The organism is Mesorhizobium sp. B2-6-1 (assembly GCF_006440475.1).
Lineage (GTDB): Bacteria > Pseudomonadota > Alphaproteobacteria > Rhizobiales > Rhizobiaceae > Mesorhizobium.
Map to the genome: position 1 here is coordinate 112,381 of NZ_VFUH01000001.1, position 54,938 is coordinate 167,318.

The following is a 54,938-nucleotide window of genomic DNA, read 5'->3' on the forward strand; positions in this document are numbered from 1 at the left end:
CATCGAGCGCGACGACGCCCGGATAGGTCTTGCGCACGTTCTCGAGGCTGAGGAACGGGGTGGTCGCGGTGATGGATGTGTCGGTATAATTCATCATGCCTGACAGCGTTGGCGGGCCGACCTCTTGGCAGACTGACTGGCCTCGAAGGCTTCGTCAATGCGAGAGCAGCCGGCCCAAGCGACGTTGAGCCGGCTGAACTGCCTTCGGTCTTAGTTTCCAGCCATCGCCTTCAGATTGGCGGCGTAGGCGTCGACGTCATCCTTGCCGATGATCTTGGTCGGGATGATGATGAGGCCGTCGGCCGGGATGCCCGACTTGTCGCCCTTGAGATAGGATGCCATCAGCTTCATGCCCTGATAGGCCCACTCGAAGGGCTGCTGCACGACGGTGGCGGCAATGGTGCCTTCCTTGACGCCGCCCAGGGTGATCGGATCGTCATCGAAGCCGACGACGGTGATCGAGCCGAGCTTGCCGGCATCGCGCAGCGCTTCATAGATGCGCGGCGTGTTGTAGGAGTAGAAGCCGACCATGCAGGTGACGTCGGGGCTGGCGACCAGCGCGTCCTCGACATTCTTCTTGGCGCGGGCCTGGTCGATGTCGTCGCCGCGCACGTCGACGAGCTCGATCTTGGTGCCGGCCAGGCCATCCTTCATGCCCTGGATGCGCTCCTTGGCATTGTCGGCGCCGAGCAGGCCGACGAAGCCGAGGCACTTGCCGCCGTCTGGCATCGCCTTCTTGGCGATTTCGGCCGCCTGCTTGCCGGCATCGACATTGGACGAACCGATATAGGCGACGCGCTTGGTCTGCGGAGCGTCGCTGTCGGTGGTGAACAGCGCCGTTTCCGAGGCGATCTTGTTCAGCCCGTCGGTCGAGGTCTTGGGATCGACGGCCGAAACCATGATGCCCTTGACGCCGGCGGTGACCAGATCGTCCATCAGCCGCTGCTGGATGGCGACCGAGGACTGCTCGGGATATTTCAGCTCGAGATTGTAGTCGGGCAGTTCGCCCTGCGCCTTCTTGACGCCGGCTTCGGCCGCCTTCCAGAAGTCGGAAGCGCCGTTGACGACGAAGGCCAGCGTCGGCTTGTCGTCGGCGCGCGCGATCGTGCTCGCCGTCAGGCCAAGCAGCAGCGCCGCGGTGGCCACGGATGCATTGCGTATCAAGGATTTCATGTTCAACCTCCCGTTTTGGCCGGTCGTCGGACCGGCCGATCCTGCACTTGTCTGATTTGCCGTTCGCGGCTTGGACGCCCTCCTCCTCAAGGGTTCCCGGCACTGAAGATGGCGTCGTTCCAGCCACGGCGACGGACTTTAGAGACTCATCCCCCGTTCGTAAATAGTCCGATTTGTCTGACATATCACATGTCCGCGACAAGGCTTCGCGGGGCACTATCCGCTTGCCATCGGGCCATTCGCATGCACCGCGCCCCAGGGAAAACGGACGCGACGGACAGACGTTACAGCGCATTTTCGTATTAGTAAACGGTATTAGTTGCGTTCGATGGCGACCGCGCCGGCGGTGACGCCGTTGGCTTTGCCGAGAACGCAAGGGTTTGGCGCAAAAGGGATAATCGGCTCATATGCTGTGATTTTAAGCTGCCCGAGCCCCTTAGCCAGTAGACCGGTCGCCTGCTAATAGATATAAGTCAGCCGATATTTCTATAAACCGGCGCGGCCTTGATGGTCGCCGGGCAGGCCGGACAGGCCGGGGAACACGAACAGCATGAGTGAGACCACCGATATCGCGACGGCAAGGCGCCGCAAGGCGCCGGTGAAGCCCAAGGGCCGGGTCACCATGACCGACATTGCGCGCGCCGCCGGCTGCTCGCAGGCGACTGTTTCCTTCGTGCTCAACAATTCGCCTGGCATAAAACTGTCGCGGCAGACGCGCGAGCGGGTGATCGAGGCGGCGCGCGCGCTGGGCTATAGTGCGCCGGCCTTTTCGGCACTGAAGGCGCCGGCCAGCGCCTTCGACGGGCTGGACGGGGTGATCGGCTTCGCCGTCGACCAGCTCGCCACCAGCCCGGAAGCCGTCGTCGCCATCGAGGGCGCGCGCCAGGCCTCGTGGAACGCCGGCAACGTGCTTCTGGTGGCGCAGACCATGGGCGACGCCGTGATGGAGCCGCGCGCCATAGAGGCGCTGACCAGGCGGGGCATTTCGGCGCTGATCTACATGACCATCTTCACCCGCGAGATCACGGCGCCCGACTTCCTCTACAGCCTCGACATCCCGGTGATCCTGCTCAACTGCTACACGTCGGATTACGCCTTCCCCGCCGTGGTGCCCTCCGAGATCGCCGGCGGCCAGAGCTCCACCCGGCACTTGATCAGCCACGGCCACCGCCGCATCGCCACCATCACCGGCGAGCCCTGGATGCAGGCGGCGCAGGACCGCCTGAAAGGCTACCGCCGCGCTCTTGCCACTGCCGACATCCCTTTCGATCCCGAACTGGTGGTCGAGGGCGACTGGTCGGCAAGTGCCGGCTATGCCGCGACCGTCAAGCTCCTGGCGCTGAAGGACCGCCCGACCGCCATCTTCTGCCAGAACGACCGCACCGCGATCGGCTGCTACGAAGCGCTGAAGGAAGCCGGCCTGCACATCCCGCAGGACATCTCCGTGGTCGGCTACGACGACGAGGAAATCGCCAGGCATCTGTTCCCGCCGCTGACCACCTCGATCCTGCCGCATATGGCGATGGGCCAATGGGCGATCGAACAGCTCGAAGCGCCAGCGACGGTGGGACGGGGGCGCTATCCCATCACCAAGCTGGAATGTCCGCTGGTGGAGAGGGAGAGCGTGCGGGCCGTGGCAGGCTGACCGACCCGGCCGACAAGGCAAGCATTTGGGCGATGAAAACCGGCGCCGCGAGCGCCGGCAGGCCACGGACTTTCCCGTCGGACTTTCCCGCTGCCGGGGCCAGCCAGGCATGCCCTTTCAATTGGCACAGCAAGCGGTCGGGCCGCCGGCCCCGAGGCCGCGAAGGCGTGAAAAATGCCGGCCAGCGACGCCGCGAGAGCCCGATTGCGCCAAGATTCGAGGACATTTGTTCCAAGCGCGGCGTGTTGGTTGAACAGATTGGGTTGCAGGCATAGCCTTGCGTCGTCCACCGGGGCTCGCCTCGAGCTTGCGGGGGCAACAGGCGGCGGATCGCGGCGTGCCGCTGATCGAGGAGACGAACATGCAGCTCGAACAATCCCTTGCCGGCATGCGCCGGCGCGACCTTCTCAAAATGATCGGCATTACGGCGGGCAGCGCCGCAATGTACCAGGCCATGACCAGCATGGGGCTGGCGGCAGAGTCCGATTACAAGGGACCGATCAAGCTCGAAGGCGACCCGAAGGGCGCTTCGGTGCTCGTCCTGGGCGCCGGCCTGGCCGGCATGCTGGCGGCCTTGGAACTGCGCCAGGCCGGCTACAAGGTGAAGATCCTCGAATACAATGCCCGCGCCGGCGGCCGCAACTGGACGATACGCGGCGGCGACACCGTTACCGAACTCGGCGGCTACACGCAGAAATGCGAGTTCGACGAGGGGCTCTACCTCAATCCCGGCCCCTGGCGCATCCCTTACCATCACAACGGGCTGTTGGCCTACTGCCGGAGGCTCGGGGTGACGCTGGAGCCGTTCCAGCAGACCAATCACAACGCCCTGCTGCACTCGACCGAGGCCTTCGGCGGCAAGCCCAAGCGCGTGCGCGAGATCGAGACCGACTTCAAGGGCCACACTTCGGAGCTGCTGGCCAAGGTGGCCAAGAAGGGCCAGTTGGAAGGGCTCGTCTCCAAGGAGGACCAGGAGGTGCTGCTCGAGGCGCTGCAGTCCTGGGGCGCGCTGGACAAGGACTACAGCTACAAATCCAGCCTCGCGACCGCCGAATTCCGCGGCTACGAGAAGGAGCCGGGCGGCGGCATCGGCGCCGAGCCGGTGGCGGGTCAGATCATCGGCGCGTCCGACGTGCTGAATTCGCGCCTGTGGGGCAGCCTCGCCAACTTCTCGCTCTACGAATTCCAGACCACCATGTTCCAGCCGGTCGGCGGCATGGGCAGGATCGGCGAAGCCTTCGCCAAGCAGGTCGGCGACCTCATCACCTACAATGCCAAGGTCACCAAGATCGCCCAGAACGACAAGGGCGTGACGGTGACCTATGAGGACGCGAAAAGCCCCGGAACCGCCCAGGAAGCCAGCGCCGACTGGTGCGTGTGCACCATTCCGCTCACCATCCTCAGCCAGATCGAAATCCAGGTCGGCGGCGCCATGCAGGCGGCGATCGGGGCGGTGCCCTATGCGTCCTCGGTCAAGGTCGGCCTGCAGATGAAGCGCCGTTTCTGGGAGGAGGACGAATCGATCTTCGGCGGCGTCAGCTACACCAACCTGCCGATCTCGCAGATCTCCTACCCCAGCACCGGCTTCAACGCCGGCGGCAAGGGCGTGCTGCTCGGCTGCTACACATGGAACGGACCGAACTCCTACGAATTCACCGCCATGACCCCGCAGGAGCGCGTGCAGAAGGCGGTGGAATACGGCGCGCAGCTCCACCCGCAATACAAGCAGGAGTTCGAGACCGGCGTTTCCTGGGCATGGCACCGCTCGCCCTTCACCCTTGGCTGCGCGGGCGACTGGACCGAAGAGGCGCGCAAGGAGCATTACGACAATCTGTGCCAGATCGACGGCCGCATCGTGCTGGCCGGCGAGCATGCCTCCTACATTCCCGCCTGGCAGGAGGGCGCGATCCTGTCCTCGCTCAACGCCATCACCCGCCTGCACCAGCGCGTCATGCAGGGATGAGGCCATGCCGATTCCTTCGTTCACCCCGTATCCCGCGAGGCATCCCATCATGAGCAGCTCCTTCAAAAGACCCTGCGGTCTCATCGCCGCCATGGCTGCCGCCATGGCGTTCACGGCTCCCGGCGCGTTCGCCGATTCGGCCGGCGTCACGTTCAGCCAGGGCGATACTTTCACCGAAAAGGACGGCGCGGCGCTCTATGCCAATGTCTGCGCCGCCTGCCACCTGGACAAGGGGCAAGGCGCGGTCGGCGCCGGCCACTATCCGGCGCTGGCCAAGAACAAGAACCTGGAGACCGGCGGCTATCCCGTAAGCCTCGTCCTGCACGGGCAAAACGGCATGCCGCCGGTGGGGCAGATGATGAGCGACGACCAGGTCGCGGCCGTGGTCAACTATGTCAGGACGCATTTCGGCAACGACTACAAGGATGCCGTGACGGCGCAGGACGTGAAGGATGTCCGCTGAGTGGCGGATGTCGCCCGCACATGCGGCAACGCAAACCGCGCGGCGGGCATTCCGGCGCTCGCCGCCCTCTCGAATGGAAGGAAACGGGTCATGAAATCATCGATCGGGAAATCATGGATCGGGGCCGCCGTGCTGGCGGCGGGAATGCTGGCCGCCGGCGCGGCCTTGGCCGACGACGTCGTTCGCCACAAGATTCCGAATTCGGATTTTCCGATCCTGCGCGCCGTCGAGGTGCCGGCCGGCAAGACCACGGTCTATCTCAGCGGCGCCGTGCCGTCGGTCATCGACGAGAAGGCGGACAAGGCGACGGTCGCCGCCTATGGCGACACCGAGGCCCAGACCGGCTCGGTGCTGAAGTCGATCGACAAGACGCTGGCCGATCTCGGCCTGAAGATGGGCGACGTCGTCAAGATGCAGGTCTTCCTGGTCGGCGATCCCGCCAAGGGCGGCAAGATGGATTTCGCCGGTTTCATGAAAGGCTACACGAAGTTTTTCGGGACCAAGGACCAGCCGAACCTGCCGACGCGTTCGGTGGTGCAGGTCGCGGGCCTTGCCGGCCCCGGCTTCCTGGTCGAAATCGAAGTGACCGCCGTGCGGCCCTGAAGCCGGGGCGTTCGGCCAGCCCGTCGAGCCAGGATGCCGAACGGGCTGGCGAGGCGCGGATCTGGCGGGCCGCGAACCGGGGCGGCTGAAGCGGCCTCGCTCGCCCAGGCACCCACCGAAAGGCGGAGCCGGGCGATGTTGACCCGCCAGTGAGGGCTAAACCGCGCGGAGCCCACGCCCATGCACTAGCCATTCGTCGAAGGCAGGTTGCGGGATCGCGGACGGAAAACCGCCTCACGCTTTTCCCGGAATTGCCCTAGCCTCGCCTCTTCAGCGCAGGGAGAGCGAGATGACCTCAAGTTTCACCGTTCATGACGCCAGCGGATATGAGCAGCTCATGGGCCGCTGGAGCCGCAAGCTCGCGCCCAAATTCATCGACTTCGCCGGGCTTGCCCGCGGCGAAAAGATCCTCGACGTCGGCTGCGGCACCGGCAGCCTGACATTCGAGCTGGCCAAATCCGCCGACCTCGCGGCGATCGCGGCAATCGACTTTTCGCCCGTCTTCGTCGAGGCGGCGAAGCGGCGCAACACCGACCCGCGCATCGAGATCCAGCAAGCCGACGCCACCGCCTTGCCGTTCGCCGACGATGGTTTCGACCGCGCGCTGGCGCTGCTCGTGCTCCACTTCGTGCCGGAGGCCGGCAAGGCGGTGGGCGAGATGCGCCGCGTGGTGCGGCCGGGCGGCGTGGTGGCGGCCGTCGTGTGGGATCATCTCGGTGGCATGCCCGGCATGCGCATGATGATCGACACGGTGGCCGCGCTCAGCGAAGGCGGACGCCAGATGCGCAGCCGCTATTGCTTCCAGCCGATGATGCAGCCGGGCGAAATGAAGCGGACTTTTGTCGAGCAGGACCTGGCCGACGTGACCGAAACCGAGCTGATGATCCGCATGGACTACCGGGACTTCGACGACTATTGGGCGCCGATAGCGGCCGGCGAAGGCCCGCTCGGCAAATACATGATGACGCTCGATCCAGCCGAGCGGACGCGCAGCGAGGCCGCCGTCCGCGATGCCTATGAGGCCGGCCGGCCGGATGGCGCGCGGTCGTTTGCGAACGTTGCCTGGGCTTGCAGGGGCGTGGTGCGGTAAGGGCGCCGAAGAACCGCCCATCCGCCATCTGCCGCCCAGGCCGGTCTCCATGAAGACGCACCGGCGCTATTGCGGCAGACCGGCGGCCTGCAGCGCCTCGCCGAGGCATTGCGCGACCGCCGGGGCGCAATGTACGGCGGCGAACTGCCGACCGTAGCGAAACGTCGGATGCAGCTCACGCACCCGCGCCGCTGCCGCCATCGCCTCGTCCAGCCGGCCGAGCTTGGCCAAGGCGGCGGCCAGTTGCACATAGGTGATGCTGTGGGCGGGATTGGCCTGCACCGACCTGTATGCGGCACGGCAGGCCTCGTCATAGCGGCCGCGCAGCAGATGGCTCATCGCCTGCGCGTCGAAGGCGGCGAAGGCCCAGGGGTCGAAGGGGCTGAGCCGCATCCCGCGCTCGCTCCACGCGATGGCCTGCTCCGCTTCGCCGCTCCAGCCGAGGATGACGCTGCCCAGAATGTAGGTCAGGGCGGATGACGGGCTGACGGCAAGCGCGGCTTCCAGGGCGGTGAAGGCGGCCTTGCGGTCATGTCCATCCATGCCGATCGAAAACCCCGCAAGGGTAAGCGCGGCCGCGTCGTCCTGTCCGTGCAGGATGGCCAGCCGGGCATGGCGTACCGAAGCCTCGCGATCGGCTTCCTGCAAGCCGGCGCGAAGGAACAGGCAATGATGGCACATGGCGGCATTGCCGTGGGCAAGCGCATAGGTCGGCTCGAGTTCGATGGCGCGTTCGAGCAGCACGAGCGCCTGCGCCACCCGTTCGGGCATGCCGGAACCCACGTCCGGCTGGGCGCGCAGCACGAGGTCGTAGGCATCGAGACTGTCGGGGCGCTTGCGCCTCACCCTCTCGATTTCGACGCGCCGCAGGCTGGGCGCGATCGCGCCGACGGCCGCCAGCGCGATCTCATCCTGGAGCGCGAAAATATCGGCGGAGGCGCGGTCGAAGCGCTCGGCCCATATGTGGGCGCCGGTCGAGGTGTCGATCATCTGGCCGGTGACGCGCACGCTGCCGCCGGCCCTGCGCACGCTGCCTTCGAGCACATAGTGGACGCCGAGCTCGCGGCCGACCTGCTTCACGTCCACCGCGCGCCCCTTATAGGTGAAGGAGGAGTTGCGCGCGATGACGAACAGCCAGTTGATGCGCGCCAGGCCGGTGGTGATGTCGTCGACGATGCCGTCGGCGAAATAGTCCTGCTCCGGATCACCGCTCAGGTTCGAGAACGGCAGAACCGCGATCGAAGGCTTGCCGGGCCATGTCAGCGTTGCCGCCTCGGGGCCGAGACCACCGATCGCGACCTCGGGCCCGACATAGCGATAGCCGTGCCGCGGCAGCGTCTCGATCCAGCTTCCGCCGCCGGCCGCGCTCTCCAGCATGCGCCTGGCCGCCGCGATCTGCACCGTCAGATTGCTGTCCTCGATCGCTTGCCCCGGCCATGCGGCGTCGATCAGCGCCTGCTTGGGAACCGGCTTGCCCGTGCGTTCGACAAGCAGCGCCAGCAGCGCGACGGCCCGTTGGCCGAGTGGCGTCGGCTGGTCGCCGTGGAACAGGATCCCGGCTTCGCCGTCGATGCGAAAGGGGCCAAAGGCGAGGCTTGTTGCCATTCCCGAAGGAGATACCGTTTGCAATCTTTTCGCAATGATTTCGCAACGGCTTCACGACTGGCCGGCTCGATCGAGGCATCCTGTGCCGGTGGCTGCGGGAAAAGCAGCGAACCGATGGAGGATCAAATGAGCGCCGCACCTGTCATCCGGATGCCCGACGAGACCAAGGGGGTCATGCTGCGTGGCCAGCCGATGGTGTTTCTCGTCACCGGCGGGGATACCAGACACACGAGCATGTTCGACTGGACCATACCGGCCGGCTTCGCCACCGGCCTGCATGTCCATCGCGTGCAGGAAGAGACCTTCTATGTGCTTGACGGCGAATGTGTCTGGTACGTGGGCGGAAAGGTGATCCGGGCGACGCCGGGCACCTTCCTGTTCATTCCGCCCGGCGTGCAGCACAACATCACCAATGTCGGCGAAAAACCGGCCCGCGTGCTGATGACCGTCTCGCCGCCCGGGCATGAGCACTATTTCGAAGATCTTGCGAGGCTCGCCGCAAAGGGCTCCCCGGATCCGAAGGCGCTCGCCGAACTGCGGAACCGCTACGACACCGACCAGCTCTCCACGTTGACGGCGAGTGCGGTGCAAGTACGGTTCAGCTGATTACTTGCCAATGGGTGCGTGATAGGCGAATGGCTGGCGATCGAAGCTGGCAAATAGGCAGTCCGTTCAGCGGAGGATCGGTGGATCGTCAGTGTTCGTGGTACGTGCGCTGAAGCCTTCTCGACGATGTGGTAAGCGCGTAGCGAGATGACGCCATCACTCGCGCGCTTCCTACGCGTGAACAGTGATTATTTGGTGTCTGCCACGACGACATGGTCGCTCATTGACCATCCGAGCCGCAGCATCGCGCCCTCGACAGCCTTCTGTCGGGTGGACAGATCGGCGGTATGCAAAGCCATCGTTTCATTGCCGGCCAGCCGCAGCACAATGCGTGCATGGGTGCCAAGGAACATCACATCTTCGACCTGTCCTTCCAGAACGAGATCGCTTTTCGTTCCGTCACCGGCAAGGCTTAGTTTTTCGGGGCGTATGATCACCACAACCGCTCCGTCCTCTCCCTTGTCCGGGAAAGCCGGTCCCGCGTCGAGCGTCACGCGACCGCCGGTCCGATAGCCTGTAAGCAAATTGGCATCGCCTATGAAGGTAGCCACGAAGCGATTGCAAGGCAGGGAGTAGATCTCGTCCGGCGAACCCTCCTGGACGATAATACCGGATTCCATGACAGCAATGCGGTTGGCCAGCGCCATGGCTTCGGTTTGATCATGTGTGACGAAGACGAAGGTCCCACCGATCTCGCGATGAATGCGGCGCAGTTCTTCCTGCATCGTCTGCCGCAATTTCAGGTCGAGCGCCGCCAGCGGCTCGTCAAGAAGCAGGATCTTCGGCCGCATGACGAGCGCTCGCGCCAAGGCGACACGCTGCTGCTGTCCGCCGGAAAGCGCCGTCACGTTGCGTTCCGCAAGTCCGCTGAGCCTTACCAGGCCGATTATCTCCCGGCAGCGGGCGTCGGCCTCCGCCTTGGCCACTCCCGCCACACGCAATCCATAGCCGACATTCTGGAGAACAGTCATATGCGGGAACAGGCCGTATCCCTGAAATACCATGTTTGTAGGACGACGTTCCGGGCCGGTATGGGTAATGTCCGTTCCGCCGATCTCGATCCTGCCTTCGGTGGGCTGTTCGAAACCGGCTATCATGCGCAGCAACGTCGTCTTGCCGCAGCCCGACGGGCCGAGAAGTGCAAAGAAATCTCCGGACCGGACATCGACATCGGTCGGCCCTACCGCCGTCATCGCCCCGAACCGCTTCGTCACGCCACGCAGGCTCAGCAATGGTGGTTCCTTTGCGATGGCGGAGGCTCCATTTTCGCCGGCCGAGGCCTGCGGGGTCATATCCATGCGGAATTCTCCATCACCGAGATGACGTCTTCGGGGCGCTCGACCACCCGCCCGAAATTCATGGCAAAGGATTTGAGCGTCGCCATGTGCATCTCTTCGTCGTGATCGGCGAGCGCATCCGAAACCAGAACGCAGTCGTAGCCCCGGTCGGCGGCATCCAGCGCGGTGAGCGCAACGCAAGCACTGGTGACCACGCCCGTTATGATGAGGCGCGAAATGCCATTATACCGGAAAATATCGTCCAGCCCGCTTCCGTTGAACGCTCCATTCGTCGTTTTCCTCACCACCGTCTCGCCAGCAAGCGGCATGAGTTCTTCCAGAATGGCGAAGTCCGGATTTCCCGACCACCACAGGTCATGGACGCCTGATCTCTCTTCTATTGCGCGGGTCCAGTCGCGGAACCGCTTTGGGCAATCGCGGAGATCTCGGTGCTCGGAACCGAGCGTCAGATGAAAGACCTGCATATGGTTGCGGCGAAAATAGTCGAGTATCCGGCTGATGGCGGGGATCGTCGTGCGCGTCAGTCGGTCCGCATAGTAGCGCATCGAGCCGGGGCTGATCCGCTCCATGGCAAGCGACAGGCCGCGATCCGGCGCGGCATCGTGATACTGCATGTCTATGACCAGCAGGCCTATTTGCGCACGGTCCGACAGGTCAACGGGAGGCACTAGGTCCGTGTATGCGCTTTGATTCAATTTGATACTCCTGTGAGCCACCGCCAGGTGAGCCTTGCATGGTCGAAGCGGATGTCACTCAGCCGCGGTACTTGGAAAGTCGCAGGGCTACGACCGTGAAGCCGACGGTTACGATGAGAATGATGGAGGCAAGGGCGTTTATGCTCGGATTGAACGACGTCCTCAACATCCCCCAGGTCAAGGTAGGAAGCGTCAATCCGCCGCCTATGGTGAAATAGGTGATGATGAAATCGTCGAGCGAAAGCGCCATGGCAATGAGCGCGGCGCCGATCAAGCTCGAACGGATGATGGGCAGTGTTATGTTGAAGAAGGCGCGAACAGGGCCCGCGCCAAGATCTCGGGCGCTTTCAAGGAGTTGGATCGGGAATGCACGCATCCGTGCATGCATGATAAGGATGACGAAGGGTTGCGTGAAAACGAGCTGACTGAGTATCACCGTCACGAAGCCGAGCCGGATATCGAGGGCGGAGAATGTGGTGGCAAGAGCCAATGCCAACACCAGGGGCGGCAACATCAGGGGAAGGATCAGAAGCACCAGTCCGGTGTCGGTTGTTCGGCTCTTGAATTCCGCAATCGAAAACGCCGCCGCCGTGCCGATCACAAGCGATAGTCCGCCAACCCAGCCGGTGATCACGAGGCTGTTTGTGGCCGCTACATAGAAATCGGGCTTGGCAAACAGCGCTTTGTACCAGCCAAGCGTCGGCACGCCCAAGGGAAAGGTAGCATGAGCATTATTGCCGAAGGAGAGCAGCACCACAAGCACAAGCGGCGCAAGCATGAAGATCACCAATGCCGTTCCGAAGAGCAGCCAGCCTGGGGAAAAAGAGGTCTTCATCGCGTTGCCAGAATTCGACGCCCGCCTGCCGCAATCAACGCCAGCACGACAAAACAAAGAAAAAGAGTGAGGAAGGTCAGCGCCGATCCCGCCGGCGCGTTGAGCCTATTGATAAATTGACTCGCAACGAAGGTTCCGATCATCGATGTGTGCGGCCCGCCGACAAGACTGGGCGTTACATAGTCACCTATCGAAATCAGGAAGGCGGTGGCGAAGCCTGCAAACAACCCGGTAGCCGTTCGGGGCAAGATGATGTCCACCAGGCGGCGGAAGGGGCCCGCGCCCAGATCCCGCGCCGCCTCGATGTCGATGTCGGCGATGCCACGCAAGGCTCCGTAGATAGGCAACACGGCAAAGGGCAAAAGATAGTGGGTGAGCGTGATCACCACCGAGAACGGATTGTAGAGTAGCCAGGACAAGGGTTTGTCAACAACGCCTGTTGACATCAGCAATTGGTTGACGACCCCGCTTTCACCGAGCATCGTCTTCCAGGCATAGATCTTGACGAGGTAACCGCCGAACAACGTGATGAGCGCCACGAACAGCAACGCGTCGCCGAAGCGGCCTGCCTTGAAGCGGATGAGAAATGCATACGCATATGCGAGGAGCGTCGTAAGCACCGCGATGACGAGAGCAATAATCACCGTTTGGAGGGCCGGGCCCAAATAACTGGAGTACGCTTTGCTGTAATTCGCCAGCGTAAAGACCGGTTCGATCCTGTAGAGCCGAAACGTCCAGAAGCTGACCAGGGCGAAATAGCCGAGCGGCAGCACGAAAAGCGCCAGATATACGCTTGCCGCCGGCGCGATAAGCACTGCCCGTAAGGTTCTCTTCGCCGTCATGGCCTCTCGCGCCTCCCGCGCCTCATTCGGTCGGTCAGGCCTTGAGGATGCGCTCCCAAGCCTCTTGATATTCATCCCAGGTGGCATGGGTGCCGTCGTCGTCGAGATAGTACATCTCCTCGAAAGTTACCTTCTTGGTCAGGAAATCCTCGAGATTGTCGTAGGGATAGGATGCCCGGTTCCAATCGCTGACGAGGGGGATCGCCTCGCTGACCACCACAGGCAGGCCATTGGCATCGGCGCCGGCCTTCTGCCCTTCCGGCGAAAGCGCGTTGTTGATCAGGACATGTGCCGCTTCGATATTCGCGGAGCCGCGTCCGATCGCGTAGCCTTCGATGAAGCTTCCTGTTCCCTCGACAGGGAAGGTCCACTTGATGGGCGCCGCTTTGCCAACCCATGATGCGACCGGTTCGAAGCCCTGGAAGATGACGATCTCCTTACGCGCGGCAAGGTCGGTCAAGTCGCCATAGCTTGATGCGATGGTCCGCAGGTGATTCTTCTTCAATTCGACAAGGAGATCGACCGTCCGGGCCAATTGTTCGCGGGTCATGCGCAAAGCAGTCTTTATACCTGGATTGGCAACTCGTCCCCATACGGACCAGCATGCCGAAATGTCGTCTGGAATTGCGCATTTCCCCTTGAACTCGGGCTTCATCATGTCCTTCCACGACGCCGGCGCGCTCGTCACGACATCTGAATTATACATCAGCGGTGCCGAGCCCCACACGAACGGGGCCGCGTACCAAGTCCCCGCGACAGCCATGTTAGGCTCTGCCATGCGGCGTACGGGTTCCATGATCTTCGCGAAATTTGGTATCTTGGTCAGATCCAGCGCTTCGATAAGGCCCTGGTTCTGCAAGAACGGATCATTGATGAAGTATGGCGTAAGCAGGTCATAGGCACTCGATCCAAGACGCAGCTTCGTCACCATCTCGTCGGCGGACGACGCAAAGGACTTCTGGAGTGTGAGACCGTTCTTGGACGGAAAGCCTCCGCCCTCGAGGTAAGCCTCATAGCCCTGCCAACCGAGAAATGTGACATTTGCATCGGCATGTGCGGAGCGGGAGCCAAATCCCAACCCGAAAGCAGCACCGCCCGCGGCCGCGCCCGTGAGAAAACCACGGCGTGACATGGGAAGAAAGGTCCTGACCTTGATCAGCTCGCTCGCACCGACTTTCTGCATTTTTCTTCCCCATATTTTGGACAGTGGTCTTTTGGCCGCTGCTGGCGACCGGCGCTTTGCCGACAAAGCCAGCATCGGCAAGCACCACATGAATCGCAATGGGGAACGCTTTGCCATCCTTGCGCTCTTTGCTGGTATAACAGCATAAACTCGCGCAACTTTAGACGATTTATGGAGAACGACGATTGGCCAGCGAAGACCTGCCGGAAAACCTCAGGCTGCTGTGCAGCTACTCCAAATCGGTATCGGAGGTCTGTCGGAGGCTCGGCATCAACCGACACCAGTTCCAGAAATATCTCAACGGAACGGCGTTCCCGTCTTTGCGAACATTGCGCAGAATCGGCGATTACTTCGGTGTGGAAGAATCTGAAATCCTGCTCGACACCAAACAGTTCAGCGAGCTGGTCGCGGTCAAGCGGCCGATAATCGACAGCCCTTGGGAAACCCGCAAGCGCATATCGAACCTCCTGTTTCTGGGACCCAGCAACAATGAGAGGTTTCGCAATATAACCGGCTTCTACCACAACCATTTCTGCGCGGCCGAATATCCGGGACGGATTTTGCGCGGACTGGTCCACATCTACAACGACAATGGAGTCATCTTCAGCAAAAACATCGAGCGCAAGCTTCCCCAGCGCGACAGGACAATCCGCAAGTATGATGGACTCCTGGTCAATTCGGCCGACCGGATTATCATGTATGAGCGTGAGGCCTCCGTGGGAAAGATGGCCTGGATTACGATCTATTATCAAGGAGACCGTGACCAGCCTGACATTTTGTTGGGTCTCTCGGTCGGCATTACCGGAACCTTCACGCGAGAGCTGGCATGTTACCGTGTGCTGCTACAAAGGTTGCCGAGTTCTCTGAATTTGCGCACGGCTCTTCGGCAATGTGGTGTATTCGACTTTGGTGATCCCGTCATCGATGAGGACATCCAAGCCCGTGTCCGCAACAAAATGGATGATGAGGATTGGGCTTTTTCGATACAACCCTAAAAACTACCGCACATGGAAAAAACAGTTGCGCGCTATCCCGGCTTTAAAAGAAGCGCAATGTCCGCTTTCAGCGAGCAGCAAGGCTGTCCGCAACGGCCGAAATTGGGCGCATAGCGGTCGTTCATGATGCGTGGCGAAACGACCGTAACGGATCAGATATTCATGTTCGATGCCAACCAGACGAGGCCTGAGGGGTCGAGCAGGGTGTCATTCAACCACAGGGCAGCACGCCGGCCCTGAATCCAATGCGTAGTGGCGATTCGAACACGACCGGCTCAACGTTTGGTGGTGATGCCTCGGATGCCAAGGAGTGGCTTTGCGCTTCCGCAGACTAAAGCGTGTCGCGATTTAAGGGATTCAGGATTCCCTTGATTTGAGTTCGTGATTCATTGCAAGCCGCTACCGCTTGAGTTGCGTCGGCGTGTTGTTGCGTATGTTGATGAGGGGCATGGTCACCGGGAGGCTGCGCGCCATTTCCGCGTTTCACCTCGCTATGCGCGCTCACGGATTTGCCGTTGCAGATGGATGGCCAACACGGGGACTCAGAGTTACTACCTTCGCTCGACCGTATTGATAGTGATGGACACTATGAGGAAGGGAACCTTCAGGTCGTATGCCGGTTTGCCAACCGATGGAAAACCGACGACAAAGACGTTAACTTCAGACGTCTGATCCATGTAGTCAGAGGGAAAAGTTTTGAAGTCGGAGCGTCGCGCGTTTGAACCCTGCAGCTTTTAAGCTGTAAGTCATGCCCTTGCCGAGAGAAGATAGCGATGCTTTGCGGGGAGTTCGATATCTGGCGCAAGACCGGCTACAAGATCCTCTCGTGCGCTAGTCTCCGGTATAACCGGTACCCTGTGTGTCCGGAACGGACCCGATTTCCTTGGCGCACCCGACAGGATTCGAACCTGTGACCTCTGCCTTCGGAGGGCAGCGCTCTATCCAGCTGAGCTACGGGTGCTTCCCGGCGGGCCGGAAAACGAACCGGGTGAACCGGCAAGTCACGGCTTCTTAGCGGAAGCGGGCGCGGGCTTCAACGGGCAATTGGAGATTGGCATTTTCCAAAGGTTCACCTCGCAGGTGGCGTCCTGTCGCGTGCGGCGTTGCCCCTCTCCGTCTCGGCTTCGCCGAGCCACCTCTTCCTCGTCCTTTGCGGGGGCGAGGAACTTGAGCCCCTCACCCGCCCGCCTCACCCTTCACCGCCCGCCTCCTCCGCACCGCGCGCTTCGCCTTCTTCGCGCCGGTCAGCTCATGCATGGCGTCGAGCTGCATCTGCTGCATTTCGGCCAGGCGCGTCCATTGGCGCGAGATGAGGTAGTCCAGTTTTTCGTGCAAATGGCGCACTTCGAGCTCGGCCTTGAGGTTGACGCGGTAGTCGTTGAAGGAGCGCAGGCGGTCTTTCACCTCCTGGCGCTTCTGGCTCATCATGATGATGGGCGCCTGGATGGCGGCGATGCAGGAGAGCAGCAGGTTGAGCAGGATGAAGGGGTAGGGATCGAAGGCGCGGTTCAAGCCCTCGAACAGGTTGATGGCGATCCACACCAGGAGCACGCCGGCGAACGAGATCAGGAACCACCAGCTGCCGCCGAAGGCCGCCATGTTGTCGGAGACGCGGTCGGCGAACGAGCGGTGCTCCTCGAACTCCTCTTCCGAGTTTTCCGAAATCGTGTCCTGCCTGGCGATCGATTCCACGACCTGGCGGTCGAGCTCGGAGAATTCGCCGTGCTCCTGCTGGAGCAGCTCCTCCATGTAGCGCATGCGGTAGCGGCCGAGCTCCTCGCGGCTGATGCGGGCGCCATGCGGCAGGTCGGGATGGTCGGAGCGGATGCGGTCGGCCAGGCTCGGGCGCAGATCGTCGATGCGCACCAGGTCGCGCTTGCGGAATTTGCGGCCCGAGATCGCCGACGGTCTTTTCTTGGGCTTGGCCCGCGAAGCGCCGGGCAAGGCCGGCTCGGAGTCCGGCACCTCCGGCGTGTCGAAATGCTCGTCCGAAGCCCCGTGCAGGTCCTCCCCCGTGGTCGGCGCCTCGAAATATTCGCCGCCGCTGTCATTGTCCGCCTGCTGCTCGGACGCCTTGGGGAGGGTGCTCATGATGCGGGCTCCTGCTGTGGTGGAAGACGATAGACCGATGCGGCGATGCTTAGCCAGCATCGCGGCGATTTGGCATGCCTATGCCACGCCTTGCGGACGATTGCGTGACAGGAAGGGGCAGCGGGCCGCCTTTCGGGGCTCGCCTGGTCGAGAGACATTCGAGGTTGGCGGCGGCTCCATGAAATCGTCATCAACCCCCTGGGGAACCATAACGGGGGCGAAGCTCCGTCGCGGAGCCTGGATCCATTCCATGACATTGGCCTCAGTGGAGCAGAATTGCGAACCGTTGCGGCGCTTGCCGAGTCGCGGCATGGATCCTCGCGCCGCGTCGCTACGCTCCTTGCTCCGCCCGTGGATGACGAAGTGATTGGCCGGCGCCTGGGCGACGGCACAAAAAACCCGCCTTGCGGCGGGTGGCTGGCGCAAATTAGCACCATAGCGAGAATAGTAGCACAGTTGCCTTCACCCTGTCAAGAAAAAATTCCTATCGGGTCAAGTCGACGCCATCGCCCGCTTTCGAGCGACTGCGCCGCCCCTTCACTGTCCTGCCGGACATCTCTCCCCGTAGAACGGGGAGAGGGGCTGTTATCGCCGGTTTCGCCCATCACCAACACTGCAAAAGGGTGCCGAGGTTGCGGTCAGCCTCTTCTCCCCGTCACTATACGGGGAGAAGTGCCCGGCAGGGCGATGAGGGGCGGCACTGACTTCGATAGTTGAGCAAGCTGGTCCGAAGCGAGGCAGCCCCGAAGCTCGCCCGCTCACTGCTGTTCGGCGTACATCACCCTGGTCGGGGCGTCGGCAACCGCCGGCGATAGGTTGCGCTGGATCAGCGCCTCGACATGGTCGTTGCGCTGGCGGGCGCTGTCGGCGCCCATCACCACCACGATCAGTTGGCGGCCGTCGGCTTCGTAGGAGGTGACGATGTTGAAGCCGGAGGCCCTGATATAGCCGGTCTTGATGCCGTTCACGCCGCGCACGCGGCCGAGCATGTCGTTGTGGCCGCGCACCAGCCGGCCGCGGAACATGAAGTCGCTCTCGGAAAAATAGTGGAAATGCTGGGGGAAGCGCTGGTGCAGCGCCATGCCGAGCACCGCCATGTCGCGCGCGCTGGTGACCTGGCCGTCGTCGGGCAGGCCCGAGGCGTTGCGGAAAATGGTGCTGGTCATGCCGAGCTGGCGCGCCTTCGACGTCATCATGGCGGCGAACTCGTCCTCCGAGCCTCCGAGATATTCGCCCACCGCCACCGCCACGTCATTGGCCGACTTGACGACGATGGCGCGGATGGCGGAATCGACGTCGATCGTTTCCCCGCGCCGGAAGCGCATCTTGGTCGGCGGCTGCGAGGCCGCGTGGTCGGAGACCGGGATCTGCGTTTCCTTGGAGACGCGGCCGCTCTCCATTGCCTCGAACAGGAGGTAGAGCGTCATCATCTTGGTCAGCGAGGCCGGATAGCGCTGGGCCCTCGAATTGACCTCGAACAGCTGCTTGCCGCTTCTGATATCGACGACGATGGCCGCGTATTTCTGCGGCGGCGCCGGCACGGCCAGCACAGAGTCCGGCGGTGTCGTGGTCGAGCAGCCCGCAGCCATCAGCAACAGGCCAAGGGCGACGAAAAGTCTCTGGACGAGCGGAAGGCGACGCAAGGGGGACAAGGACAGGTCTGTTCTGGCTAGGCTGTTGCTGAGATGCGGCGAAGCTAACGTAACCCGCCAGCTGCGTCCATTTGGTTAATAGCGGTAGCCCCAGCTTTGTCTGCTTTCGCAAGCTTGCGTTCCAAGGTGATGCAAAATGCCGGTCGCGACGCTTGCGCAACCGGTGGCGAACGGTTCTTGTTGCGCCTTCGGGATTCGATGAGAGCGCAATGGATACGGTCACCCTCAAGGCACGCGGCATTTCGGTTTCGCTGGACACCACGGTCGGCCATATCGCCGACATGGTGGTCGAGGATGGCGGGGTGGTCGAGGACGGCGGGCGCCAATTGCGGCCGCTGCACCGCGCACCCTGGGTCGGCGCGCCACGCGACACGCTGCCGGCCGACCTGCCCGAGGGCACGGTGCGACTGTCCGGCGATTTCCTGTGCGCGCCGTTTTCGCGCAGCGACGTCGAGGAAGCACCGCTGCATGGCTGGTCGGCCAACAGCGCCTGGGATGTCACCCAGAGCAGCGCCTTGGACGGCGGCTGGCGAGCCGTTTTCCGGCTGCGCCGCAAGGTCATGGGCGCGACCGTCGACAAGATCCTGACGCTGCGCGACGGCCATGCCTTCCTCTATCAGGAACATGTGTTTTCCGGCGGCCACGGCGCGATCTCCGTCGCCCATCATCCGATGACGGCAATGACGGATGGCGGCCGGCTCGCCTTTTCGCCAAAACGCTTCGCGGCCTCGCCCGCCGATCCGCTGGAGCCCGATCCCAAGCGCGGCCGCTTCCTGCTCGCCTATCCCGGGCGCACCAGCGATCTCGGCCATTTTCCCGCCGCCGGCGGCGGCACGCTCGACCTGACGGATTACCGCATGGACGACCGGCGCGAGGATTTTGTCACGCTGGTCGAGGCCGACCATGGCGGGCCGGGCTGGACGGCCCTCGCGCGCCGGGCCGAGGACGATTTGGTTCTGGTGCTGAAGAACCCGGCCGAGCTGCCGGTCACCATGCTGTGGTTCAGCAATGGCGGCCGCGACTACGCGCCGTGGAGCGGCCGGCATCTCGGCGTGCTCGGCATCGAGGACGGGCGCACGGCGATAGGCCATGCCGCCTCGATCGGCGACAACTGGCTGACGCGCGAAGGCGTGGCGACGGCGTTCGCGCTCGGCGAAGGCCCCAGCGTCTCCTTCCGCCATGTCATCGGCGCCCTGCCGCTGTCGGGCGGCGAGCCGCCGCAGGAGGTCACCACGGCGGACGGCCGCATGCGGCTCCTGGGCGGAGGCTCGGCGCGGGAGGTGCCGTTCGACAGCGATTTCCTGCGCATCGGGCAGGCCGCGGCTGGTTGAGTGGATGCTTCGAACGTCGGCTTTTGACATTTGACACGGCCCCTTACCCAAAATGCCGGTTTGAAATTTCCGCCGAGTGCCGCCAGAATAACGGTCGCGCCAACCATCAGGGGCAAGCGAGGCCGCCATGTCCGAAATCGCCCATCTCGCCGCCACCATCTTCAAGCGCGCCGGCAAGGCAAAGCGCTTCATCGTCGCCATCGCCGGTCCGCCGGGGGCCGGCAAGTCGACATTGTCGGCCAGCCTGCACGATCTGCTGCCGGAAGGCGCCGTCGAGGTCGTGCCGATGGACGGCTTCCACTATGACGACGTCGTTCTCAACCAGCGCGGGCTGCGCGCGCGAAAGGGCGCGCCGGATACGTTCGACTTCGGCGGCTTCGAGACGCTTCTGAAGCGCATCCGGGCCGGCGAGCCCGACATCGCCATCCCGGTGTTCGACCGCGGCATGGAACTGTCGCGCGCGGCGGCGGCGATCATCGGCGCGGAGACCAAATTCATCCTGGTCGAGGGCAATTACCTGCTGCTCGACGAGGAGCCGTGGTCGCGGCTGGCGCCGCTGTTCGATTTCTCGATCTTCGTCGAGGTGCCGCGCAACGAGCTCGAGCGCCGGCTGATGGAGCGCTGGCACGAACATGGCCGCTCCGAGGAGGATGCGCGCGCCTGGATCGCCTCCAACGACATGCCCAACATCGAACGCGTGCTGGCGCGGCGCCGGGCGGCCGACCTGGTGATTGGTTAACCTGCTTAATTGTCGGTATTTTTCGACGGGAACCTTAAGGGGTTTCGCACCGTTATGGCCGGGAACCGATTGTCCTGCGTAAGGGGATTTTGCAATGGCAACCAAGGCAAGAAAACCCGCGACCGCCAAGACCAGGACGACGAAGACGACGCAGGCGAAAGCCGGCGCTGGTCCGGCGATCGCCGAACGTTCGAAGGACGCAAAGCCCAGCTTCGGCAAGGCCGCGCCTCGGAAGGTCGCGGCCGCGGCCGCAAAGCCGGCCAGCGCGCGCAAGCCGGCGCCAGAGAAATCCGGCGCCGTCCGCACCGTGGCGAGCGTTGCAGCCGGCGCGGTGGTGGCGACGGCACGCGGCGCCGCTTCGCTGGCGGCTTCCGTGATGGGCAAGGGCGGCCCGAAAGCCAAGGCGAAATAGCCCAGCCGAGTCGGCCAAGGCTACGATATCCCGCGCCCCAGGGCGGCCGGGCCGCTTCAGCCCTTTGCCGGGATTGTCAGGCCCTTCTGCACCGCCGGCCGAGCCAGGCCGCGCTCCAGCCATGCCGCCACATGCGCGAAATCATCGAAGCCGACGAGGTCGCGCGCTTCATAGAAGCCGATCAGATTGCGCACCCAGCCGATGAGCGAGATGTCGGCGATGGTGTAGTCATTGTCCATGATCCATCGGCGGCCCTTCAGCCTGCCGTCGAGAACGCCGAGCAGGCGGCGCGATTCATCGCGGTAGCGTTCCAGCGGCCGCTTGTCGGCGATCTCGCGGCCGGCGAATTTGTGGAAAAAGCCGACCTGGCCGAAGATCGGGCCGACGGCCGCCATCTGGAAGAACACCCACTGGATCGTCTCGTAGCGCCGCGCCGCGTCCGCCGGGACGAGCAGGCCGGTCTTGTCGGCGAGGTAGAGCAGGATGGCGCCGGACTCGAACAGGCCGATCGGCTTGCCGTCGGGACCGTTCGGATCGATGATCGCCGGTATCTTGCCGTTGGGATTGAGCGACAGGAATTCCGGCGTCCAGCTTTCGTTTTTGCCGATGTCCACATAGTGCGGCTCGTAGGCCAGGCCGATCTCTTCGAGGGCGATCGATATCTTCACCCCATTCGGGGTCGTCGCCGAATAGAGCTGGATCCGGTCCGGGTGCCTGGCCGGCCAGCGGGCGGTGATTGGATAGGCGGACAGGTCGGCCATCGAGAACTCCTGGGCGGGGATTTCGCACCGCGCGGCGCGGTCTGGGTGAGGTCGGCAAAGAATTAGGCGCAGGCCCAGGGATGATCAATGCGGCGGCAGACGTTTGGCCGTGCACGCACAGTCAACAAATCGAATGATGCCGGCATCGGGAGCCGGCAGATTGACCTGCCGAGCAGTGCATGATCGCCGGGATTAGATCGCCTTGAACGCCAGCACCGCATTGGTGCCGCCGAAGGCGAAGCCGTTGCTGATGGCGGCGCGCACCTTACGCTCGCGCGCGACGTTCGGCGTCACGTCGAGATCGCAATCGGGGTCGGCCTCGCGGAAATTCGCCGTGGGCGGCACCACGCCCTCGCGAATCGCCATCACGCAGGCGATCATCTCCAGCCCGCCCGAGGCGCCAAGGCAATGGGCATGCATCGACTTGGTCGACGAGACGGAAAGCGAGCGCGCGTGCTCGCCGAAGACGCGCTTGATCGCGGCGGTCTCGATCTGGTCATTGGCCTTGGTGCCGGTGCCGTGCGCATTGAGGTAATCGATGTCCTCGGGATTCAACCCGGCGTCCGCCAGGCAGAAGCGCATCGCCGCTTCCGGCCCTTCTATGGTCGGCGCAACGATGTCGGAGGCATCGGCCGAGAGGCCGGCGCCGACGATTTCGGCGAGGATGTTTGCGCCGCGCGCCACCGCGTGATCGTAGCTTTCCAGAACCGCCATGCCGGCGCCTTCGCCGAGCACCAGACCCTGACGATCGGCCGAAAACGGCCGGCAGGTATCGGGCGACAGCACGCGCAGCGCCTCCCACCCCTTCAGCACGCCCCAGACCAGCGGTGCCTCGGTGCCGCCGGCGACCATGACGTCGGCGCGGCCGAGCCTGATCTGGTCGACCGCCGATGCGATGGCATGGTTGGCCGACGAGCAGGCCGAAGTGACGCCGAACACCGGTCCACGCAGGCCAAGATGCATGCTGACCTGGCCGGCGGCGGCGCCCGGCATGACCTTCGGCACCGTGAAGATGCCGGCGCGATTCTTGCCCTCGATCAGGATGGCGCGGTAGTTCTCCTCGACCGTCTCGAAGCCGCAGACGCCGATGCCGATAACGGCGCCCATGCGGTAGGTATTGTCCGCATGGGGGGCCAAGCCGGACTGCTGTAAGGCTTCGCGGGCGGCAATCACCGCCAACAGGCTGAAACGGTCCATCGACACCAGCTGCTTGCGCTCTATGCCATGGTCGGGCAGCGCCTTGATCTCGCAGCCGATCTTGACCTTCAAATCGTGCAGGAACGGGTTATCGATGGGGCCGATCGCCGAGCGGCCGGCGCGCATCTCGGTCCAGATCGCCGGCACGTCGGTGCCAAGCCCGCACAAACCGCCGATGCCGGTAATGACGACGCGCTTGTGCATCCGGTCAGGCTTTTTTCGCGATCAGCGCGCGAACGGCCTCGACCATGTCGCCAACATTCTTCAGGTTGCTCCAGGCATCGACCGTGTTCATCTCGATCTCGATGCCATACTGCTCCTCGAGATCGAAGATGATCTCGGTCAGTTCCAGCGAATGGATGCCGAGCGCCGTCAATTCGGTGCTGGTGGTGATCTCCTCGCCGCCCGGCTCGGCATGAGCCTTGATCTTTTCGATGATTTCGGTCGCCAGTTGGTCAGCCATTCGGTTTCTTCCCCACTTTGTCGTTTCCCGACGCCAACTGAACAGCGCCTTTTTGTCCTCGATATCAGGCCGCGACCGTCGCCTTGGACCCCCGCCAGGCGTCGCATGAGCGTACCAAGGTGGCTCCCTCTATAGAAACGGAAACGCCATCAAGCAACAAGCTATATATCGACAAAACCGCCGCGGTGCTTAACCTGACGGCGTGGATACGATCGAACATACCGGATTTTCGGCCCCGCCGGCGCAGCGGGCGGCCGGACTGGCGCAGCTCGCCTGCGCCAGTCAAGACGGCCGCACGCGGCTGCGCCGCCTCTATCAGGACGGTTCCGCCAAGATAAGGATGCCGGCCGTTTCCGGCGGCCCGCTGGAAGCCGTGCTGATCAACACCGCGGGCGGGCTGACCGGAGGCGACCGCCTCGGCTGGGAGATCGACGTCGGCGCGCATGCCAGCGCCACGATAACGACGCAGGCCTGCGAGAAAATCTATCGCGCCGCTTCCGACCGGGCCGAAGTCAGCGTCCGGCTAACGGTCGGCGAAAACGGCCGCGTCGCCTGGCTGCCGCAGGAGACCATCGTTTTCGACCGATCGGCCTTTGCCCGCACGCTCGACCTTGATCTTGCCGCCGGCGCCGAGGCGCTGGTGCTGGAAGCCACCGTCTTCGGCCGGACGGCGATGGGCGAACGCGCGGTCCAGGGCGGCTTTCACGACCGCTGGCGCGTCCGCCGGGGCGGGGCTCTCATCCATGCCGAGGATTTCCGCATCGGGCCCGACATCGCCGCGACCCTGGCGCGCCCACCGATTGCCGGCGGCGCCGTCGCCATGGCGACGGTGCTATTGATCTCGCCGCGGGCGGAAGCGCTTCTCGATCCGGTTCGGGAGATCATCGGCGGCCAGGGCGGCGCCAGCACCTGGAGCGTGCAGGAATCTGGCAAGCTTCTTGCGAGGCTGTATGCCGGCGACGGCTACCGGCTGCGCCAGCATCTGGTTCCGCTCGTCGGCTTGCTCAACGGAAAGGCGGGGCTGCCCAAAATATGGTCACTGTGATCGTGTCCGCATCATTTCAGGGAAACGCATGAACCTGACGCCGAGGGAAAAGGACAAGCTGCTGATAGCCATGGCGGCGGTCGTGGCGCGCAAGCGTCTGGAGCGCGGCGTCAGGCTCAATCATCCGGAGGCAATCGCGCTGATCACCGACTTCGTCGTCGAAGGCGCCCGCGACGGCCGTCCCGTCGCCGAGCTGATGGAAGCCGGCGCCCACGTCGTCAGCCGCGCGCAGGTGATGGAAGGCATCGCCGAGATGATCCATGACGTGCAGGTGGAGGCGACATTCCCCGACGGCACCAAGCTGGTGACCGTGCATGAGCCGATACGGTGAGGAGACAGATATGCTTGAGCTGCGCCCGAACTGCGAATGCTGCGACAAGGACCTGCCGCCGGAGGCGACGGATGCGCTAATCTGCACCTTCGAATGCACCTTCTGCGCCGATTGCGTCGAAGACGTGCTCGGCGGCGTCTGCCCCAATTGCGGCGGCAATTTTTCGGCACGGCCGATCCGTCCGGCGGCAATGCTGAAGAAATATCCCGCTTCGACCACGCGCATCCTCAAGGCTGAGGGTTGTGGCCCGCGCGAGGCCGCGTGAACGCCAGACGACCCTGATAGGCCAGACGATCCTGATAGGAAAGACGCACCGATGATCTCAGCACAGATGAAACGCACAGCCCTCTCGGCGATTCTGCTCATGGCAGCCGCCATGCCCGCTTATGCCCATGTCGGGGCCGGCACGACCTCCTCCTTCGCGGCCGGCTTCATGCATCCGCTCTCCGGCCTCGACCACATCACGGTAATGGTCGCGGTCGGCCTGTGGGCGGCACAGAAAGGCGGCGAGGCTGTGTGGGCATGGCCGGCCGCGTTCGTCGGCGTCATGCTGGCCGGCGGCGCGCTCGGCATGCTGCATGTGCCGCTGCCCTTCGTCGAGCCGGGCATACTGGCGTCGGTGGTGGCGCTCGGATTGTTCGTGGCGCTGGCCGTCGATCTTCCTGTCACGGCCGGCGTCGCCATCATCGGCGCGTACGCGCTGTTTCATGGCCACGCCCATGGCACCGAAGTGCCGGAAAATGCCGCAGGGCTTGAATATATGGCCGGCTTTGCCGTCGCCACGACGCTGCTGCACGCCGTCGGCATCGCCGCCGGGCTTGGCCTCGGCAGGCGATTTCGCGTGCTCGTGCGGGCCGCGGGTGCCGCCTGCACGGCGATAGGGCTCGGCCTCGTCTTCGGCGCCGTGTGACGAACGATGATCCCAGGTGAAATCATTCCCGCCGACGGCGACATCGACCTGAACAAAGGCCTGCCGACGGTTACGCTCAAAGTGGCCAACAGCGGCGACCGGCCGATCCAGGTCGGCAGCCACTATCATTTCTTCGAGACCAATGAGGGCTTGAAATTCGACCGCGAACAGGCGCGCGGCATGCGCCTCGACATCGCCGCCGGCACCGCCATGCGCTTCGAGCCCGGACAGGAGCGCGACGTCACGCTGGTGCCGCTGGGCGGCAAGCGCGAGGTCTATGGCTTTCAGCAGAAGGTGATGGGCAGGCTGTGAGGCCGAGGGCGTCTCATGCGCGGCGTGCAAAGAGGGCAAAGGGCTTTCGGGCGAGTACGAAAGCGAGTTGTGCCCTCGGCTCAATCGGACGGCTTGGCCGCCGCATAGATGACGATCTTTCCGGGGTCGTCGAATTCCACGGCGAGAACGTCCTGCGCAAGCACGCGTCGCGAGTCGATGGCGTTGAACAGCAGCGCGTTGGCCTCGATCTCCTTGCGCAGCTCCGCAATGTCGTCCTGATGCTGCTTAACCTTGGTCTCGATCGCCGGCGGCGGACCGCCTTCGGTGCGCGCGGCATCGGTCAGGAACACGATATCGACCTTGTCGAGCTTGGATGTCTTGCGCACCGTGCCGATGTTTTCACGTGTCCGGTCGATCGCCCTGGCAACTTTGCCCGCTTCGGCATCGCTCCTGGTTTCTTCCTGCTTGACGTCCGAGCCGATGATCCGGTTGACGGTCTCGGGGCTTTCGAGCCCTTGTGCGTGAAGGGAGGCTCCGGGGCTGCCCGCCGCCAGGAATGCCATGGAGGCGAAGGCATAGAGCCGTCTCTTGCCGGGGTTGGTCGCCATCGCTCGCTCCTGGACGGGTTCGTTTCGCGGCGCCGTTCAGCGCCGATGAAACGAAACGGCTCCTGCCCGGCCAAGGTTCCCTTCCAGATAGCGCGGGCGGACCGGACGACGGCCCGCCGCGCAGGCGCGCCGTCAGCTCGCCTTCTTGGTGATCAGGGTCAGGGCGCCGTTGGGCTCCATGCTGGCCGCGACCACCTGCGCCGAGGTCATTCCCTTGGCCTCGAGGGCGGATTTGACCTTGGGCGTGGCATCGATCGAGCTGCGCAGCTTCTGCAGGCCGGCATCGCCGCGCTGGGCGATCACCTGGTTGACCTGCGTCTGCGTGTCCTTCGGCAGTTCGGTGATGTCGACGATGTTGACGCTCTGGATCGTCGGCGCGGCCTGCTGCCCGCCGGGGGCGGGCGCGGCCGGCGCTGCCGGAGCGGGCTGCTGCTGGGCACTGGCGGCACCCGCCAGCATCAGGGTGGCGGCAGCGGCGAGAACTATCGTTTTGCGCATGGATTTTCCTTCCATCGATTTGGCAAACGGTCGTTTTGGGGTGACCCTCCAACCTCAACCGCCAAATGGGATCAGAAGGTGTCGACCAGCGGGTCATTGCGTGACCATTGGATGGCAGCAATGTGCAGCCCGGTTTCACCAGCACCGCAATTCGGGAGCAATCACTGATGGCCAGAATAACCCGCGCCGCCTATGCGCAGATGTACGGGCCGACGGTCGGCGACAGGGTGAGGCTTGCCGATACCGAACTCTTCGTCGAGGTCGAGAGGGATTTCACCATTCATGGCGAGGAGGTGAAATTCGGCGGCGGCAAGGTCATCCGCGACGGCATGGGCCAGAGCCAGGTCTCCCGCGCTGGAGGAGCGGTCGACACCGTCATCACCAATGCGCTGGTGATCGACGCCAGCGCCGGCATCTTCAAGGCCGATATCGGCCTCAGGGAGGGCCGCATCGCGGCAATCGGCAAGGCCGGCAACCCGGACACACAGGATGGCGTCACCATCATCATCGGCCCCGGCACCGAGATCATCGCCGGCGAAGGCAAGATCCTTACCGCGGGCGGCTTCGACGCGCATATCCATTTCATCTGTCCGCAGCAGATCGAGGAAGCGCTGATGTCGGGCATCACCACGATGCTCGGCGGCGGCACCGGCCCGGCGCACGGAACGCTCGCCACCACCTGCACGCCCGGGCCATGGCACATGGCGCGCATGATCCAGTCCTTCGATGCGTTCCCGATGAATATCGGCCTGTCGGGCAAGGGCAACGCTTCCCTGCCCGCGGCGCTCGAGGAGATGGTGCTGGGCGGCGCCTGCTCGCTGAAGCTGCACGAGGACTGGGGCACGACGCCGGCCGCGATCGACTGCTGCCTGTCGGTCGCCGACGACCATGACGTTCAGGTGATGATCCACACCGACACGCTCAACGAGAGCGGCTTCGTCGAGAACACGGTGGCGGCGATCAAGGGCCGCACCATCCACGCCTTCCACACCGAAGGCGCGGGCGGCGGGCATGCGCCCGACATCATCAAGGTCTGCGGCCTGCCCAACGTCATCCCGTCCTCGACCAACCCGACGCGGCCCTACACGGTCAACACGCTGGCCGAGCATCTCGACATGCTGATGGTCTGCCATCATCTGTCGCCGTCGATCCCGGAAGACATCGCCTTCGCCGAAAGCCGCATCCGCAAGGAGACCATCGCGGCGGAGGACATTCTGCACGACATCGGTGCCTTCTCGATCATCTCCTCGGATTCACAAGCGATGGGCCGCGTCGGCGAAGTGGCGATCCGGACCTGGCAGACCGCCGACAAGATGAAGCGCCAGCGCGGTTCGCTGCCGCAGGAGACCGGCAACAACGACAATTTCCGCGTCCGCCGCTATATCGCGAAATACACGATCAACCCTGCCATCGCGCATGGATTGTCCAGGGACATCGGCTCGGTCGCTGTCGGCAAACGCGCCGACCTGGTGCTGTGGAACCCGGCCTTCTTCGGCGTCAAGCCTGATATGGTACTGATCGGCGGCATGATCGCGGCGGCGCCGATGGGCGACCCCAACGCCTCGATCCCGACGCCGCAGCCGATGCACTATCGGCCGATGTTCGGCGCCTATGGCAAGGCGCGCACCAACTCGTCGGTAACCTTCGTCTCGAAGGCGGCACTGGAGTCCGGTCTGCACGGCCGGCTCGGCGTCGACAAGCAGTTCGCCGCGGTCGAAAACACGCGTGGCGGCATCGGCAAGCACTCCATGGTGCTCAACGACGCCACGCCGCATATCGAAGTCGATCCCGAGACTTACGAGGTTCGTGCCGACGGCGAACTCTTGACCTGCGAACCAGCGACGGTGCTGCCGATGGCCCAGCGATATTTTCTGTTTTGATAAGATCGCCGCGAGCCATTGCCCTCGTTAAATGCGGCGGTGAGTGGGTTGTGCCGACTGCCCGAATGGGCCCACTCGTTCTCCGCGGACTTGGAAATTGTGCACTTTGGGAGCAATATCTCCTCAATGAACAAGATATTTCGCAAACAGCAATTGACGCCCTACGAGGCCGACTATGCTCAGTGGTGCGCCGAGCAGGGCGCGTTGCTGCGCGAAGGTCGTCTTTCCGACCTCGATCGTGAGAATGTTGCCGAGGAGATCGAGAGCTTGGGGCGGAGCGACAAAAGGGAAATTGCGAGCAGGCTTGGCACTTTGGTCCTTCACTTGCTGAAATGGGAGTTTCAGTCTGAGCAGCGCAAAACGGGCTGGTTGCTGACAATTCGGGAGCAACGGCTTCGGATTGAGGGCCTGCTTGATGAAAGTCCGAGCCTCAAAAAATATCCTGCGCAGGTGCTCGATCGAGAGTTCAAGATAGCAAGATTAAAGGCATTGGACGAAACAGGCCTGAGAGATCGGGATTTCCCTGTCCATTGCCCCTATGGGATCAAGGAAATCTTGGACGATGATTATTTCCCAGGATCACCGTGGTCTTCAGACAACCTTATGCGCGAATAGACTGATAGTGGTGTGTTGACGGACGTTCCATCACCTGGCGAGCATTCGGCATGGCCACCGAAATAGCTTCGCCCCACGACATCTTCCCGCATATCCGCATCGTCCTGGGCATGGTGATCGGGCTCGGCGTCGCGCGCCTGTTGTCGGGGGTGGCGCGCATCGTCCAGCATCCCGGCCAGTACCGGCTCTATGCGGTGCATCTGGCCTGGGTCGCTTCGGTGCTGTTGATGCTGGTGCATTTCTGGTGGTGGGAGTTCGGCCTCTACGCCATCGAAACATGGACCTTCGGCAAGTACCTGTTCATCATCTTCTACGCCATCACCCTGTTCCTGCTCTGCGCGCTGCTGTTTCCGGATTCGATGCTCGACTACACCAGCTATGAGGATTTCTTCTATTCGCGCCGCGCCTGGTTCTTCGGCCTGCTGGCCGCGACCTACGTGCTCGACGTGATCGACACGCTGCTGAAGGGGCCGGAGCATTTCGCCCGCTTCGGCAACGAATATCTGTTCCGCACGCCGGTCTTCGTCGCGCTGTGCATCGCCGCGATCCTGGTGCGCGACCGCCGGTTTCACATCGCCTTCGTCGCGGCGGCGCTGATTTACCAGGTATCGTTCATCCTGCGGCTGTTCGACACGATCGTATGACGGCCGCGGATGCTCTAGGCTGACCGGGAAAGGCAGGGTTCAATCATGTACAAGGCCGTCGGATCGCGTGGATCCCGGGTTAGCCGTGTTCTGTGGATGCTCGAAGAACTCGGGCAGGCCTATGAATTCGTCGAAATTCCCCTGCGCTCGCCCGAAGCCTATGCGCTCAATCCCTCGGGCAAGGTGCCGATCCTGATCGACGGCGAGCTGACGCTGACGGATTCGGCGGCGATCTGCGTCTATCTCGCCGATAAGCACGCGGATAAGGGCATGGGCGCCAGTCCCGGCCTCGCCGGCCGCGCCGAAATGGATTCCTGGATGCATTTCGCCCAGTCCGAGCTGGAAGCGCCATTGTGGAACAAATTGCGCCACCGTTTCCTGCTGCCCAGAGAGGTCCGGGTCGATGTCGGCCCCGCGGTCGCCTACGATTTCGCCTCCGAGGTCAAGGCGCTGGACCGCCGGCTTGGCGACAAGCCTTTCGCGCTCGGCGACCGGTTCTCGGCTGTCGACGTGCTGCTCGGCGACATGGGCGGCTGGGCCAGAGCCGGCCGCTTTCCAATAGAATCCGAACGCGTCAACGCCTATTTCGACCGCGTGCTTTCACGCCCTGCCCGTGCCCGGGCGCAAGCCAATGGCGGAGCCATGAAATGAAGCTCAACCTCAACAACGACTTCACGAAGTTCCCGCGCGCCATCTCGGTGCTGACCTCCGGCAATGCCGGCACCACGGCGCCATCCGGTCGTGCCGTTCTTGCCCATGACGAGCGGCATCTGCGCCGCCGGGCGATCGAATTGTCCGACGGCAGCAAGGTGCTGGTCGACCTGCCGGAGCCCGTCGCGCTCGCCGACGGCGACCGGCTGGTGCTGGAAGATGGCCGACATGTCGAGATCTTCGCGTCGCCGGAGGAGGTCTATGACATCCGCGCCCGCGACGCCGTGCATCTGGCCGAGCTTGCCTGGCATATCGGCAACCGCCATCTCGCGGCGAGCATCGAGGCCGGGCGCATCCTCATCCTGCGCGATCATGTCATCAAGGCGATGCTGGAGGGGCTCGGGGCCACGGTGAGCGAGGTTTCCGAACCGTTCAAACCGGTGCGGGGCGCCTATTCCGGCGGCCATGACCACGGCCATGCGCACGCCCACAGCCACGCCGAAGCGCATTCGCACAGCCATTCGCATTCGCACGACCATCACGATCATCACGATCATCACGATGATCATCATGATCACCATGACTGACCAGCCATCCGGGGTCGCCCTGCTGCGATTGATGGCGTGGCTGTCGCCGGTCTTTCCGGTCGGCGGCTTTTCCTACAGCCATGGTCTCGAGCGCGCCGTGCATGATGGGCTGGTGACCGATGCGGCGGGCCTCGCCGCATGGCTTGAAACGCTGGTCGAGATGGGCTCCGCCTGGAACGATGCCGTGCTGTTCGCCGAGAGCTGGCGCAAAGCCCGCGAAGGCGGCGATCCGGCCGAAGTCGCCGCACTGGCCGAGGCGTTGGCCGGGTCGCGCGAACGCCATGCCGAGACCATGCTGCAAGGTGCGGCTTTCCTCAAAGCGGCCGCCGCCTGGCCCACTCCCGTGCTGGAGCGCTTGCGCGCCGATTGTGCGTACTGCGTCGCCGTCGGCGCTGTTGCCGGCGGCAATGGTATCGCGCTTCAGGACGCGCTGTCCGCCTTCCTGCAGGCCTTCTTCTCCAATCTCGTCCAGGCCGCGATCCGGCTGGGCGTCATCGGACAAAGCGGCGCGACCAGTTTGCTCGCCGGCTTCGAGCCGCTGGCCCTTGCGACCGCCGCCCGCGCATCCCGCTCGACATTGGACGATCTCGGCGGTTGCGCCTTTGTCTCTGATATCGTGGCGATGCAGCACGAAACCCAGTATTCGCGATTGTTCCGCTCATGATCGTCCTTGCCTTCGTCCTCTCATTCGTCCTGCTGGTGATCACCGCGTTGCACGTCTATTGGGGCATTGGCGGGATATGGCCGGGCAAGGATGCGGCGTCCTGCGCGCATGCGGTCGTCGGCTTTCGCGGCGTCGACGAGCTGCCGGCGCCGTTCGCCTGCTTTGCCGTCGCCGCCTGCCTGGCGCTGGCAACGCTCTGGCCGATGGCTCTGGAGGGTGTGTTTGCCTCGCCCTTTCCCAGGGAAGGCCTCGCCGCCACCGCGCTGCTGATCGGGCTGGTGTTTCTCGGACGCGGCATTGCCGGCTTCACGCCCCGGTGGCGCCGGCTGGCACCGGAACAGCCTTTCGCGCGGCTCGATAGGAGCCTTTATTCGCCGCTGTGCCTGCTGATCGGGCTCGGCTTCGCAGTTCTCGCCATCACGGAGTTCCCGACATGACGCAGCCCAACGGTCCTCTTCGCATCGGCATTGGCGGCCCCGTCGGTTCGGGCAAGACGACGCTCACCGAGAAACTGTGCAAGGCGCTGCGTGAGGAATTCTCCATCGCCGTCGTCACCAACGACATCTACACAAGGGAAGACGCCATGATGCTGGCGCGGCTGCAGGCGCTGCCGGAGGAGCGCATCGTCGGCGTCGAGACCGGCGGCTGCCCGCATACCGCCATCCGCGAGGACGCCTCGATCAATCTGCAGGCGATCGCGGAGCTCAACCGCAAATTCCCCGATCTCGACATCATCTTCATCGAATCCGGCGGCGACAACCTTGCCGCCACCTTCTCGCCGGATCTCGCCGACCTCACGCTCTATGTCATCTCCGTCTGCCAGGGCGAGGAGATCCCGCGGAAAGGCGGTCCGGCGATCACCCGTTCCGATTTCCTGATCATCAACAAGAGCGACCTGGCGCCCTATGTGAACGTCAATCTCGACGTGATGGAGAGCGACGCCGCCCGCATGCGCGGCAAACGGCCGTTTGGCTTCACCGACCTGTCGCGCGGCAAGGGGTTGCGGGAGGTGATCGATTTCATCGTCGAGCATGGCGGCTTGAAGGTCGGGGCCGCCGCAAACACGGCGGCGTGAGCCGGCTGCACCAACCGAAACCGGTTGCGGGCACAAGCAGGGCACGGCATTGTTCCTAAAACCCGGAGGATTTTTCGATGAGCATCGCCCGCCTGCAAAAGGAACCGCTGACCAACCTGCCCTTCTACGAGGAGCGCGTCGATCTTGCCTGCGCCTTCCGCTGGACGGCGCGGCTCAACATGCACGAGGCGGTGGCCAACCATTTCTCGCTGGCGGTCAACGAGGACGGCACAAAATTCCTGATGAACCCCAATCAGGTGCACTTCTCGCGCATCAAGGCGAGCGACCTTTTGATGATCGACGCCAACGATCCCGAGACGCTGTCCGGCCCGAATGCGCCCGACCCGACGGCGTGGGGCCTGCACGGCGCCATCCACCGCAACGTCCGCCATGCGCGCTGCGTCATGCATGTGCATTCCATCCACGCCACCGTGCTGGCCTCGCTCGCCGATTCGAGGCTGCCGCCGATCGACCAGAATTCGGCGATGTTCTTCAACCGCCATGTGGTCGACGCCCATTATGGCGGTCTGGCCTTCGAGGAAGAGGGCGAGCGCTGCTCGCAGCTCCTGACCGACCCCAAGGTCAAGGTAATGGTGATGGGCAATCACGGCGTGCTGGTCATCGGCGACACGGTGGCCGACGCCTTCAATCGCATGTTCTATTTCGAACGCGCCGCCGAGACCTACATCAAGGCGCTGTGGACCGGGCGGCCGCTGCGCACGCTTTCCGACGCCATCGCCGAGAAGGCGGCACGCGAAATGGACGACTATCCCGGCCAGGCCGAGCGGCATCTCAGCGAACTGAAGGCGATCCTCGACGAGCAGGAGCCGGTCTATCGGAACTGAGGTTTAAAGCCCCAGTTCAGCCCGCAATTCCTCGGCGCTGTTGATGACCACCGCACCGGGCGGGCCGTCCATCGGTTTTTCCGGCCAGAAGATCGTCTTCATGCCTGCCGCCAGCCCCGCCATGGCGCCCGGCCAGCTGTCGTCGACCGCCACCGCGTTCGCGGGATCGACATCGGCCAGATAGGCGGCGCGCAGGAACGGCTCGGCTTGCGGCTTGCCTTCGCGCACGTCGTTGCGGCTGATGGTCTTCATGCCTGGATAGATCAGGCCGACCATGTGCAGATTGGCGTCGACGATCATGCGGTCGGAATTCGAGACCACGGCCTGCTGCACGCCAAGTGCGCGCAATTCGTTGAAGATCTCGATCGCACCGGGGCGCGGCTTCAATGTCGTGACAAGCGGCAGATAATGCTCGTATTTATGGACGATCCACTCGTCGAAGGGCAGATCCAGGCCGAACTCGTCGCGCATCATCAGGTAGACCGGCCAGGCAGCGACCCCGAGAACGCGCTCATGCAGGTCGGGCGGAGGCTGAAGGCCGACATTGCGCATCGCCGCCACCAGGGCTGCTTCGTGCAGCGGTTCGCTGTCGACCAGCGTGCCGTCCATGTCCCAGAAAACCGCTTTCGGTGTCATGCAACGCTCCTTTTGGCGTTCCCTTAAAGGGTTTACCCCGCGAGATAAACCATCCGGACGGCAGAACGTGCCACCTGTCGGAACGGAAATCCTCCTTTTGCCTGCCGTGGAATCCCCAGGCCGACGATGATCCGGCCGATCCCACGCCCGCATGCGCAAGCAATTGCCCTGGCGATTTGACAATTGCGCAGCGCGCGGTTCCCTGCGAAAGTAGGCGCGACCGGTTCCATGACCGGCGGTTTCGGGAGGCAGGACGTGAACAACCGGCAGGAGGGCGGCAGCAACAGGTTGGACGATGCCGCGCGCGCGGGCTGGCTTTATTACGTCGCCGGCAACACGCAGGACCAGATCGCCGCCACGCTCGGCATCTCGCGGCAGACTGCACAGCGGCTGGTGTCGCTGGCAGTGTCGGAAGGCCTGATCAAGGTGCGCGTCGACCATCCGATCGCCAACTGCCTCGACCTCGCCGCCCGCCTGAAGTCGCGCTTCGCGCTCGACCTGGTCGAGGTGGTGCCGAGCGACCCGACCTCGTCGTCGACGACGATCGGCATCGCCGAGGCGGCGGCAGCGGAAATCGAGAGGCGGCTGAGATCGCCGGCGCCGATCGTGCTGGCGATCGGCACCGGCCGTACGCTGAAGGCGGCGATCGAGCAACTGCCGCCGATGGAGTGCCCGCAGCACAAGGTGGTGTCCCTGACCGGCAATATCTCGCCGGACGGTTCGGCCGCTTTCTACAACGTCATCTTCACCATGGCCGACAGGGTCAAGGCGCGGTCGTTCCCGATGCCGTTGCCGGTCATCGCCTCCTCGCCGCAGGAGCGCGAGATGCTGCTCAGCCAGCCGATGATCCAGCCGACGCTGGCGCTGGCCGCGGAGGCCGACGTCACCTTCGTCGGCATCGGCGACCTCGGCCCGAAGGCGCCGCTCTATGAGGACGGCTTCATCTCCGACGCCGAGCTGAAGGCGCTACAGAAGGCCGGCGGCGTCGCCGAAATTGTCGGCTGGGTGTTCGATCGCGACGGCCGCATGATCGAGGGCATCACCAACGACCGGGTGTCGTCGGCGGCCCTGCCGTCACGCGAGAAGTCGCTGGTCATCGCGCTCGCCATGGGTGAACGCAAGCTGCCGGGCATCCTGGCGGCCGTGAACCGCCGGCTGGTCAACGGCCTCATCACCGACGAACGAACCGCCGCCGCCCTGCTGGCGAGCGGGTGAGCCAAAAGCCTCGAGGCAACATCGATTTGCGATAAAATCCGGGCGGGCTATCCATGCCGTCCGAAAGGATCGTTGCCGTCGAGGAAGCCAAGGTCCCGCTGCAGGTGCGGCGACAGGTCCCTGATGTCGAGATGCGCCTTTTTCCTGGTCGCGAACCAGCCGAATCCGTCCGCAAGCCATGAAATCCAGCGATGATCCGGAGCGGGAGTGCATTTTTGCTGCGCCATGGTCATGATCGTCAACCTTCGCTATCTTCAACCCGAGTGACGGGCTGAGGATGAATGTCGGTCTTGCCGGCCGCCTTTGCCAATCGAACGTCGATAAGGACCCATAAGGAGGCTTTATGCCGGATCTCAGCTCGCGACAGGTTGCGCAGCTTCCGCCGCTGCAGGCGATCCGGGTGTTCGAAGCGGTGGCGCGGCATCTGTCCTTCACCAAAGCGGCCGAGGAACTGGCGATGACGCAGGCAGCGGTCAGCTATCAGATCAAAGTGCTGGAGGAGCGGGTCGGCGCGCCGCTTTTCCTGCGCCGGCCGCGGCAGATCGAACTCACCGAAGCCGGACAGCGCCTGGCGCCGGCGGTCAGCGAAGCCTTCGCCTTACTCGGGCAGGCCTATGCGGCGGCCCGCGGCGGGGCGGACGGTCTGCTGTGCGTCACCACGGTGCTGACCTTTGCCTCCAACTGGCTGGCGCATCATCTGGGTTCGTTCCAGATCGCGCATCCCGCCCTTGCCGTGCGGCTCGACACATCCAGCCGCCTGACCGATTTCGCCCGCGAGGATGTCGACCTTGCCATCCGCTCGGGCGGCGGCAAATGGCCGGGACTGGAGGCCTACAAGCTGCTCGACGCCGATTTCACGCCGATGCTCAGCCCCAAGCTCGCCGCGAGCATCGGCGGCGTCAAGGAACCGGCCGATCTGCTCAAGCTGCCGATCCTTGATCCCGGCGACATCTGGTGGACGCAATGGTTCGAGGCCGCGGGAGTGCAAAGCCATGACCTTGCCAAGCGCCCCGGCAGCAGCATGGGCGCGCAGGCTTATGAGGCCAATGCGGCCATCGCAGGCCATGGCGTGGCGATCCTGACCAGGGCGCTGTTCAAGGCGGAACTCGCCGACGGCCGCCTGATCCAGCCCTTCGACCTGGTCGGCGACGACGGCCACGCCTACTGGCTGGTCTATCCGGAGGCGCGCCGCAACGTGCCGAAGATCCGCGCTTTCCGCGACTGGATCCTGGCCGAGATCGCCTGCTGACCGGCTAACTCCAGGATCAAAACCGCGCTCCATCCAGATCGCCGTTGTCGCCCGGTCCGCGCCTGCGGGACGGCCATTTGCAACGCGCCAGGTCGGCGCTCCTCCATCGAGTGTGCGCTGCACCATCGAATCTGGCTTGACATAATTCATTCTTAGTGAGTAATTGCTCACAGCCAAGGCAAATGCTCATCTTGGTCCATGGGAGGAATTTGATGAAACTTCGTACGCTCATCCTGGGCTTGTGCTCGGCCAGCGCGCTCGCGTTCGCGGCACATGCCGAATCCATCACCATCGCCACCGTCAACAATGGCGATATGGTCCGCATGCAGAAGCTGACCGACGACTTCACCAAGGCGAACCCCGACATCCAGCTCAACTGGGTGACGCTGGAAGAGAACGTGCTGCGCGAGCGCGTGACCACCGACATCGCCACCAAGGGCGGCCAATATGACGTGATGACCATCGGCACCTACGAGGTCCCGATCTGGGCCAAGCAGAGCTGGCTGTTGCCGCTCGACAAGCTCGGCGACGACTACGACGCCAAGGACATCATCCCGGCGATCGCCGGCGGCCTCTCGGTCGACGGCAAGCTCTATGCCGCGCCCTTCTACGGCGAAAGCTCCTTCGTCATGTACCGCAAGGACCTGATGGAGAAGGCAGGGCTGAAGATGCCCGACGCGCCGACCTGGGACTTCATCAAGCAGGCCGCCGACAAGATGACCGACCGCGCCAATGGCGTGAACGGCGTTTGCCTGCGCGGCAAGGCCGGCTGGGGCGAGAACATGGCCTTCCTGACCGCCATGTCGAACTCCTTCGGCGCGCGCTGGTTCGACGAGAACTGGAAGCCGCAATTCGACCAGCCCGAATGGAAGAACACCTTGCAGTTCTATGTCGACCTGATGAAGGCCGACGGGCCGGAGGGCGCGTCTTCCAACGGCTTCAACGAGAATTTGGCGCTGTTCCAGCAGGGCAAGTGCGGCATGTGGATCGACGCCACCGTCGCCGCCTCCTTCGTCTCCGATCCCAAGGCCTCGCAGGTCGCCGACAAGGTCGGTTACGCACTGGCGCCTGACAATGGGCTCGGCAAGCGCGGCAACTGGCTGTGGGCGTGGTCGCTGGCCATTCCCGCCGGCACGCAGAAGGCCGATGCCGCCGAGAAGTTCGTGTCATGGGCAACCAGCAAGCACTATGCAGAACTGGTCGCCTCGAAGGAAGGCTGGGCCAACGTTCCGCCGGGAACGCGCTCCTCGCTCTATGCCAATCCAGAGTACCAGAAGGCGGCTCCGTTCGCCAAGATGACGCTGGACTCCATCAATGCCGCCGACCCGACGCATCCGACCGTCAAGCCGGTGCCCTATGTCGGCGTGCAGTTCGTCGCCATCCCCGAATTCCAGGGCCTCGGCACCACCGTCGGCCAGCTGTTCTCGGCAGCCCTTGCCGGCCAGTCGAGCGTCGACGACGCGCTGAAGCAGGCCCAGGACGCCGCAACCGCGGCGATGACCGAGGGCGGCTACATCCAGTAAGGCTCCTCCCGGTGCCTAAGGCCGGTCGCCGACCATGGCCGGCAACGGCCGCCCGAAACCCAGTTCGGGCGGCCACTTCCCGACAGCTCGAGAAAATTCCGTCCGATCCTTGAAGGGTGACCGTCATGGCTACTCAGCAGACCCGTTCGCTTGCCCGTTTCATGATGGCGCCATCCGTCGTCCTGCTGCTCGTCTGGATGGTCGTTCCGCTGGCGCTCACGCTCTGGTTCTCCTTCCAGCAGTACAATCCGCTCAATCCGATCCGCGACGGCTTCGTCGGCTTCTCCAATTACGCGTTGTTCTATTCCAACCCGGCCTTCCTGCAATCGATCCTGAACACGCTGCTGATCGTCGTCAGCGTGCTTGTGATCACCGTGGTCGGAGGCATCCTGCTGGCGCTTTTGATCGACCAGCCGATGTGGGGCCAGGGCATCGTGCGCATCCTCGTCATCTCGCCGTTCTTCGTCATGCCGCCGGTGGCGGCACTGGTCTGGAAGAACATGATCATGCATCCGCAATACGGCGTCTTCGCCGACATAGCGCGGTTCTTCGGCCTCCAGCCCATAGACTGGTTCGGACAATATCCGCTGACCGCCATCATCATCATCGTCGCCTGGCAGTGGCTGCCTTTCGCGACGCTCATTCTTTTGACTTCGCTTCAGTCGCTGGACGGCGAGCAGAAGGAAGCCGCCGAGATGGACGGCGCCGGCTTCATCAGCCGCTTCATCTACCTGACGCTGCCGCACATGTCGCGCGCGATCACCGTCGTCATCCTGATCCAGACGATCTTCCTGCTTTCGGTCTATGCCGAGATCCTCGTCACCACCAATGGCGGCCCGGGATACGCCTCCACCAACCTGCCCTTCCTGGTCTACCAGAAGGCGCTGCTCGAATTCAAAATCGGCCAGGCCTCCGCCGGCGGCATCATCGCGGTCATTCTCGCCAACATCGTCGCCTTCTTCGCCATGCGCGCCGTCGGCAAGAACCTGGACAGATAAGGGAGGAAAAGATGGCACGCGCAGTCACAACCCGGCACAAGACGATCGCGACGGCTGCCGCCTGGATCGTCGCCTTGCTGATCTTCTTCCCGATCCTCTACACGATCATCACCTCGTTCAAGTCGGAACAGGAGGCGATCCAGGGCTTCAACCTGATCCCGTCCGGGACCTTCGAGAGCTATTCCGAGGTCCAGGCGCAGAACGGCTATTTCAAGTTCTTCCTGAACTCGGTGCTGCTCTCGGTCGGCTCGACCATCCTGGCCCTGCTGGTCGCCATTCCGGCGGCCTGGTCGATGGCGTTCTCGCCGACCAAGCGGACCAAGGACATTTTGATGTGGATGCTGTCCACCAAGATGATGCCGGCCGTGGCCGTGCTGTTTCCGATCTACCTGATCTTCCGCGACACCGGCCTGCTCGACAGCCGCATCGGCCTGATGGTGATGCTGATGCTGATCAACCTGCCGATCGTGGTGTGGATGCTCTACACCTATTTCCGCGAAATCCCCGGCGAGATCCTGGAAGCGGCGCGCATGGACGGCGCCTCGCTGTGGAACGAGATCATCTATGTGCTCACACCCATGGCGGTGCCGGGCATCGCCTCGACCATGCTGCTCAACATCATCCTGGCCTGGAACGAAGCGTTCTGGACGATCCGGCTGACCACGACGGAAGCAGCACCCTTGACCGCCTTCATCAGCTCCTTCTCCAGCCCGCAAGGCCTGTTCTGGGCGAAGCTCTCGGCCGCCTCGACGCTGGCGATCGCGCCGATCCTGATCATGGGCTGGTTCAGCCAGAAGCAACTGGTGCGCGGCCTGACCTTCGGTGCGGTGAAGTAGGGGCGGCGCCGTGAAGTAGCAGCGTGCGCCAGGCGGCGGACGGAAATCCACCGGGAGGAAAGCATGGGAAATATCACGCTCAAGAACGTCTCGAAATCCTTCGGCTCGACGTCGATCATTCCGAACATCGATCTCGTCATCGAGGACGGCGAGTTCGTCGTCTTCGTCGGCCCGTCGGGCTGCGGCAAGTCCACGCTGCTGCGCCTGATCGCCGGCCTGGAGGACACCAGCGGCGGCACCATCAACATTGACGGTCGCGACGTCACCGGCGAGGCGCCGGCCAAGCGCAAGCTTGCCATGGTGTTCCAGTCCTATGCGCTCTACCCGCACATGACGGTGGCCAAGAACATCGCCTTTCCGCTGAAGATGGCGGGCGAGGACCAGGCGACCATCGACAGGAAGGTGAAGGACGCCGCGCGCGTGCTCAACCTCACCAATTATCTGGAGCGCCGCCCCGGCCAGCTTTCCGGCGGCCAGCGCCAGCGCGTCGCCATCGGCCGCGCCATCGTGCGCCAGCCTTCGGCCTTCCTGTTCGATGAACCCTTGTCCAACCTCGACGCGGCACTCCGCGGCACGATGCGGCTGGAGATCAGCGAACTGCACCACCAGCTCAAGACGACGATGATCTACGTCACCCACGACCAGGTCGAGGCGATGACCATGGCCGACAAGATCGTCGTGCTGAATGCCGGAAATGTCGAGCAGGTCGGCTCGCCGATGGAGCTCTACAAGACGCCGAAGAACCTGTTCGTCGCCGGCTTCATCGGCTCGCCGAAAATGAACCTGATCGAAGGCGCCCCGGCGGCGAAGTACGGCGCCAAGACCATCGGCATCCGGCCCGAGCACATGGCGATCTCGACCACGGCGGGCGATTGGAAGGCAACAGTCGGCGTTGCCGAACACCTGGGATCCGACACGTTCCTGCATGTCCAGGCCGACGGTGTCGGCCCGCTGACGGTGCGCGCCGACGGCGAACTCAGCGTCCACCATGGCGACAGTATTTATCTCACGCCCGACAAGGCCAAGCTGCATCGCTTCGGCCCCGACGGCAAGGCGTCGGCGGCATGAGGCTGAAAGGCAAATCGGCGCTGATCACCGGGTCGGCGCGCGGCATCGGCAAGGCCTTCGCCGAAGCCTATGTCGGCGAAGGCGCCACCGTTGCCATAGCCGACATCAACCTCGAGGCGGCGCAAAAGACGGCCGCCGAGATCGGCGGCAAGGCCTATGCGGTCAAGCTCGATGTCACCGACCTCGCTTCCATCGACGCGGCGGTGAAGGCCGTCGAGACCAGGACCGGCGGTCTCGACATCCTGATCAACAACGCCGCTTTGTTCGACCTGGCGCCGATCGTCGACATTACCAAGGCGAGCTACGACAAACTGTTTTCCGTCAACGTCGCCGGCACGCTGTTCATGCTGCAGGCGGCCGCCCGCTCGATGATCGCGCGGGGCAAAGGCGGCAGGATCATCAACATGGCGAGCCAGGCCGGGCGGCGCGGCGAACCGCTGGTCGGCGTCTATTGCGCCACCAAGGCCGCCGTCATCTCGCTGACCCAGTCGGCGGGACTCGACCTGATCAAGCACCGCATCAACGTCAACGCCATCGCGCCCGGCGTCGTTGACGGTGAGCACTGGGATCATGTCGATGCGCTGTTCGCCAAGTTCGAAAACCGGCCGAAGGGCGAGAAGAAGAAGCTGGTCGGCGAGAGCGTGCCCTATGGCCGCATGGGCACGGCCCAGGACCTGACAGGCATGGCGGTCTTCCTCGCCAGCAGCGACGCCGAATATATCGTCGCCCAGACCTACAATGTCGATGGCGGCCAGTGGATGAGTTGAGGCGGGGGCGGCCTCTTCTCCCCGTGCCTCCGCGGGGAGAAGAGGCCAACATCAAGGTGGCGGCCGCATCGCCTCGGAAGGCATGTGCCGCTTCCTACCCTCTCCCGGTGAAGGGGAGAGAAGGGTAACGAAGGCCGCAACCCGGCCAAAGGGTAAACAGATGACCGTGAAACTCTCTTCCGCCAATCTCGCCAACCTGCCGGCCAGGGTCGCAGGTCCGAAATACGACCGCGCAGCGCTGAAGGCCGGCATCGTGCATTTCGGCGTCGGCAACTTCCACCGCTCGCACCAGGCCGTCTATCTCGACGAGCTGTTCAATTCGGGCGTCGGCCACGACTGGGCGCTGGTCGGCGCCGGCGTGTTCGAGGGCGAGAAGATCGGCCGCGGCAAACTGGAAGAGCAGGACTGGCTGACGACGGTGGTCGAGCAGGACGAGGGTCATATGAGCGCCCGCGTCACCGGCGCCATGATCGACTTCCTGACGCCGGGCGATGCCGCCGCCATCATCGAACGGCTGGCCGATCCGGCGATCAAGATCGTGTCGTTGACCATCACCGAAGGCGGCTATTTCATCGATCCTGCCTCCGGCGTGTTCAACCCGACGCATCCCGATATCGTCGCCGATGCGCAGCCGGGCGCGACGCCGAAGACCGTGTTCGGCATCATCCTCGCCGGCCTGGTGCGGCGGCGCGGCGACGGCATCGTGCCGTTCACGGTGATGTCCTGCGACAACATTCCCCACAACGGCCATGTCACCTCGGATGGCGTCATCGGGCTGGCCCGCCTGATCGACGAGGATCTGGCGGCCTGGGTCGGCGGCAATGTCGCTTTCCCGAACGCGATGGTCGACCGCATCACGCCGGCCACGTCGGACCGCGAACGCGCGATCCTGGCCAAGGATTTCGGCGTCGAGGACAATTGGCCTGTCTTTTGCGAACCCTTCCGGCAATGGGTGCTGGAAGACCATTTCACCGACGGCCGGCCGCCGCTTGAAAAGGTCGGCGTGCAGTTCGTCAAAGACGTCGCGCCCTACGAGCTGATGAAGATCCGCATCCTCAATGGCGGCCATGCCACCATCGCCTATCCGGCCGGGCTGATGGACATCCATTTCGTGCATGAGGCGATGCAGGAGCCGCTGGTGCGCGGCTTTCTCGACAAGCTCGAGCATGACGAAATCATTCCGACCGTACCGCCGGTGCCAGACACGGTCCTGGAGGATTATTACCAGCTCATCGAAAGGCGCTTTTCCAACCCCAAGATCGGCGACACGGTGCGCCGGCTTTGTCTCGACGGGTCCAATCGCCAGCCGAAATTCATCATCCCGACCATCGCCGACCGCCTGAAGGCGGGAAAGAGCGTCGCCGGCCTGGCACTGGAATCGGCGCTGTGGTGCCGCTACTGCTTCGGCACGACGGACAGCGGCGCGGTCATCGAGCCCAACGATCCGAACTGGGACCGCTTGCAGGCGACGGCAAAGGCGGCAAAGGACGCGCCCGCCGCCTGGCTTGCGATGGAAGACATCTATGGCGATGTCGGGCGCGCCACCGCGTTCGTCGAGGCTTTCGCGCATGCATTGAACCTGCTGTGGACGGATGGCACGCGCGCCACGCTGACGCGCTACCTCGCCGGCAAGCTCTGAAACGGGACCATGGCGCCGGAACTGGTCATTTTCGACTGCGACGGCGTGCTGGTGGACAGCGAGGCGCTGTCGGTCTCGGCACTGCTCGGCATGATCGCGCTTGCCGGCGGCAGTATCGGCGAGGATACGGCCTACGAGCATTTCCTCGGTAAGAGCATGAAAAGCGTGCGCGAGATCCTCGCCCGCGACTTCGGCCTGCCCATCACCGATCAGCACCTGACCACGATGCGTGTCGAATTGATGCGCAAATTCCGCGAGGAGCTGAAGCCAATCGCCGGCGTCAAGGAAGTGCTGCCGAGGCTCGGCTTGCCGTTCTGCGTCGCCTCCTCGGGCACGCTCGACCGCATCCGCTATACGCTCGACGTCACCGGCCTGCTCGGATTGATGGAGCCGCATCTGTTCAGTGCCGGCATGGTGGCCAGGGGCAAGCCGGCGCCCGACCTGTTCCTTCATGCCGCCGCCTCGATGCGGGCGCATCCGCGCAAATGCCTTGTGATCGAGGACAGCCCCGCCGGCGTCGCGGCGGCGCGGGCGGCTGATATGCGCGTGTTCGCCTTCACCGGCGGCGCGCATGCCGGCAACCCTGCCCTGAAAGCGCGGCTTGCGTCGAGTGAGCCGGACTTTATATTCGCTGACATGCTGCAATTGCCCGATCTGATTGCAGGCCTGGGAGCGAGAGACAGAGCATCTTGACGAAACAGTTCGTTTGCGCGGTCGATGTCGGCACCGGGAGCGCCCGCGCGGGCATTCTCGACACCAGTGGCACCTTGCTCGGCCGCGCCGAGCACCCGATCGCCATGCACCAGCCGAAAGCCGATCACGCCGAGCATGATTCGCGCGATATCTGGTCAGCCGTGTGCGCCGCGGTGCGTGCGGCCCGCGAAAAATCCGGTGTTGCCGCCGAGGACATTGCCGGCATTTCCTTCGATGCCACCTGCTCGCTGGTCGTGCGCGACAGGCAAGGCGGCCAGCTCAGCGTTTCGGTGACCGGAGAGGAGCGCTGGGATACCATCGTCTGGCTCGATCACCGCGCCATCGCCGAGGCCGACGAATGCACGGCGAGCGGCCATGAGGTGCTCAACTATATCGGCGGCGTCATGTCGCCGGAAATGGCGACGCCGAAGCTGATGTGGCTGAAGCGAAACCTGCCGAAGACCTGGAATAAAGCCGGCTATCTATTCGACCTTACCGACTTCCTGACCTGGCAGGCAACGGGGTCGCTGGCCCGCTCGCAGTGCACGCTGACCGCCAAATGGACCTATCTGGCGCACCGGGAACCCGCATGGCAGCGCGATTTCTTCGAACTCGTCGGCCTCGGCGACCTCTTCGAGCACGGCAATCTGCCCGAAAGAGCCAGTCCGGTCGGCGCTTACATCGGCTCTTTGAGCGCGCAAGCAGCGGCGGAGCTCGGCCTGACGGAGACATGCCGGGTCGGCGCCGGGGTGATCGATGCCTATGCCGGTGCGCTTGGCGTGCTCGGCGGGTTTGCCGGCGACGAGCGGAATATCGGCCGTCATTTGGCGCTGATCGCCGGCACATCCTCCTGCGTCATGGCGATGTCACCCGATCCGCAGCCCTTCGCCGGGGTCTGGGGGCCATACTACGGCGCCGCGCTACCGAAGCTGTGGCTGTCGGAGGGCGGCCAGTCGGCCACCGGCGCCCTGCTCGACCACATCATCCGCTGGCATGGCGCGGGCGGCGAGCCGAACGCGGCCATGCATGCCAGGATTGCAAGCCGCGTCGCCGAGCTGCGCGCGGCGGAGGGCGACGCCCTTGCCGGCCGGCTGCATGTGCTGCCCGACTTTCACGGCAACCGCTCGCCCCTCGCCGATCCACATGCGGTCGGCGTGGTCAGCGGACTTACGCTGGATTCCTCCTTCGACAGCCTGTGCCGGCTTTACTGGCGCACCGCCGTCGGCATCGCGCTCGGCGTGCGCCACGTGCTGGAAGCGCTGAACGAGAATGGCTATCTGATCGACACGCTGCATGTCACCGGCGGCCACACCAAAAATCCGCTCTTGATGGAACTCTATGCCGACGCCACCGGCTGCACGGTGGTCGAGCCGCTGGCCGACGAGGCGGTGCTGCTCGGCACAGGCATGGTGGCTGCGACCGCCGCCGGGCTTTTCCGCGACCTCAACGCGGCCTGTCTGGCCATGCAGCAGGGCGGCAGGACCCGCGCCGCCAACCCGGCCGCCGGCGCCCGCTTCGATCGCGACTACCGGATTTTCCTGGAGATGCACCGGCAACGCCAGGCGCTCGACGCGATCCAGTAGAACGCGCCTTAGCGTGTCAACAAGGATAGGCCGGACTTGGCATCGAACAGATGCATATCCGATTCGTCAAACGTATAGCGGACATCGCTGCGGATAGTTGGGCAGACGCGGCTGGGAACGAGTGCGCTGATCTCCTTGCCGCCAAGAGCGAATGTCACCAGTGCATCGTTGCCATGAAACTCGATGAGATCGGCCGTTCCCGCCAGGAAATTTCCGGCGCTGTCGGGGTTCGCGGGCTTGAGATCCGGGGGCCTGATGCCAAGCACCGCCTGCTCGCCATGTTGGAGCTTGAAGCGCGAGCCGTTGACGGTGAAGACAGTTCCGCCATTGGTCAGCGTCCAGCCATTTCCTTTCCGGGCCATCGTCACGTCGACAAAATTCATGTTCGGCGTGCCGATGAAGCCGGCAACGAACAGATTGCCCGGCCGCTCGTAGATTTCCGCCGGCGAGCCGACCTGCTCGATGACGCCGTCCTTGAGCAGCACGATGCGGTCGGCGAGCGTCATCGCTTCGAGCTGGTCATGGGTGACATAGACGGTGGTGGTCTTCAGCGACTGGTGCAGCCGCGCGATCTCGACGCGCATGTGGTTGCGCAGCTTGGCGTCGAGATTGGACAGCGGCTCGTCGAACAGGAAGACTTTCGGCGTCTTGATCATGGCGCGCGCGATCGCCACGCGCTGCTGCTGGCCGCCGGAAAGCTCGGCCGGCTTGCGGCCGAGATAGGGTTCCAGCCCGAGCGTCCTCGACACCGCTTCGACCCGCTTCTGGATCTCGGCCGCCGGCACTTTCTGGCGCCGCAGCCCGAAGGCGATGTTGTCGAAGATCGTCATGTGGGGGTAGAGCGCGTAGTTCTGGAACACCATGGCGATGCCGCGGTCGCCCGGATCGAGATCGTTGACCACCGTGCCGCCGATCGAGACCTCGCCGCCGCTGATGTCCTCCAGCCCCGCCAACATGCGCAGCAAGGTCGACTTGCCACAGCCGGACGGGCCAAGGAACACGACGAACTCGTGCTCCTCGATCGAGAGATTGAGGTCGCGGATGACCGTCGTGGTGCCATAGGCCTTGTCGACATGAGAACAGGTGATCGCGGACATGGTCAGCCCTTTTCGCCGCTGAGCAGGATCTGCAGCTTGACGTCCTGCGGATGCGCTGCCGCCGCCCGCTCGAAAGCCTCGATGCTGTCGGAGAAGGGATAGGTGCCGGTGATCAGCGGCTTGAGATCGACCTTGCCGGAAGCGATGAGCTGCAAAGCGCGGTCGAAAATGTTGGCATAGCGGAACACGGTTTCGATGCGCACTTCCTTCGATATGGCCGCCGGCACGTTGAGCGACACCGGCTCCACCGGCAGCCCGACGAGCACCACCGCGCCGCCGGGGCGCACGACGTCGAACAAATCAGCGAAGGCCTTGGGGCTGCCGCTGGCCTCGAAGACGATGTCCGCACCCCAGCCATCGGTGGCCGCGCGCACCGCATCGACCAGCGGCTGCTCGCCGATGTTGACCGGAACGACGCCGGGATAGCGCCCGGCAATTTCGAGCTTGGGCGCGGAGAAGTCGGAAATCAGCACTTTCGAGCAGCCGCCGGCCAGGGCGGCCAGCGCGATCATGATGCCGATCGGGCCACAGCCGACCACAGCCGCCACGTCACCCGGAACGATGCGCGCGCGCGCCGCCGCCTGCATGCCGATGGCGAAAGGTTCGACCATCGCGCCTTCGGCGAAGGAGACGTTGTCGGGCAGCCTGTAGGTGAACGCCGCCGGATGCACGGCTTGCGGCGCCAGAATGCCGTGCACCGGCGGCGTCGCCCAGAAGGTGACGTCCGGGTCGACATTGTAGATGCCGAGTTTTGTCGCCCGCGACGACAGGTTCGGTACGCCCGGTTCCATGCAGACGCGATCGCCGACCTTCAGCGTCCGGACATTGGCGCCGATCTCGACGATCGTTCCGGACGCTTCGTGGCCGAGCACCATCGGCGCGCGCACGACATAGCTGCCGATGGCGCCATGGGTGTAGTAGTGCACGTCGCTGCCGCAGACGCCGACCGTATGGATGGCGATCCTGACGTCGTCCGGGCCTACGTCGAGCGGCAACGCGATCTCGCGCAGGGCCAGCTCGCCCTTTTTCTCAAGCACCAGTGCCCGCATCGTGTCGTCCTCGCTTCAAGTCTTTTTTTGCCGGAAAACGGAATTCAGGAATCCGCTGAGCACGCCGAGAAACAAAAGCGGCGGCAGCGACAGAAGCACGACCGAGGCGTTCAGGATTCCCCATGGCACGTTCATGCCTTGCTGGGAGAGTTCCGAGGCGACGATCGGCAAGGTCTTGGCGTTGGAGCTCGACAGCATCAGCGCTATCAGGAACTCGTTCCAGACCAGCACGAAACTGAAAGCCACCGCGCCGATCAGCGAGCGCGCCGCGACCGGCAGCGCGATCCTCCAGAACACCGAATAGGCGCCGTAGCCATCGACGAAGGCGGCTTCCTCGACCTCCTTCGGCACGGCCTGGAAGGCGGGAATGGCGAGCCACATGATCACCGAGATGGTGAGCAGGCAATAGGTGACGATCAGCGCGGCGAGCGTGTCGTAAAGCCCGAGCTGCAGCCAGATCACCATCAGCGGAATGGCGACCGCCACCGGCGGTAGGAAGCGAAGCGACAAAACGAAGAACTGGATGTCGCCGGCCCAACGGTTCGGGTAGCGCGCCACCGCGTAAGCCGCCGGTAGGCCGAGCACCACGCCGATCAGCACCGCGCAACCGCAGGCGACGACCGAATTGTAGAGGCCGGTCATGACGCTGTCGCGGCCGACGATATAGCTGATGTTAGCCAGCGTCGGCGTGAACACCAGGCGCGGGACGCGGGTGATGATGTCGACATTGTTCTTCAGCGAATTGAGCGCCGTCCACAGCAAAGGAAACACGGCCATGAAGCCTGCAAACGCCAGCACGGTCTTGCCGATCAGGCGGCCGGGTCTCATGCGATATGGTCTCATGCCTGCGCCCGCTTCCAGAGCATGGTGAAGGTGATGACCGTGGCGATCATCATCAGCACCGCCATCGCCGAGGCGTAGGAGACCTTGCCGGACTCGATGAAGCCTTGCGAGAAGGCGTACATGTCGAGCGTTTCGGTCGCCACGCCCGGACCGCCGCGGGTCATCACATAGATCAGGTCGAAGGAGCGCAGCGACTCGATCATCTTGACGAACATCAGGCTGACCAGCGGCGCCTTGAGCATCGGCAAGGTCACATAGGCGTGGATCTGCCAGCGTTTAGCATGGTCGAGCCGGGCCGCCTCGATCGGCTGCGGCGGCAGCGTTTCCAGGAGCTTCAGCACGATGACGGCGAAGAACAGGCCCCATTGCCAGACGTCGACCGAAGCGACGGCGAACAGCGCCGTCGACGGCTTGGACAGCGGATCGAAGATCAGCCCGCCGGTCAGCAGCCGGTAGGGGTAAGTGGCGATGCCGTAGAGCGGATGGTAGGCGAACTTCCAGACGAAGGCCGCCGAGACGCGCGGCAGCAGGACCGGGATGATGAACAGCAGGCAATAGACGTTGCGAAGGCGCGGCGAGGCGACCTCGAACATCAGGACGCCCAGTCCGATGGCGACCGTCATCGTCGCGATAACCGTGACGAATTCCCATTTCACCGACACCCAGACGGCGTTGAGAAAGCGGCGGTCGACGAACAGGTCGGCGAAATTCGAGAGCCAGACATAGGAATAGGCTGTCGAGCTGAGTTCACGGTTCTGCAGGGCGATGACGACCGCGTAGAGCGTCGGCACCATCGACAGCACCAGAAGGATGACGAGTGTCGGCACGACGAAGGTGACCGGCAGGGATGAGCGTCGCGGCATCTGTCTAACCTCTGCTGCGTCTCGAACGATTGAGCATGACTGACCTTTCGCGCGAAGGCTGGCTCAAACCGCAATGATGAACCAAGACCTGCGGCGCACAGGTTCCGGCGCTCCACCGAATGCCGTGGACCGCGCGCCGCAGGGGGAGGATGGCTTATTTCTTCACCAGCTCGTTGGCATAAGCCTCGAGTTCGTTTAGGCCGCCCTTGATATCGGTGCGGGTGCCGGTGACCAGTTCCTCGAGGATGATGCCCCAGCGGTCGCCGAGATCGGGCCAGCGCGGGTCCTGCCAGAAATTGACCGCCGTGACCTTGCCGGTTTCGGCCAGTGCCTGGCCGAGATCGGCGCCGTAAATATCGGCGAATTCCTTGCTGGCCAGGATGCTGGTGCGGTTCAGCTCGCCGAACTGGTGGGCGTCGAGCCGGCGCTTCTCGTTTTCCTTCGATGTTGCCCAGGCGATGAACAGGCCGGCGCATTTCTTCGACGCGTCGTCGGCATTGGCCTTCGTCGCGATGGCGAGGCCATGGCCGTAACCGCCGCCGGGCAGTGGCGACGGCGGCGGCAGGAACCCGATGTTGCCGACGACCTGCGAGGTCTTCGGGTCGACCGCCATGCCCGACAGCGGCGTCGATTCGACCAGGATCGCGACCTGGCCCGACAGGAAGGCGCCGGTCGATTCATCCCAGCTGCCGGTCTGCGTGCCGGGCGCCGAATCCTTGAACAGTTTCAGGTAGGTCTCGGTCGCCTTGACCGCGGCGTCGGAATTGAAGACCGGCTTGTCGCCGTCGAACCACTGGCCGCCATAGGCCTTGAAGAACGGCATCCAGCGCCAGACATTGGCGCCCGAACCGCGCGCGCCGCGCAGCGCGATGCCATACATGCCCTTGTCCGGATTGGTCAGCTTCGGCACGTCGGCGATCAGCTCGTCGAGCGTCTTCGGCGGCTGGATGCCGGCTGCCTCCAGCACGTCCTTGCGATAGACCATCAGGTCGCCGCCGCCGGTCAGCGGCGCGAACCAGACCTTGCCATCATAGGTGGCGACCTTCTGGCGGCCCGGATCGAAATCGGCATAGTCGTAGTCGGCCGGATAATAATCGCTCAGCGGCACGATCCATTTCGAGGACGCGAACAGCGCGACATTGGCTTCGTCGACATAGTAGACGTTGTAGTTGCCGACCGTGGACGCATCGGCGCGCGATTTTGCGCGGCGGTCGTTCTCGTTGAGGTAATCGATCTGGAAGCCGGCGCCGGCAAGCTTCTCGAACTCGGCCTTGGAGTCCTCCAGAAGCGTCAGGCCGTCACGTGGTTGCGCCAGCACCTTGACCGGCGCCGAGCAGACCGGCGCCTGCGCCAAAGCGATGGTGGAAACGGTAGCGGAAAGCATGAAAGCTGCACCAAGGCTGGCAGCGAGCCGAATTGGTTTCATTATTTTCTCCTCCAGGAACACGTCGCAGGAAGCGGACGTCCTCGGCTTGCGCGATCCTCACCATCGCCCGAGCGACTTGCCACCCATCGCCAAAATGCGGAGTTGCAGCGGCTCGCGCTAGAAGCCCCGTTGCAGAAGACCTGTACTTTTATGCATTGTGCGGCGCAAAAACCGGCATCCCGTTGCGGCCAATCTCACATGAGTATCGAACGGACTCGGGGGCGGTGGTTTTTAGGGCGTGCTTACGCGCGCATCGCCAGCCGCTGCCGCGACAGCTTGCGATAGGATGACGGCGTCATCTTGTGCTTGCGCATGAAGGCGCGGTTGAAATTGGAGATGTTCATGTAGCCGACCTGGAAACAGATGTCGGTGATCGGAATATCGGTATCGGCCAGCAGCTTGCAGGCCTGCCAGAGCCTCAGCTTGGCAAGGTGGTCACTGAAGGAATTGCCGGTGTTCTTCTGGAAGAAGCGCGAGAATGTGCTCTCGGTCATTCCCGCGAGCGCCGCCACATCAGGCAGCTTCAGATCCTCGGCGAAATGCTGGAACAGATAGGTCAGCGTGCGCTGGATGATGTCGAGCGAGGCGGCATCCAGAACAGGGGAGAAATCCGGCGAGGACAACAGCTCGTATTCGTCGGTCCTGGCGAGGAGATCGACGAGATTCAGGAACAGGCAGAACCTGGTTAGCCCGCTGACCTCCCCCATCCGTTCCATCAGCTCGGCGCCTTCCAATGCCGTGCGGCCATGAAAAACCATGCCGCGCAGCGACCGCTCCAGAAACGGCTCCAGTTCGCGCAGTTCGGGCAACAGGCCAGCCGAGCCGCGCAGCCTCTCGGCATCGAACTGGAGGACGATGTCGCGGCCTTCGATCAGTTCGCCCGGCTGCACCGCCGTCACCCAATCATGCGGCAGCCCGCCGCCGACGATGGTCAGATAACCCGGCCCGAACTCGCCGATGTGGTCGCCGACCAGCACGACGCCGGAAGATTTTCGCAACAGGTGGATTTCGTACTCAGGATGGAAATTCCAGACATTGCGCTCCCAGGGATAGTCGTCCAGCCGCCACAGGAAACTGTCGCTCGCCTCGGTGACGATATGTTCGAAGGCCGGCGCCGTGCGCGGGATCGCGGCCGGATTTTTCCTGCGCCTGAACTGCATCCTTCCCTCCCGGCAATTCGCCGGCTGCTCATGTCTCTTGATGATCCGTAGCAGCCCCTGGCCGGCAAGGGAACGAGACGCAGGCATCTCCCTGACATGCCGCTGGCTCAATCTCTTACGGTGCCTCCTCCCTTGCCTTCATGTCGCATTTCGTTCAAGAGACGGCGCAAACGCCGCGAAACTGAAGGTTTTGCCGTTTGACACGCGGCTTCCGGCTTTTTTGCCGATGCGCCGCAACCTTGAAAGAGCGGAATAATGTCTGCGATCGAAGCCGGCGCTCGCGCGCCGGAAAATCTTTGGCGTCAGGAAATCAGGGCGACTTTGGCGCTCGCCTGGCCCATGGTGCTGACCAATCTCGGCCAGACCGCCATGACGGCCACCGACGTCATGATGATGGGCAGGCTGGGGGCGGACACGCTGGCCAGCGGCGCGCTTGGCGCCAATCTCTATTTCATGCCGCTGATCTTCGGCCTGGGCCTGATGCTGGCGACCTCGCCGATGATGGCGACCGAGCTCGGCCGCCGCCGTCATTCGGTGCGCGACCTGCGCCGCACCGTGCGCCAGGGCCTGTGGCTGGCGATCCTCATCTGCATCCCGATCTGGATCTTTCTCTGGCACGGCGAGAACGTGCTGCTCGCCATGGGCCAGGAGCCCGCTCTGGCGCACAGCGCCGGCATCTATCTGCGCTGGCTGGAATGGGCGGTGCTGCCCTTCTACGGCTATATCGTGCTGCGTTCCTTCATCTCGGCGCTGGAGCGGCCGGGCTGGGCGCTAATCATCGTCTTCGTCGCCGTCGCCTGCAACGCGCTCTTCAACTGGGTGTTCATGTTCGGCAATCTCGGCGTCCCGGCCATGGGCATATCAGGCTCGGGCCTTGCCACCTCGCTGTCCTCAACACTGATGTTCGTCGGCATGGCCGCCGTGGTGATGTGGGAGAAGAAATTCAGGCGCTATCATCTGTTCGGCCGCTTCTGGCGGTCCGACTGGCCGCGCTTCAAGGGCCTGCTGCGGCTCGGCCTGCCGATCGCCGGCATCCTGGCTTTCGAGGTGACGATCTTCAACGCCGCGGCGCTGCTGATGGGCCTGATCGACGCGGATTCGCTTGCCGCGCACGCCATCGCCATCCAGATCGCGTCGATCTCCTTCATGGTGCCGCTCGGCCTCAACCAGGCGGTGACGGTGCGCGTCGGGCTTGCGCATGGCGCCGGCAATCCGGAAGGCGTCTCGCGCGCCGGCTGGACCGCCTTCGTCATCGGCGTCTCGTTCATGGCCCTGATGGGCCTGGTAATGATCCTGTGGCCGCATCTCTTGATCAGCGCCTTCATCGATCTGACCAATCCAGCCAATGCCAGGGTGATCACGCTTGCCGTATCGTTCCTGGTCTTCGCGGCCCTGTTCCAGGTCTTCGACGGCGCGCAAGCGGTTGCCGCCGGCATGCTGCGCGGCCTGCACGACACCAAGGTGCCGATGATCTATGCCGCCATCGGCTACTGGGGCGTCGGCCTGCCGCTGGGCGTGCTGCTCGCCTTCCCGTTCGGCTTCCATGGCGTCGGCATCTGGATCGGGCTGTCCAGCGGACTGGCGGTGGTGGCGGCGCTGCTTCTGGCGCGCTGGCTACGGCGGGATCGCCTCGCGCCGCCGCTGGTGTTCGAACACTGATGCAGAGGGCCGCCGGGTTGTCCGGTGGCCTTTCCGTCATTGTCGGCGTCAGCTGTTTTTGAGCGCCGGGCTGAACACCATCAGGCTCAGTATTTCGAACAGCACCTGGGCGCCGGCATGCGCGGTGTTGGTGGTCGCGTCATATTGCGGCGCCACCTCGACCACGTCGCCGCCGACGATGTTGAGGCCTTTGAGGCCACGCAGCAGTTCGAGCACTTCCCGAGTCGTCAGGCCGCCGACTTCCGGCGTGCCGGTGCCCGGCGCGAAGGCCGGATCGACGCTGTCGATGTCGAAGGAGACATAGGTCGGTCCGTCGCCGACTATTCTGCGCGCCTTCTCGATGATGGCGGGGATACCGAGGCCGGT

At 63.8% G+C, this 54,938-nt stretch carries 59 protein-coding genes and 1 tRNA gene (2 of these 60 only partly in view); 35 read left to right on the forward strand and 25 right to left on the reverse strand.

The features are described 5' to 3' along the window. Both FJ443_RS00570 and FJ443_RS00575 read right to left on the reverse strand, forming a co-directional pair. Positions 1-94, reverse strand: the 5' end (the start) of a protein-coding gene (locus tag FJ443_RS00570) for a sugar ABC transporter ATP-binding protein (RefSeq protein ID WP_140524430.1). It extends 1,445 nt beyond the left edge of the window; 94 of the gene's 1,539 nt are visible here — the first part of the coding sequence; its start codon is at positions 92-94; the stop codon falls past the left edge of the window. A 116-nt stretch (positions 95-210) separates the two neighbouring features. Continuing rightward, on the reverse strand, positions 211-1,173 hold the full coding sequence (locus FJ443_RS00575) for a sugar-binding protein (protein ID WP_140491278.1): 963 nt from the start codon (positions 1,171-1,173) through the stop codon (positions 211-213). 550 nt (positions 1,174-1,723) lie between these two features. Between FJ443_RS00575 and FJ443_RS00580 the strand changes: the two genes are divergently transcribed. From FJ443_RS00580 to FJ443_RS00600, 5 genes are all read left to right on the forward strand, one after another. Further along, a complete protein-coding gene (locus FJ443_RS00580; protein WP_181167260.1) occupies positions 1,724-2,818 on the forward strand; it encodes a LacI family DNA-binding transcriptional regulator in 1,095 nt (364 codons plus the stop codon). 361 nt (positions 2,819-3,179) lie between these two features. Then, complete coding sequence (locus FJ443_RS00585) at positions 3,180-4,781, forward strand: flavin monoamine oxidase family protein (RefSeq protein ID WP_246681186.1); 1,602 nt, start codon at positions 3,180-3,182, stop codon at positions 4,779-4,781. 49 nt (positions 4,782-4,830) lie between these two features. Further along, entirely contained in the window at positions 4,831-5,244 is a 414-nt protein-coding gene (locus FJ443_RS00590; RefSeq protein WP_140517716.1) for a cytochrome c, read from the forward strand. 90 nt (positions 5,245-5,334) lie between these two features. Further along, positions 5,335-5,847: a RidA family protein gene (locus tag FJ443_RS00595; RefSeq protein WP_140524154.1), complete on the forward strand. Its 513-nt coding sequence runs from the start codon at positions 5,335-5,337 to the stop codon at positions 5,845-5,847. A 289-nt stretch (positions 5,848-6,136) separates the two neighbouring features. Further along, positions 6,137-6,937 (forward strand): class I SAM-dependent methyltransferase, encoded by an 801-nt coding sequence (locus tag FJ443_RS00600; RefSeq protein WP_140524156.1) that lies wholly within the window; start codon positions 6,137-6,139, stop codon positions 6,935-6,937. Between the two features lie 66 nt (positions 6,938-7,003). Here FJ443_RS00600 and FJ443_RS00605 read toward each other — a convergent pair whose 3' ends face one another. After that, positions 7,004-8,542: a winged helix-turn-helix domain-containing tetratricopeptide repeat protein gene (locus tag FJ443_RS00605; RefSeq protein ID WP_140662365.1), complete on the reverse strand. Its 1,539-nt coding sequence runs from the start codon at positions 8,540-8,542 to the stop codon at positions 7,004-7,006. A 126-nt stretch (positions 8,543-8,668) separates the two neighbouring features. On the opposite strand from FJ443_RS00605, the gene FJ443_RS00610 reads away from it, so the two are divergent. Then, a complete protein-coding gene (locus FJ443_RS00610) occupies positions 8,669-9,148 on the forward strand; it encodes a cupin domain-containing protein (protein WP_140662367.1) in 480 nt (159 codons plus the stop codon). A gap of 188 nt (positions 9,149-9,336) precedes the next feature. Here FJ443_RS00610 and FJ443_RS00615 read toward each other — a convergent pair whose 3' ends face one another. Genes FJ443_RS00615 through FJ443_RS00635 form a run of 5 tightly spaced genes read right to left on the reverse strand, consistent with a single transcriptional unit; the run spans position 9,337 to position 14,118 of the window. Continuing rightward, positions 9,337-10,446, reverse strand: coding sequence for an ABC transporter ATP-binding protein (locus FJ443_RS00615; RefSeq protein WP_140554585.1), 1,110 nt, complete (start codon positions 10,444-10,446; stop codon positions 9,337-9,339). Beyond that, positions 10,437-11,141 (reverse strand): isochorismatase family cysteine hydrolase, encoded by a 705-nt coding sequence (locus FJ443_RS00620; protein ID WP_246675807.1) that lies wholly within the window; start codon positions 11,139-11,141, stop codon positions 10,437-10,439. The genes FJ443_RS00615 and FJ443_RS00620 overlap by 10 nt, the downstream gene beginning before the upstream one ends. A gap of 58 nt (positions 11,142-11,199) precedes the next feature. Continuing rightward, positions 11,200-11,976 carry an ABC transporter permease subunit gene (locus FJ443_RS00625; protein WP_140662370.1) on the reverse strand — a complete coding sequence of 259 codons (777 nt, stop codon included), beginning with the start codon at positions 11,974-11,976 and terminating at the stop codon, positions 11,200-11,202. Beyond that, positions 11,973-12,818 carry an ABC transporter permease gene (locus FJ443_RS00630; RefSeq protein WP_181170852.1) on the reverse strand — a complete coding sequence of 282 codons (846 nt, stop codon included), beginning with the start codon at positions 12,816-12,818 and terminating at the stop codon, positions 11,973-11,975. Before FJ443_RS00630 ends, FJ443_RS00625 begins: the two co-directional genes overlap by 4 nt. 34 nt (positions 12,819-12,852) lie before the next feature. Continuing rightward, the gene (locus FJ443_RS00635) at positions 12,853-14,118 is read right to left on the reverse strand and encodes an extracellular solute-binding protein (protein ID WP_140554588.1); all 1,266 of its coding nucleotides are present in this window, start codon (positions 14,116-14,118) and stop codon (positions 12,853-12,855) included. A 68-nt stretch (positions 14,119-14,186) separates the two neighbouring features. On the opposite strand from FJ443_RS00635, the gene FJ443_RS00640 reads away from it, so the two are divergent. Next, a complete protein-coding gene (locus FJ443_RS00640; protein ID WP_140554589.1) occupies positions 14,187-14,996 on the forward strand; it encodes a helix-turn-helix transcriptional regulator in 810 nt (269 codons plus the stop codon). Between the two features lie 884 nt (positions 14,997-15,880). On the opposite strand, the gene FJ443_RS00650 is transcribed toward FJ443_RS00640, so the two are convergent. From FJ443_RS00650 to FJ443_RS00660, 3 genes are all read right to left on the reverse strand, one after another. Beyond that, positions 15,881-15,957: transfer RNA gene (locus tag FJ443_RS00650), tRNA-Arg, on the reverse strand. A gap of 215 nt (positions 15,958-16,172) precedes the next feature. Beyond that, positions 16,173-17,087 carry a DUF1003 domain-containing protein gene (locus FJ443_RS00655; protein WP_140662372.1) on the reverse strand — a complete coding sequence of 305 codons (915 nt, stop codon included), beginning with the start codon at positions 17,085-17,087 and terminating at the stop codon, positions 16,173-16,175. 758 nt (positions 17,088-17,845) lie between these two features. Continuing rightward, the gene (locus tag FJ443_RS00660; protein ID WP_224681679.1) at positions 17,846-18,676 is read right to left on the reverse strand and encodes a D-alanyl-D-alanine carboxypeptidase family protein; all 831 of its coding nucleotides are present in this window, start codon (positions 18,674-18,676) and stop codon (positions 17,846-17,848) included. A 272-nt stretch (positions 18,677-18,948) separates the two neighbouring features. On the opposite strand from FJ443_RS00660, the gene FJ443_RS00665 reads away from it, so the two are divergent. The 3 genes from FJ443_RS00665 (at position 18,949) to FJ443_RS00675 (ending at position 21,221) form a co-directional block, all read left to right on the forward strand. Next, positions 18,949-20,070 (forward strand): hypothetical protein, encoded by a 1,122-nt coding sequence (locus tag FJ443_RS00665; protein WP_140662376.1) that lies wholly within the window; start codon positions 18,949-18,951, stop codon positions 20,068-20,070. Between the two features lie 127 nt (positions 20,071-20,197). After that, entirely contained in the window at positions 20,198-20,809 is a 612-nt protein-coding gene (locus tag FJ443_RS00670; protein ID WP_140491298.1) for a nucleoside triphosphate hydrolase, read from the forward strand. A gap of 94 nt (positions 20,810-20,903) precedes the next feature. Beyond that, complete coding sequence (locus FJ443_RS00675) at positions 20,904-21,221, forward strand: hypothetical protein (protein WP_140559001.1); 318 nt, start codon at positions 20,904-20,906, stop codon at positions 21,219-21,221. 56 nt (positions 21,222-21,277) lie between these two features. On the opposite strand, the gene FJ443_RS00680 is transcribed toward FJ443_RS00675, so the two are convergent. The 3 genes from FJ443_RS00680 to FJ443_RS00690 all read right to left on the reverse strand — a co-directional run bounded on the left by FJ443_RS00680 (position 21,278) and on the right by FJ443_RS00690 (position 23,642). Beyond that, on the reverse strand, positions 21,278-21,982 hold the full coding sequence (locus tag FJ443_RS00680) for a glutathione binding-like protein (protein ID WP_140514401.1): 705 nt from the start codon (positions 21,980-21,982) through the stop codon (positions 21,278-21,280). 192 nt (positions 21,983-22,174) lie between these two features. Beyond that, positions 22,175-23,383 (reverse strand): beta-ketoacyl-[acyl-carrier-protein] synthase family protein, encoded by a 1,209-nt coding sequence (locus FJ443_RS00685; protein ID WP_140655350.1) that lies wholly within the window; start codon positions 23,381-23,383, stop codon positions 22,175-22,177. Positions 23,384-23,387: 4 nt separating this feature from the next. Then, complete coding sequence (locus FJ443_RS00690; protein WP_140491308.1) at positions 23,388-23,642, reverse strand: acyl carrier protein; 255 nt, start codon at positions 23,640-23,642, stop codon at positions 23,388-23,390. A gap of 202 nt (positions 23,643-23,844) precedes the next feature. Here FJ443_RS00690 and FJ443_RS00695 point away from each other — a divergent pair, with 202 nt between their 5' ends. Genes FJ443_RS00695 through FJ443_RS00715 form a run of 5 tightly spaced genes read left to right on the forward strand, consistent with a single transcriptional unit; the run spans position 23,845 to position 26,240 of the window. Further along, positions 23,845-24,687 carry an urease accessory protein UreD gene (locus FJ443_RS00695; RefSeq protein ID WP_140655347.1) on the forward strand — a complete coding sequence of 281 codons (843 nt, stop codon included), beginning with the start codon at positions 23,845-23,847 and terminating at the stop codon, positions 24,685-24,687. Positions 24,688-24,715: 28 nt separating this feature from the next. Then, positions 24,716-25,018 (forward strand): urease subunit gamma, encoded by a 303-nt coding sequence (locus FJ443_RS00700; RefSeq protein ID WP_140491311.1) that lies wholly within the window; start codon positions 24,716-24,718, stop codon positions 25,016-25,018. A gap of 10 nt (positions 25,019-25,028) precedes the next feature. Then, positions 25,029-25,283, forward strand: coding sequence for a DUF1272 domain-containing protein (locus FJ443_RS00705; RefSeq protein WP_140491313.1), 255 nt, complete (start codon positions 25,029-25,031; stop codon positions 25,281-25,283). A gap of 51 nt (positions 25,284-25,334) precedes the next feature. Next, positions 25,335-25,928, forward strand: coding sequence for a HupE/UreJ family protein (locus FJ443_RS00710; protein WP_140582890.1), 594 nt, complete (start codon positions 25,335-25,337; stop codon positions 25,926-25,928). Between the two features lie 6 nt (positions 25,929-25,934). Beyond that, complete coding sequence (locus tag FJ443_RS00715) at positions 25,935-26,240, forward strand: urease subunit beta (RefSeq protein ID WP_140491317.1); 306 nt, start codon at positions 25,935-25,937, stop codon at positions 26,238-26,240. An 80-nt stretch (positions 26,241-26,320) separates the two neighbouring features. Here the strand turns inward: FJ443_RS00715 and FJ443_RS00720 are convergent, their stop codons facing one another. Beyond that, complete coding sequence (locus FJ443_RS00720; RefSeq protein WP_140514393.1) at positions 26,321-26,809, reverse strand: hypothetical protein; 489 nt, start codon at positions 26,807-26,809, stop codon at positions 26,321-26,323. 132 nt (positions 26,810-26,941) lie between these two features. Continuing rightward, positions 26,942-27,307, reverse strand: a complete 366-nt coding sequence (locus FJ443_RS00725; RefSeq protein WP_140662378.1) for a hypothetical protein — start codon at positions 27,305-27,307, stop codon at positions 26,942-26,944. A gap of 164 nt (positions 27,308-27,471) precedes the next feature. Between FJ443_RS00725 and ureC the strand changes: the two genes are divergently transcribed. From ureC to FJ443_RS00770, 9 genes are all read left to right on the forward strand, one after another. Further along, positions 27,472-29,187, forward strand: coding sequence for an urease subunit alpha (ureC, locus tag FJ443_RS00730; RefSeq protein WP_181175061.1), 1,716 nt, complete (start codon positions 27,472-27,474; stop codon positions 29,185-29,187). Between the two features lie 126 nt (positions 29,188-29,313). After that, the gene (locus FJ443_RS00735) at positions 29,314-29,802 is read left to right on the forward strand and encodes a DUF29 domain-containing protein (protein ID WP_140491324.1); all 489 of its coding nucleotides are present in this window, start codon (positions 29,314-29,316) and stop codon (positions 29,800-29,802) included. Between the two features lie 50 nt (positions 29,803-29,852). Continuing rightward, the gene (locus FJ443_RS00740; protein ID WP_140514387.1) at positions 29,853-30,446 is read left to right on the forward strand and encodes a hypothetical protein; all 594 of its coding nucleotides are present in this window, start codon (positions 29,853-29,855) and stop codon (positions 30,444-30,446) included. A gap of 45 nt (positions 30,447-30,491) precedes the next feature. After that, on the forward strand, positions 30,492-31,097 hold the full coding sequence (locus FJ443_RS00745) for a glutathione S-transferase family protein (protein ID WP_140554598.1): 606 nt from the start codon (positions 30,492-30,494) through the stop codon (positions 31,095-31,097). Next, positions 31,094-31,684 carry an urease accessory protein UreE gene (locus tag FJ443_RS00750; protein ID WP_140662382.1) on the forward strand — a complete coding sequence of 197 codons (591 nt, stop codon included), beginning with the start codon at positions 31,094-31,096 and terminating at the stop codon, positions 31,682-31,684. Before FJ443_RS00745 ends, FJ443_RS00750 begins: the two co-directional genes overlap by 4 nt. After that, the gene (locus FJ443_RS00755) at positions 31,659-32,348 is read left to right on the forward strand and encodes an urease accessory protein UreF (RefSeq protein WP_181175062.1); all 690 of its coding nucleotides are present in this window, start codon (positions 31,659-31,661) and stop codon (positions 32,346-32,348) included. The genes FJ443_RS00750 and FJ443_RS00755 overlap by 26 nt, the downstream gene beginning before the upstream one ends. Then, positions 32,345-32,785 carry a DUF3995 domain-containing protein gene (locus FJ443_RS00760; protein ID WP_140662384.1) on the forward strand — a complete coding sequence of 147 codons (441 nt, stop codon included), beginning with the start codon at positions 32,345-32,347 and terminating at the stop codon, positions 32,783-32,785. The genes FJ443_RS00755 and FJ443_RS00760 overlap by 4 nt, the downstream gene beginning before the upstream one ends. Continuing rightward, on the forward strand, positions 32,782-33,423 hold the full coding sequence (ureG, locus tag FJ443_RS00765; protein ID WP_140514378.1) for an urease accessory protein UreG: 642 nt from the start codon (positions 32,782-32,784) through the stop codon (positions 33,421-33,423). The genes FJ443_RS00760 and ureG overlap by 4 nt, the downstream gene beginning before the upstream one ends. Before the next feature lie 77 nt (positions 33,424-33,500). Continuing rightward, positions 33,501-34,268, forward strand: a complete 768-nt coding sequence (locus FJ443_RS00770) for a class II aldolase and adducin N-terminal domain-containing protein (protein ID WP_140491336.1) — start codon at positions 33,501-33,503, stop codon at positions 34,266-34,268. Between the two features lie 3 nt (positions 34,269-34,271). Here the strand turns inward: FJ443_RS00770 and FJ443_RS00775 are convergent, their stop codons facing one another. Further along, complete coding sequence (locus FJ443_RS00775) at positions 34,272-34,904, reverse strand: HAD family phosphatase (protein ID WP_140491338.1); 633 nt, start codon at positions 34,902-34,904, stop codon at positions 34,272-34,274. A gap of 255 nt (positions 34,905-35,159) precedes the next feature. Here FJ443_RS00775 and FJ443_RS00780 point away from each other — a divergent pair, with 255 nt between their 5' ends. Further along, positions 35,160-36,119: a sugar-binding transcriptional regulator gene (locus FJ443_RS00780; RefSeq protein WP_140491340.1), complete on the forward strand. Its 960-nt coding sequence runs from the start codon at positions 35,160-35,162 to the stop codon at positions 36,117-36,119. Positions 36,120-36,166: 47 nt separating this feature from the next. Here the strand turns inward: FJ443_RS00780 and FJ443_RS31405 are convergent, their stop codons facing one another. Next, positions 36,167-36,352 carry a hypothetical protein gene (locus FJ443_RS31405; RefSeq protein WP_140493424.1) on the reverse strand — a complete coding sequence of 62 codons (186 nt, stop codon included), beginning with the start codon at positions 36,350-36,352 and terminating at the stop codon, positions 36,167-36,169. A 110-nt stretch (positions 36,353-36,462) separates the two neighbouring features. Between FJ443_RS31405 and gcvA the strand changes: the two genes are divergently transcribed. From gcvA to FJ443_RS00830, 9 genes are all read left to right on the forward strand, one after another. After that, positions 36,463-37,368, forward strand: a complete 906-nt coding sequence (gcvA, locus tag FJ443_RS00790) for a transcriptional regulator GcvA (RefSeq protein WP_140662386.1) — start codon at positions 36,463-36,465, stop codon at positions 37,366-37,368. A 212-nt stretch (positions 37,369-37,580) separates the two neighbouring features. Continuing rightward, on the forward strand, positions 37,581-38,891 hold the full coding sequence (locus FJ443_RS00795; protein WP_140491344.1) for a sugar ABC transporter substrate-binding protein: 1,311 nt from the start codon (positions 37,581-37,583) through the stop codon (positions 38,889-38,891). Between the two features lie 125 nt (positions 38,892-39,016). After that, positions 39,017-39,889 (forward strand): sugar ABC transporter permease, encoded by an 873-nt coding sequence (locus FJ443_RS00800; protein WP_140491346.1) that lies wholly within the window; start codon positions 39,017-39,019, stop codon positions 39,887-39,889. Between the two features lie 11 nt (positions 39,890-39,900). Then, positions 39,901-40,725 carry a carbohydrate ABC transporter permease gene (locus FJ443_RS00805; RefSeq protein WP_140491348.1) on the forward strand — a complete coding sequence of 275 codons (825 nt, stop codon included), beginning with the start codon at positions 39,901-39,903 and terminating at the stop codon, positions 40,723-40,725. Between the two features lie 63 nt (positions 40,726-40,788). Then, positions 40,789-41,793: an ABC transporter ATP-binding protein gene (locus FJ443_RS00810; protein ID WP_140514369.1), complete on the forward strand. Its 1,005-nt coding sequence runs from the start codon at positions 40,789-40,791 to the stop codon at positions 41,791-41,793. After that, on the forward strand, positions 41,790-42,560 hold the full coding sequence (locus FJ443_RS00815) for an L-iditol 2-dehydrogenase (protein ID WP_140662388.1): 771 nt from the start codon (positions 41,790-41,792) through the stop codon (positions 42,558-42,560). Before FJ443_RS00810 ends, FJ443_RS00815 begins: the two co-directional genes overlap by 4 nt. A gap of 160 nt (positions 42,561-42,720) precedes the next feature. Continuing rightward, complete coding sequence (locus FJ443_RS00820) at positions 42,721-44,199, forward strand: mannitol dehydrogenase family protein (RefSeq protein ID WP_140662390.1); 1,479 nt, start codon at positions 42,721-42,723, stop codon at positions 44,197-44,199. A 9-nt stretch (positions 44,200-44,208) separates the two neighbouring features. After that, positions 44,209-44,892, forward strand: coding sequence for an HAD family hydrolase (locus tag FJ443_RS00825; RefSeq protein WP_140514364.1), 684 nt, complete (start codon positions 44,209-44,211; stop codon positions 44,890-44,892). After that, positions 44,889-46,475, forward strand: coding sequence for an FGGY-family carbohydrate kinase (locus tag FJ443_RS00830; protein WP_140662392.1), 1,587 nt, complete (start codon positions 44,889-44,891; stop codon positions 46,473-46,475). Before FJ443_RS00825 ends, FJ443_RS00830 begins: the two co-directional genes overlap by 4 nt. A gap of 8 nt (positions 46,476-46,483) precedes the next feature. On the opposite strand, the gene ugpC is transcribed toward FJ443_RS00830, so the two are convergent. The 6 genes from ugpC to FJ443_RS00860 form a co-directional block, all read right to left on the reverse strand. After that, positions 46,484-47,572: a sn-glycerol-3-phosphate ABC transporter ATP-binding protein UgpC gene (gene ugpC / locus FJ443_RS00835; protein WP_140662394.1), complete on the reverse strand. Its 1,089-nt coding sequence runs from the start codon at positions 47,570-47,572 to the stop codon at positions 46,484-46,486. A 2-nt stretch (positions 47,573-47,574) separates the two neighbouring features. Beyond that, positions 47,575-48,621, reverse strand: coding sequence for an NAD(P)-dependent alcohol dehydrogenase (locus tag FJ443_RS00840; protein WP_140559031.1), 1,047 nt, complete (start codon positions 48,619-48,621; stop codon positions 47,575-47,577). A 15-nt stretch (positions 48,622-48,636) separates the two neighbouring features. Next, a complete protein-coding gene (locus FJ443_RS00845) occupies positions 48,637-49,449 on the reverse strand; it encodes a carbohydrate ABC transporter permease (protein WP_140491365.1) in 813 nt (270 codons plus the stop codon). Between the two features lie 11 nt (positions 49,450-49,460). Next, on the reverse strand, positions 49,461-50,327 hold the full coding sequence (locus tag FJ443_RS00850; RefSeq protein WP_140563613.1) for a sugar ABC transporter permease: 867 nt from the start codon (positions 50,325-50,327) through the stop codon (positions 49,461-49,463). A gap of 154 nt (positions 50,328-50,481) precedes the next feature. Further along, positions 50,482-51,753, reverse strand: a complete 1,272-nt coding sequence (locus FJ443_RS00855) for an extracellular solute-binding protein (RefSeq protein WP_140662396.1) — start codon at positions 51,751-51,753, stop codon at positions 50,482-50,484. 242 nt (positions 51,754-51,995) lie between these two features. Further along, positions 51,996-52,913, reverse strand: a complete 918-nt coding sequence (locus tag FJ443_RS00860; protein WP_140559037.1) for an AraC family transcriptional regulator — start codon at positions 52,911-52,913, stop codon at positions 51,996-51,998. 255 nt (positions 52,914-53,168) lie between these two features. Here FJ443_RS00860 and FJ443_RS00865 point away from each other — a divergent pair, with 255 nt between their 5' ends. After that, complete coding sequence (locus tag FJ443_RS00865; protein WP_140491373.1) at positions 53,169-54,572, forward strand: MATE family efflux transporter; 1,404 nt, start codon at positions 53,169-53,171, stop codon at positions 54,570-54,572. A gap of 48 nt (positions 54,573-54,620) precedes the next feature. Here FJ443_RS00865 and speB read toward each other — a convergent pair whose 3' ends face one another. After that, on the reverse strand, positions 54,621-54,938 hold the 3' portion of the coding sequence (gene speB, locus FJ443_RS00870) for an agmatinase (protein ID WP_140491375.1). The gene runs 738 nt beyond the window's last position; the window shows 318 of its 1,056 coding nt (coding positions 739-1,056); the start codon falls outside the window, past its right edge — the gene reads right to left on this strand; the stop codon is at positions 54,621-54,623.

What these genes read in the sequence shown, in the direction of transcription:
- FJ443_RS00575 (WP_140491278.1), bottom strand. Translation starts at nt 1,173, where the DNA reads ATGAAATCCTTGATACGCAATGCATCCGTGGCCACCGCGGCGCTGCTG.
- FJ443_RS00580 (WP_181167260.1), top strand. Translation starts at nt 1,724, where the DNA reads ATGAGTGAGACCACCGATATCGCGACGGCAAGGCGCCGCAAGGCGCCG.
- FJ443_RS00585 (WP_246681186.1), top strand. Translation starts at nt 3,180, where the DNA reads ATGCAGCTCGAACAATCCCTTGCCGGCATGCGCCGGCGCGACCTTCTC.
- FJ443_RS00590 (WP_140517716.1), top strand. Translation starts at nt 4,831, where the DNA reads ATGAGCAGCTCCTTCAAAAGACCCTGCGGTCTCATCGCCGCCATGGCT.
- FJ443_RS00595 (WP_140524154.1), top strand. Translation starts at nt 5,335, where the DNA reads ATGAAATCATCGATCGGGAAATCATGGATCGGGGCCGCCGTGCTGGCG.
- FJ443_RS00600 (WP_140524156.1), top strand. Translation starts at nt 6,137, where the DNA reads ATGACCTCAAGTTTCACCGTTCATGACGCCAGCGGATATGAGCAGCTC.
- FJ443_RS00605 (WP_140662365.1), bottom strand. Translation starts at nt 8,542, where the DNA reads ATGGCAACAAGCCTCGCCTTTGGCCCCTTTCGCATCGACGGCGAAGCC.
- FJ443_RS00610 (WP_140662367.1), top strand. Translation starts at nt 8,669, where the DNA reads ATGAGCGCCGCACCTGTCATCCGGATGCCCGACGAGACCAAGGGGGTC.
- FJ443_RS00615 (WP_140554585.1), bottom strand. Translation starts at nt 10,446, where the DNA reads ATGGATATGACCCCGCAGGCCTCGGCCGGCGAAAATGGAGCCTCCGCC.
- FJ443_RS00625 (WP_140662370.1), bottom strand. Translation starts at nt 11,976, where the DNA reads ATGAAGACCTCTTTTTCCCCAGGCTGGCTGCTCTTCGGAACGGCATTG.
- FJ443_RS00630 (WP_181170852.1), bottom strand. Translation starts at nt 12,818, where the DNA reads ATGACGGCGAAGAGAACCTTACGGGCAGTGCTTATCGCGCCGGCGGCA.
- FJ443_RS00635 (WP_140554588.1), bottom strand. Translation starts at nt 14,118, where the DNA reads ATGGCAAAGCGTTCCCCATTGCGATTCATGTGGTGCTTGCCGATGCTG.
- FJ443_RS00655 (WP_140662372.1), bottom strand. Translation starts at nt 17,087, where the DNA reads ATGAGCACCCTCCCCAAGGCGTCCGAGCAGCAGGCGGACAATGACAGC.
- FJ443_RS00660 (WP_224681679.1), bottom strand. Translation starts at nt 18,676, where the DNA reads ATGGCTGCGGGCTGCTCGACCACGACACCGCCGGACTCTGTGCTGGCC.
- FJ443_RS00665 (WP_140662376.1), top strand. Translation starts at nt 18,949, where the DNA reads ATGGATACGGTCACCCTCAAGGCACGCGGCATTTCGGTTTCGCTGGAC.
- FJ443_RS00670 (WP_140491298.1), top strand. Translation starts at nt 20,198, where the DNA reads ATGTCCGAAATCGCCCATCTCGCCGCCACCATCTTCAAGCGCGCCGGC.
- FJ443_RS00675 (WP_140559001.1), top strand. Translation starts at nt 20,904, where the DNA reads ATGGCAACCAAGGCAAGAAAACCCGCGACCGCCAAGACCAGGACGACG.
- FJ443_RS00680 (WP_140514401.1), bottom strand. Translation starts at nt 21,982, where the DNA reads ATGGCCGACCTGTCCGCCTATCCAATCACCGCCCGCTGGCCGGCCAGG.
- FJ443_RS00685 (WP_140655350.1), bottom strand. Translation starts at nt 23,383, where the DNA reads ATGCACAAGCGCGTCGTCATTACCGGCATCGGCGGTTTGTGCGGGCTT.
- FJ443_RS00690 (WP_140491308.1), bottom strand. Translation starts at nt 23,642, where the DNA reads ATGGCTGACCAACTGGCGACCGAAATCATCGAAAAGATCAAGGCTCAT.
- FJ443_RS00700 (WP_140491311.1), top strand. Translation starts at nt 24,716, where the DNA reads ATGAACCTGACGCCGAGGGAAAAGGACAAGCTGCTGATAGCCATGGCG.
- FJ443_RS00705 (WP_140491313.1), top strand. Translation starts at nt 25,029, where the DNA reads ATGCTTGAGCTGCGCCCGAACTGCGAATGCTGCGACAAGGACCTGCCG.
- FJ443_RS00710 (WP_140582890.1), top strand. Translation starts at nt 25,335, where the DNA reads ATGATCTCAGCACAGATGAAACGCACAGCCCTCTCGGCGATTCTGCTC.
- FJ443_RS00715 (WP_140491317.1), top strand. Translation starts at nt 25,935, where the DNA reads ATGATCCCAGGTGAAATCATTCCCGCCGACGGCGACATCGACCTGAAC.
- FJ443_RS00720 (WP_140514393.1), bottom strand. Translation starts at nt 26,809, where the DNA reads ATGGCGACCAACCCCGGCAAGAGACGGCTCTATGCCTTCGCCTCCATG.
- FJ443_RS00725 (WP_140662378.1), bottom strand. Translation starts at nt 27,307, where the DNA reads ATGCGCAAAACGATAGTTCTCGCCGCTGCCGCCACCCTGATGCTGGCG.
- FJ443_RS00735 (WP_140491324.1), top strand. Translation starts at nt 29,314, where the DNA reads ATGAACAAGATATTTCGCAAACAGCAATTGACGCCCTACGAGGCCGAC.
- FJ443_RS00740 (WP_140514387.1), top strand. Translation starts at nt 29,853, where the DNA reads ATGGCCACCGAAATAGCTTCGCCCCACGACATCTTCCCGCATATCCGC.
- FJ443_RS00745 (WP_140554598.1), top strand. Translation starts at nt 30,492, where the DNA reads ATGTACAAGGCCGTCGGATCGCGTGGATCCCGGGTTAGCCGTGTTCTG.
- FJ443_RS00750 (WP_140662382.1), top strand. Translation starts at nt 31,094, where the DNA reads ATGAAGCTCAACCTCAACAACGACTTCACGAAGTTCCCGCGCGCCATC.
- FJ443_RS00755 (WP_181175062.1), top strand. Translation starts at nt 31,659, where the DNA reads ATGATCATCATGATCACCATGACTGACCAGCCATCCGGGGTCGCCCTG.
- FJ443_RS00760 (WP_140662384.1), top strand. Translation starts at nt 32,345, where the DNA reads ATGATCGTCCTTGCCTTCGTCCTCTCATTCGTCCTGCTGGTGATCACC.
- ureG (WP_140514378.1), top strand. Translation starts at nt 32,782, where the DNA reads ATGACGCAGCCCAACGGTCCTCTTCGCATCGGCATTGGCGGCCCCGTC.
- FJ443_RS00770 (WP_140491336.1), top strand. Translation starts at nt 33,501, where the DNA reads ATGAGCATCGCCCGCCTGCAAAAGGAACCGCTGACCAACCTGCCCTTC.
- FJ443_RS00775 (WP_140491338.1), bottom strand. Translation starts at nt 34,904, where the DNA reads ATGACACCGAAAGCGGTTTTCTGGGACATGGACGGCACGCTGGTCGAC.
- FJ443_RS31405 (WP_140493424.1), bottom strand. Translation starts at nt 36,352, where the DNA reads ATGACCATGGCGCAGCAAAAATGCACTCCCGCTCCGGATCATCGCTGG.
- gcvA (WP_140662386.1), top strand. Translation starts at nt 36,463, where the DNA reads ATGCCGGATCTCAGCTCGCGACAGGTTGCGCAGCTTCCGCCGCTGCAG.
- FJ443_RS00795 (WP_140491344.1), top strand. Translation starts at nt 37,581, where the DNA reads ATGAAACTTCGTACGCTCATCCTGGGCTTGTGCTCGGCCAGCGCGCTC.
- FJ443_RS00800 (WP_140491346.1), top strand. Translation starts at nt 39,017, where the DNA reads ATGGCTACTCAGCAGACCCGTTCGCTTGCCCGTTTCATGATGGCGCCA.
- FJ443_RS00805 (WP_140491348.1), top strand. Translation starts at nt 39,901, where the DNA reads ATGGCACGCGCAGTCACAACCCGGCACAAGACGATCGCGACGGCTGCC.
- FJ443_RS00810 (WP_140514369.1), top strand. Translation starts at nt 40,789, where the DNA reads ATGGGAAATATCACGCTCAAGAACGTCTCGAAATCCTTCGGCTCGACG.
- FJ443_RS00815 (WP_140662388.1), top strand. Translation starts at nt 41,790, where the DNA reads ATGAGGCTGAAAGGCAAATCGGCGCTGATCACCGGGTCGGCGCGCGGC.
- FJ443_RS00820 (WP_140662390.1), top strand. Translation starts at nt 42,721, where the DNA reads ATGACCGTGAAACTCTCTTCCGCCAATCTCGCCAACCTGCCGGCCAGG.
- FJ443_RS00825 (WP_140514364.1), top strand. Translation starts at nt 44,209, where the DNA reads ATGGCGCCGGAACTGGTCATTTTCGACTGCGACGGCGTGCTGGTGGAC.
- ugpC (WP_140662394.1), bottom strand. Translation starts at nt 47,572, where the DNA reads ATGTCCGCGATCACCTGTTCTCATGTCGACAAGGCCTATGGCACCACG.
- FJ443_RS00840 (WP_140559031.1), bottom strand. Translation starts at nt 48,621, where the DNA reads ATGCGGGCACTGGTGCTTGAGAAAAAGGGCGAGCTGGCCCTGCGCGAG.
- FJ443_RS00845 (WP_140491365.1), bottom strand. Translation starts at nt 49,449, where the DNA reads ATGAGACCCGGCCGCCTGATCGGCAAGACCGTGCTGGCGTTTGCAGGC.
- FJ443_RS00850 (WP_140563613.1), bottom strand. Translation starts at nt 50,327, where the DNA reads ATGCCGCGACGCTCATCCCTGCCGGTCACCTTCGTCGTGCCGACACTC.
- FJ443_RS00855 (WP_140662396.1), bottom strand. Translation starts at nt 51,753, where the DNA reads ATGAAACCAATTCGGCTCGCTGCCAGCCTTGGTGCAGCTTTCATGCTT.
- FJ443_RS00860 (WP_140559037.1), bottom strand. Translation starts at nt 52,913, where the DNA reads ATGCAGTTCAGGCGCAGGAAAAATCCGGCCGCGATCCCGCGCACGGCG.
- FJ443_RS00865 (WP_140491373.1), top strand. Translation starts at nt 53,169, where the DNA reads ATGTCTGCGATCGAAGCCGGCGCTCGCGCGCCGGAAAATCTTTGGCGT.